General features: G+C 58.2%; 51 protein-coding genes, 4 tRNA genes and 1 pseudogene (2 of these 56 running past the window's edge). 45 read left to right on the top strand and 11 right to left on the bottom strand.

Translation table 11 applies throughout. The features are described from left to right. Together F8B91_RS05280 and F8B91_RS05275 are read right to left on the bottom strand one after the other, a co-directional pair. On the bottom strand, nt 1–361 hold the 5' portion of the coding sequence (locus F8B91_RS05280; RefSeq protein WP_196502645.1) for a hypothetical protein. It extends 23 nt beyond the left edge of the window; the window shows 361 of its 384 coding nt (coding positions 1–361); it begins with the start codon at nt 359–361; its stop codon lies beyond the left edge, outside the window. 77 nt (nt 362–438) lie between these two features. Further along, nucleotides 439–1047, bottom strand: coding sequence for a DUF805 domain-containing protein (locus F8B91_RS05275; RefSeq protein ID WP_196502644.1), 609 nt, complete (start codon nt 1045–1047; stop codon nt 439–441). A 156-nt stretch (nt 1048–1203) separates the two neighbouring features. Here F8B91_RS05275 and pyrH point away from each other — a divergent pair, with 156 nt between their 5' ends. The 7 genes from pyrH to fabZ all read left to right on the top strand — a co-directional run bounded on the left by pyrH (nt 1204) and on the right by fabZ (nt 8381). Beyond that, on the top strand, nt 1204–1923 hold the full coding sequence (gene pyrH / locus F8B91_RS05270) for a UMP kinase (protein WP_196502643.1): 720 nt from the start codon (nt 1204–1206) through the stop codon (nt 1921–1923). Nucleotides 1924–1925: 2 nt separating this feature from the next. Continuing rightward, nucleotides 1926–2492: a ribosome recycling factor gene (gene frr / locus F8B91_RS05265; RefSeq protein ID WP_196502642.1), complete on the top strand. Its 567-nt coding sequence runs from the start codon at nt 1926–1928 to the stop codon at nt 2490–2492. A gap of 7 nt (nt 2493–2499) precedes the next feature. After that, a complete protein-coding gene (locus F8B91_RS05260) occupies nt 2500–3243 on the top strand; it encodes an isoprenyl transferase (RefSeq protein WP_196502641.1) in 744 nt (247 codons plus the stop codon). After that, nucleotides 3240–4085 (top strand): phosphatidate cytidylyltransferase, encoded by an 846-nt coding sequence (locus F8B91_RS05255; RefSeq protein ID WP_196502640.1) that lies wholly within the window; start codon nt 3240–3242, stop codon nt 4083–4085. The genes F8B91_RS05260 and F8B91_RS05255 overlap by 4 nt, the downstream gene beginning before the upstream one ends. A gap of 107 nt (nt 4086–4192) precedes the next feature. Next, the gene (gene rseP, locus F8B91_RS05250) at nt 4193–5314 is read left to right on the top strand and encodes an RIP metalloprotease RseP (protein WP_196502639.1); all 1122 of its coding nucleotides are present in this window, start codon (nt 4193–4195) and stop codon (nt 5312–5314) included. Nucleotides 5315–5514: 200 nt separating this feature from the next. Beyond that, a complete protein-coding gene (gene bamA, locus F8B91_RS05245; RefSeq protein WP_196502638.1) occupies nt 5515–7848 on the top strand; it encodes an outer membrane protein assembly factor BamA in 2334 nt (777 codons plus the stop codon). Nucleotides 7849–7916: 68 nt separating this feature from the next. Further along, on the top strand, nt 7917–8381 hold the full coding sequence (gene fabZ / locus F8B91_RS05240) for a 3-hydroxyacyl-ACP dehydratase FabZ (protein ID WP_196502637.1): 465 nt from the start codon (nt 7917–7919) through the stop codon (nt 8379–8381). Between the two features lie 25 nt (nt 8382–8406). Here the strand turns inward: fabZ and gltA are convergent, their stop codons facing one another. Then, nucleotides 8407–9702: a citrate synthase gene (gene gltA, locus F8B91_RS05235; protein WP_196502636.1), complete on the bottom strand. Its 1296-nt coding sequence runs from the start codon at nt 9700–9702 to the stop codon at nt 8407–8409. Between the two features lie 74 nt (nt 9703–9776). Further along, nucleotides 9777–11210 carry a glutamate--tRNA ligase gene (gltX, locus tag F8B91_RS05230; protein ID WP_196502635.1) on the bottom strand — a complete coding sequence of 478 codons (1434 nt, stop codon included), beginning with the start codon at nt 11208–11210 and terminating at the stop codon, nt 9777–9779. Between the two features lie 83 nt (nt 11211–11293). Between gltX and F8B91_RS05225 the strand changes: the two genes are divergently transcribed. From F8B91_RS05225 to F8B91_RS05135, 19 genes are all read left to right on the top strand, one after another. Continuing rightward, nucleotides 11294–13414 (top strand): ComEC/Rec2 family competence protein, encoded by a 2121-nt coding sequence (locus tag F8B91_RS05225; protein ID WP_196502634.1) that lies wholly within the window; start codon nt 11294–11296, stop codon nt 13412–13414. Nucleotides 13415–13445: 31 nt separating this feature from the next. After that, nucleotides 13446–14057 carry a LysE family translocator gene (locus tag F8B91_RS05220; protein WP_196502633.1) on the top strand — a complete coding sequence of 204 codons (612 nt, stop codon included), beginning with the start codon at nt 13446–13448 and terminating at the stop codon, nt 14055–14057. A gap of 1 nt (nt 14058) precedes the next feature. Then, nucleotides 14059–14559, top strand: coding sequence for a pantetheine-phosphate adenylyltransferase (coaD, locus tag F8B91_RS05215; protein WP_196503981.1), 501 nt, complete (start codon nt 14059–14061; stop codon nt 14557–14559). Nucleotides 14560–14644: 85 nt separating this feature from the next. Beyond that, nucleotides 14645–14730 (top strand) — tRNA-Tyr (locus tag F8B91_RS05210). A gap of 112 nt (nt 14731–14842) precedes the next feature. Further along, nucleotides 14843–14916, top strand: a tRNA-Gly gene (locus tag F8B91_RS05205). Nucleotides 14917–14975: 59 nt separating this feature from the next. Further along, nucleotides 14976–15305, top strand: a complete 330-nt coding sequence (locus F8B91_RS05200) for a hypothetical protein (RefSeq protein ID WP_196502632.1) — start codon at nt 14976–14978, stop codon at nt 15303–15305. Between the two features lie 11 nt (nt 15306–15316). Further along, complete coding sequence (locus F8B91_RS05195) at nt 15317–16333, top strand: hypothetical protein (protein ID WP_196502631.1); 1017 nt, start codon at nt 15317–15319, stop codon at nt 16331–16333. A 122-nt stretch (nt 16334–16455) separates the two neighbouring features. Then, nucleotides 16456–17646, top strand: coding sequence for an elongation factor Tu (gene tuf / locus F8B91_RS05190; RefSeq protein ID WP_196502433.1), 1191 nt, complete (start codon nt 16456–16458; stop codon nt 17644–17646). A gap of 177 nt (nt 17647–17823) precedes the next feature. Beyond that, nucleotides 17824–19866, top strand: a complete 2043-nt coding sequence (locus F8B91_RS05185) for a hypothetical protein (RefSeq protein ID WP_196502630.1) — start codon at nt 17824–17826, stop codon at nt 19864–19866. 145 nt (nt 19867–20011) lie between these two features. Continuing rightward, a tRNA-Trp gene (locus tag F8B91_RS05180) sits at nt 20012–20087 on the top strand. A gap of 60 nt (nt 20088–20147) precedes the next feature. Then, nucleotides 20148–20342: a preprotein translocase subunit SecE gene (gene secE / locus F8B91_RS05175; RefSeq protein WP_196502629.1), complete on the top strand. Its 195-nt coding sequence runs from the start codon at nt 20148–20150 to the stop codon at nt 20340–20342. Nucleotides 20343–20370: 28 nt separating this feature from the next. Next, complete coding sequence (gene nusG, locus F8B91_RS05170; protein ID WP_196502628.1) at nt 20371–20904, top strand: transcription termination/antitermination protein NusG; 534 nt, start codon at nt 20371–20373, stop codon at nt 20902–20904. Between the two features lie 99 nt (nt 20905–21003). Continuing rightward, nucleotides 21004–21435 carry a 50S ribosomal protein L11 gene (gene rplK / locus F8B91_RS05165; RefSeq protein WP_196502627.1) on the top strand — a complete coding sequence of 144 codons (432 nt, stop codon included), beginning with the start codon at nt 21004–21006 and terminating at the stop codon, nt 21433–21435. 3 nt (nt 21436–21438) lie between these two features. Further along, nucleotides 21439–22137, top strand: a complete 699-nt coding sequence (rplA, locus tag F8B91_RS05160) for a 50S ribosomal protein L1 (protein ID WP_196502626.1) — start codon at nt 21439–21441, stop codon at nt 22135–22137. A gap of 310 nt (nt 22138–22447) precedes the next feature. After that, a complete protein-coding gene (gene rplJ / locus F8B91_RS05155; RefSeq protein ID WP_196502625.1) occupies nt 22448–22960 on the top strand; it encodes a 50S ribosomal protein L10 in 513 nt (170 codons plus the stop codon). A gap of 55 nt (nt 22961–23015) precedes the next feature. Next, a complete protein-coding gene (gene rplL, locus F8B91_RS05150; RefSeq protein WP_196502624.1) occupies nt 23016–23390 on the top strand; it encodes a 50S ribosomal protein L7/L12 in 375 nt (124 codons plus the stop codon). A 222-nt stretch (nt 23391–23612) separates the two neighbouring features. Then, a complete protein-coding gene (gene rpoB / locus F8B91_RS05145) occupies nt 23613–27728 on the top strand; it encodes a DNA-directed RNA polymerase subunit beta (protein ID WP_196502623.1) in 4116 nt (1371 codons plus the stop codon). A gap of 102 nt (nt 27729–27830) precedes the next feature. Beyond that, entirely contained in the window at nt 27831–31994 is a 4164-nt protein-coding gene (gene rpoC, locus F8B91_RS05140; RefSeq protein ID WP_196502622.1) for a DNA-directed RNA polymerase subunit beta', read from the top strand. A gap of 58 nt (nt 31995–32052) precedes the next feature. Then, nucleotides 32053–32463 (top strand): ACT domain-containing protein, encoded by a 411-nt coding sequence (locus tag F8B91_RS05135; protein ID WP_348641718.1) that lies wholly within the window; start codon nt 32053–32055, stop codon nt 32461–32463. On the opposite strand, the gene F8B91_RS05130 is transcribed toward F8B91_RS05135, so the two are convergent. After that, nucleotides 32453–33190, bottom strand: a complete 738-nt coding sequence (locus F8B91_RS05130; RefSeq protein ID WP_196502621.1) for a sulfite exporter TauE/SafE family protein — start codon at nt 33188–33190, stop codon at nt 32453–32455. The genes F8B91_RS05135 and F8B91_RS05130 overlap by 11 nt on opposite strands. A gap of 158 nt (nt 33191–33348) precedes the next feature. On the opposite strand from F8B91_RS05130, the gene F8B91_RS05125 reads away from it, so the two are divergent. Then, nucleotides 33349–35181, top strand: coding sequence for an ABC transporter ATP-binding protein (locus tag F8B91_RS05125; RefSeq protein ID WP_196502620.1), 1833 nt, complete (start codon nt 33349–33351; stop codon nt 35179–35181). Here F8B91_RS05125 and trmFO read toward each other — a convergent pair. Further along, nucleotides 35178–36563 carry a methylenetetrahydrofolate--tRNA-(uracil(54)-C(5))-methyltransferase (FADH(2)-oxidizing) TrmFO gene (gene trmFO, locus F8B91_RS05120; RefSeq protein WP_196502619.1) on the bottom strand — a complete coding sequence of 462 codons (1386 nt, stop codon included), beginning with the start codon at nt 36561–36563 and terminating at the stop codon, nt 35178–35180. The two genes, F8B91_RS05125 and trmFO, sit on opposite strands and share 4 nt — an antisense overlap. A gap of 27 nt (nt 36564–36590) precedes the next feature. Here trmFO and F8B91_RS05115 point away from each other — a divergent pair, with 27 nt between their 5' ends. The 5 genes from F8B91_RS05115 to F8B91_RS05095 are packed head-to-tail and all read left to right on the top strand — an operon-like array spanning nt 36591 to nt 40753. After that, complete coding sequence (locus tag F8B91_RS05115) at nt 36591–37646, top strand: magnesium transporter CorA family protein (RefSeq protein ID WP_246714966.1); 1056 nt, start codon at nt 36591–36593, stop codon at nt 37644–37646. Then, on the top strand, nt 37646–38023 hold the full coding sequence (gene crcB, locus F8B91_RS05110) for a fluoride efflux transporter CrcB (RefSeq protein ID WP_196502618.1): 378 nt from the start codon (nt 37646–37648) through the stop codon (nt 38021–38023). Before F8B91_RS05115 ends, crcB begins: the two co-directional genes overlap by 1 nt. Next, nucleotides 38020–38997, top strand: a complete 978-nt coding sequence (locus F8B91_RS05105) for an RluA family pseudouridine synthase (protein ID WP_196502617.1) — start codon at nt 38020–38022, stop codon at nt 38995–38997. The genes crcB and F8B91_RS05105 overlap by 4 nt, the downstream gene beginning before the upstream one ends. After that, nucleotides 38990–39742 (top strand): ATP12 family chaperone protein, encoded by a 753-nt coding sequence (locus F8B91_RS05100; RefSeq protein WP_196502616.1) that lies wholly within the window; start codon nt 38990–38992, stop codon nt 39740–39742. Before F8B91_RS05105 ends, F8B91_RS05100 begins: the two co-directional genes overlap by 8 nt. 48 nt (nt 39743–39790) lie before the next feature. Beyond that, entirely contained in the window at nt 39791–40753 is a 963-nt protein-coding gene (locus tag F8B91_RS05095; protein WP_246714965.1) for a prohibitin family protein, read from the top strand. A gap of 18 nt (nt 40754–40771) precedes the next feature. Here F8B91_RS05095 and rimO read toward each other — a convergent pair whose 3' ends face one another. Beyond that, the gene (gene rimO, locus F8B91_RS05090) at nt 40772–42109 is read right to left on the bottom strand and encodes a 30S ribosomal protein S12 methylthiotransferase RimO (protein WP_196502615.1); all 1338 of its coding nucleotides are present in this window, start codon (nt 42107–42109) and stop codon (nt 40772–40774) included. A gap of 107 nt (nt 42110–42216) precedes the next feature. On the opposite strand from rimO, the gene F8B91_RS05085 reads away from it, so the two are divergent. Beyond that, complete coding sequence (locus tag F8B91_RS05085) at nt 42217–43434, top strand: hypothetical protein (RefSeq protein ID WP_196502614.1); 1218 nt, start codon at nt 42217–42219, stop codon at nt 43432–43434. 39 nt (nt 43435–43473) lie between these two features. On the opposite strand, the gene gstA is transcribed toward F8B91_RS05085, so the two are convergent. Next, entirely contained in the window at nt 43474–44082 is a 609-nt protein-coding gene (gene gstA / locus F8B91_RS05080) for a glutathione transferase GstA (RefSeq protein ID WP_196502613.1), read from the bottom strand. A 53-nt stretch (nt 44083–44135) separates the two neighbouring features. Continuing rightward, the gene (gene lipB / locus F8B91_RS05075; protein WP_246714964.1) at nt 44136–44828 is read right to left on the bottom strand and encodes a lipoyl(octanoyl) transferase LipB; all 693 of its coding nucleotides are present in this window, start codon (nt 44826–44828) and stop codon (nt 44136–44138) included. 49 nt (nt 44829–44877) lie between these two features. On the opposite strand from lipB, the gene F8B91_RS05070 reads away from it, so the two are divergent. From F8B91_RS05070 to F8B91_RS05025, 10 genes and pseudogenes are all read left to right on the top strand, one after another. After that, nucleotides 44878–45261 carry a cupin domain-containing protein gene (locus F8B91_RS05070; protein ID WP_196502612.1) on the top strand — a complete coding sequence of 128 codons (384 nt, stop codon included), beginning with the start codon at nt 44878–44880 and terminating at the stop codon, nt 45259–45261. Beyond that, nucleotides 45258–48338, top strand: coding sequence for a DUF2339 domain-containing protein (locus tag F8B91_RS05065; protein ID WP_196502611.1), 3081 nt, complete (start codon nt 45258–45260; stop codon nt 48336–48338). Before F8B91_RS05070 ends, F8B91_RS05065 begins: the two co-directional genes overlap by 4 nt. Then, nucleotides 48328–48984: a class I SAM-dependent methyltransferase gene (locus F8B91_RS05060; protein ID WP_196502610.1), complete on the top strand. Its 657-nt coding sequence runs from the start codon at nt 48328–48330 to the stop codon at nt 48982–48984. Before F8B91_RS05065 ends, F8B91_RS05060 begins: the two co-directional genes overlap by 11 nt. 36 nt (nt 48985–49020) lie before the next feature. Beyond that, on the top strand, nt 49021–49212 hold the full coding sequence (locus F8B91_RS05055; protein ID WP_196502609.1) for a hypothetical protein: 192 nt from the start codon (nt 49021–49023) through the stop codon (nt 49210–49212). Nucleotides 49213–49384: 172 nt separating this feature from the next. Then, nucleotides 49385–50131, top strand: a pseudogene (rpsB, locus tag F8B91_RS05050) (30S ribosomal protein S2); the annotation flags it as partial. A 68-nt stretch (nt 50132–50199) separates the two neighbouring features. Continuing rightward, a complete protein-coding gene (tsf, locus tag F8B91_RS05045) occupies nt 50200–51129 on the top strand; it encodes a translation elongation factor Ts (RefSeq protein ID WP_196502607.1) in 930 nt (309 codons plus the stop codon). A gap of 104 nt (nt 51130–51233) precedes the next feature. Beyond that, nucleotides 51234–51548, top strand: a complete 315-nt coding sequence (locus F8B91_RS05040; protein WP_196502606.1) for an SH3 domain-containing protein — start codon at nt 51234–51236, stop codon at nt 51546–51548. A 129-nt stretch (nt 51549–51677) separates the two neighbouring features. Next, a tRNA-Lys gene (locus F8B91_RS05035) sits at nt 51678–51753 on the top strand. A gap of 66 nt (nt 51754–51819) precedes the next feature. Continuing rightward, a complete protein-coding gene (locus F8B91_RS05030) occupies nt 51820–52713 on the top strand; it encodes a DnaJ C-terminal domain-containing protein (RefSeq protein ID WP_196502605.1) in 894 nt (297 codons plus the stop codon). Then, nucleotides 52710–52967 carry a chaperone modulator CbpM gene (locus F8B91_RS05025; protein ID WP_196502604.1) on the top strand — a complete coding sequence of 86 codons (258 nt, stop codon included), beginning with the start codon at nt 52710–52712 and terminating at the stop codon, nt 52965–52967. Before F8B91_RS05030 ends, F8B91_RS05025 begins: the two co-directional genes overlap by 4 nt. A 6-nt stretch (nt 52968–52973) precedes the next feature. Here the strand turns inward: F8B91_RS05025 and F8B91_RS05020 are convergent, their stop codons facing one another. Further along, entirely contained in the window at nt 52974–53942 is a 969-nt protein-coding gene (locus F8B91_RS05020; protein WP_196502603.1) for an endonuclease/exonuclease/phosphatase family protein, read from the bottom strand. A gap of 187 nt (nt 53943–54129) precedes the next feature. On the opposite strand from F8B91_RS05020, the gene F8B91_RS05015 reads away from it, so the two are divergent. Continuing rightward, nucleotides 54130–54462, top strand: a complete 333-nt coding sequence (locus tag F8B91_RS05015) for a cupredoxin domain-containing protein (RefSeq protein WP_196502602.1) — start codon at nt 54130–54132, stop codon at nt 54460–54462. 1 nt (nt 54463) lies between these two features. Then, entirely contained in the window at nt 54464–55285 is an 822-nt protein-coding gene (locus F8B91_RS05010) for an FTR1 family iron permease (protein WP_196502601.1), read from the top strand. Here F8B91_RS05010 and ilvD read toward each other — a convergent pair. Continuing rightward, nucleotides 55282–57028, bottom strand: the 3' portion of a protein-coding gene (ilvD, locus tag F8B91_RS05005; protein ID WP_196502600.1) for a dihydroxy-acid dehydratase. 101 nt of this gene lie beyond the right edge of the window; the window shows 1747 of its 1848 coding nt (coding positions 102–1848); the start codon falls outside the window, past its right edge; its stop codon occupies nt 55282–55284. The two genes, F8B91_RS05010 and ilvD, sit on opposite strands and share 4 nt — an antisense overlap.

Raw genomic sequence — 57028 nt, 5'->3', positions numbered from 1 at the left:
ATTTGGTGACAAAAAGATAAAGCATCATTGCGGTGCCGACGATGGTAACGACCGAGCCGAGCTGCAGGAAAATCGTTTCCTTGCCGTCATTGTCGATCATGATCTTGCCGATGATCAGCATCAGGATGCCGATTTCGTAAACCAGGAATTGCCACATCGCCACCTTGGAGCGCGCCATGGCAGGGAAGGCCCAGTAGAGCAGGCCAAACAGGGTCGAAACGACAAAGCCCAAAAGGTTGATATGGGCATGTGAATTGGCAAAGTTCATATGGCCCGAGCCGCCCAGCCAGGCGCCAAAGATCATCCCGGCGATCAGCCAGATCATGCCAACGGTAATGTAAGTTCGGTCAAGCTTCTGCATTCTGTTCCTCCCAGCAAACCCCCGAGCGCGCGAATTGTTATCTTAGCCGCGCGAGTCAGGCAACAGGAGGCGACGTATTAGCGGCGTTTGCCGAAGGCGCGAGGTCCAGACGAGGCAGTGGCAGGCCCGGCAATGGCCAATTCCTGCTGCTGGCTGGCTGCAAACTTCTGGGCGTAATTGGCCAGATAGGCATCATCCACCTTGGCCAGGCCGCCAGCCTTCTCCTCCAGTTCATCCAGTTCTTGGTCAAAACCCGCTGGCAGGCGTACTGCACCGGGGGGCGGGCCGTAGTTGTTCTTGTCTGGATTTCCGGGCAGGAACCCCAGCTCGATCAGCTGCCACAAGCCGCCGATCACCGGGATAACTGCGACCAGGCTCCACCAGCCACTTTTGTTGCGGTCGTGATAGCGGCGAATATGGCTGACAAACAAAACCCACGACAGGGGCGAGGAATAGAACCCGAAGTTGCGGAGGAAATCCGCCATGCTAGTGAGCGGCAGCACCGGACTGGTGCCTTCATCCAGCCGCAGCTGCCCGCGCGGTTGTGTCAGCCCATCCCAACCATCGGACGGCAAGAGCGAGAAAAAAAGCAGAGCGAGGATCACCATGCAGCCCAGCTGCACCAGCCACCAATGCTGCCGGCTGCTGCGCCCAGTGACCCACATAAGGCTTCCAAATGTCATCATTTCCACCACCAACCAACCGATAAAAGTCTAAGGTGAGGCCGCTAATCTTCTGTTAAGAGCAATAACAAAGCCGGCTGGGGACGAATCGCGCCCGGCCTTCTAAGACAAGCGCCGGGAGCAAGGGGCAGGGGTTTTCCACCCCGGAATTGAATAAGCATGAGCAATAACAAATACAAACGAATCCTTCTCAAGATTTCGGGTGAAGTGCTGATGGGCTCGCAACCCTATGGCATTGACCTCGCCACTGTGGGCCGCGTGGCCGATGAAGTGGCCGCCCTCCAAAAAGCCGGCGCACAAGTCGCCCTCGTTATCGGCGGCGGCAATATTTTCCGTGGCTTAGCAGGTGCTGCCAAAGGCATTGACCGTGTGTCCGCCGATCACATGGGTATCATGGCCACAGTGATGAATGCGCTGGCCATGGAAGGTGTGCTCGCATCACGCGGTGTGGGTGCCCGCATGCTATCTGCGATTGCCATGCCCACCGTCTGCGAAACCTATTCAGCCGCCAAGGGCATCTATCATCTGGAGCAGGGCCGCGTGGTCATCTGCGCGGCGGGCACCGGCCTGCCTTTTTTCACCACTGACACAGGTGCTGCACTACGCGCCGCAGAACTCAAATGTGATGCGCTGTTCAAAGGCACGTCGGTAGACGGCGTCTATTCTGCCGATCCCAAGACTGACAAAAGTGCCAAGCGCTATGACAAGGTAACCTTCGGCGAGATCCTGACCAAGGACCTGCGCATCATGGACCCAGCGGCAATCGCCCTTGCGCGCGATAACAACATTCCAGTAGTAGTCTTCTCAATCCGGGAGCCGGGAAACGTCGCCAAGGTTTTTGATGGCACCGGCCTCTATACGATTGTTGAAAAGGAATAATCATGGCTGCACCAGCCCCATTCAATGCTGCTGATATCAAGCGCCGCATGTCCGGCGCGATTGATGCGCTCAAGCACGATTTCGGCAGCCTGCGCACCGGCCGTGCCTCGCCGTCGCTGCTCGATCCAATCATGGTCGATGCCTATGGCTCGAAGTCACCCATCAATGCCGTGGGTTCGGTCACCGTGCCGGAACCGCGCCTCCTGCAGATCAATGTGTGGGACCGTGGATTGGTGATTGCCGTCGAAAAAGCCATCCAGCAATCCAATCTCGGTCTCAACCCGCAGACCGAGGGTCAGGTAATCCGTCTGCGCATGCCCGATCTGACGCAAGATCGCCGCAAAGAGCTCGTTAAGGTAGCTCACACCTATGCCGAGAAGGCGCGTGTTGCCGTGCGCAATGTGCGCCGCGACGGCATGGACCAGATCAAGGTTTTGGAAAAGGCCTCTGCCATGGGCGAAGACGAGGCCAAGGACAAGTCTGATGAAGTGCAGAAGATGACGGATGCCACCATCAAGGACATTGACGGCTCGCTCAAGAGCAAAGAAGCCGAAATCATGCAGGTCTGAGCAAGACATGGGGCGCGAGGGGCAACCAGCAGCACCGGCCAGCGTCCCGCGCCATGTCGGCGTGATCATGGATGGCAATGGCCGTTGGGCTGAAGCAAGGGGCCTGCCGCGCTCTGCCGGTCACAAGGCGGGCATTGATGCGCTGCGCCGCATGGTGCGCGCCAGTGCCGACCTCGGTATCGAATATCTCTCGGTCTATTCCTTCTCGACGGAAAACTGGCGCCGGCCGCGCGCCGAAGTTTCCTTTCTGCTTGATCTGCTGCGCCGCTTCATCCGCCAGGATGTGGCGGAACTTCATGCCGCCGGCACCCGTATCAAGATCATCGGCGCACGTGAGGATCTGGAGCCCTCGCTGGTCAAGATGCTGGACGAAGCCGAGAAGCTGACGGCCGAGAACAACAAACTCACCCTCGTTGTGGCTTTCAACTATGGCTCGAAGCAGGAATTAGCTCGCGCCGCGAAGAAGCTCGCTACCGAAGTGGCGGCTGGCAAATTGACACCTGACCAAATTGACGATGCAGCCCTTGAACGCGCACTGGATACTGATGGCATTCCGCCTGTCGATTTGCTGATCCGCACCGGCGGTGAGCAGCGCATTTCCAATTTCATGCTGTGGCAATGCGCCTATGCCGAATTCGTTTTCCTGCCCGTCTTCTGGCCGGACTTTGATGGCGCAGCCTTGCAGACCGCCGTCGATGAGTTTGGCGCGCGTGAACGCCGTTTTGGTGGCCTGAAAGCCCAAACCGCATGACGGTTGATACGCCCACGGCGAAATCCGGCAAGTGGGGGGATCTGGGCTTGCGCAGCCTTTCCGCAATCATACTCATGCCGGTGGCCATCTATTGTCTCTGGGAAGGTGGCATCTGGTTCCAGATGTTCATGGGCGTTCTCGCCGTTTTGATCGCCTATGAATGGGCCGGTATTGTGCATGGCGGCAGTGAGCGCGCCTTTGCCGTGCTCGCACTCGCCGGCCTTTGCGGCGTGTTTGTCACTGAAACCCAGGGACTCGATTCCGCCTGCCTCGCCATTCTCGTGTTATGGCTGGTCAGCGCGCTCATGTGGCTAGTCAATGCCGGGCAGGGCAGCATCTGGTCGCTGCTGGGCGTGTTCTATGTCAGCCTGCCGATGATCGCTTTCGTGCTGTTGCGCGAGGATGAGCAGTCTGGCCGCTGGGCGGTAGTCTGGTGTTTTGCCGTTGTCTGGGGCGCAGACATTTTCGCTTACTTCTTTGGCCGCATTATTGGAGGGCCGAAACTCGCTCCCACCCTGTCGCCCAAGAAAACCTGGGCAGGTCTTTTGGGTGCTGTTGTCGGTGCAGCACTGGTCTCTGCCGTGCTTGCCGGTTTCTGGGGGCTGATGATTTTGCCCTTGGTGCTGATCGCCGCCGCCGCTGCCTTGGTGGAGCAGGCGGGTGATATTTTCGAGAGCGCGCTGAAGCGCCGTTACGGTGTGAAAGACAGTGGCAATTTCATTCCCGGCCATGGCGGCGTCCTGGACCGGGTTGATGGCCTCCTGGCTGTGGTTTTGTTCGTCGCGGTGCTCGGTTTCATCCACAGGGCGGGCAATGCCGCAGGCGGCCTTTTGCTCTGGTAACACCATTCCCCGGAATGGTAACCATACTGCCTGATTGTTGACGCAATGACCGTGCTTTGTGGTGAATAAGTGGTTAAATATTCACTTCGGGGCTCAAGCGGGGTTAGATGCAATTTATCTTTCAATTTCCGGCATATGCGGTGCTCGTGTCCACCTTGGCCTATATTATGGCCGTGGTCGTCATTGTGTTCTTCCACGAGCTCGGCCACTTCCTCGTTGGCCGTTGGTGCGGCGTAAAAATCGAAGCCTTTTCAATCGGCTTTGGCCGCGAACTTGCTGGCTTCACCGACAAGCATGGCACCCGCTGGAAGCTCGGCTGGCTGCCCCTTGGCGGCTATGTGAAATTTGAAGGCGATGCCAATGGCGCTAGCCTTCCTGATGCCAATGCCAAGGTCACCGAAACCTCGCTGCAGGGTGCTAAACTCTGGAAGCGTTTCCTGATCGTACTTGCCGGTCCTGTCGCCAATTTTATCCTTTCAATTGTGATCTTTGCTGCCGCCTATTCGCTCGTGGGCATGCCGATCAGCCAGCCACGCGTCGATGAAGTGGTGGAAGATGGCGCCGCCAAGGCCGCTGGCCTGATGGCTGGCGATTACATCCGCAAGATTGATGGCACTGAAATCAAGAGCTTTGGCGATATCCAGGACGCCATGGTGTTGCGCCAGGCCGCCCCCGTGGCATTGGTTGTCGAACGTGGCGGGCAAAACCTAGATATTACTTTGACGCCCAAAATCGTTGAAATTGAAGACGGGCTTGGCACCAAGGTCAAGGTCACCCAGATCGGCATCAAGCATGATGCTCGTTTGGACCCTGAAGGCACCGAGCGTCTCAACCCCGTGGCCGCTTTGGGCAAGGGCGCGGAGCGCACGTGGTTCGTGGCCGGAACCACCTTGCATTACATCGGCAAGATTTTCATGGGCACCGAAAGCTCGAGCCAGCTGCATGGTCCTTTTGGTGTGGCCAAAGTGGCTGGAGACACGGCGTCCATGGGTGTGTGGCCCTTCGTGTTCTTCATCGGCCTGATCAGCGTTTCCATCGGCCTGGTCAACCTGTTTCCAATCCCGATGCTGGACGGCGGACATCTGCTTTTCTACCTGATTGAAGGCGTTATGGGCCGTCCTGTCAGCCCTGTCGCCCAGGAATGGAGTTTCCGCATCGGCCTCTCAGCCATCCTGATGTTGATGGTGCTTGTCACCACCAACGATATATTCACGATTTTCGGGCATTAAAAACCCTCTGGGTTGAATGCTAACAAATGCTTAATATGCTTGGAATTGCATGGAAATTTGAAGCCCATGTTTCATTTGCATTCAGGCGGGAATTGGTTAAAACGGCGCGAGTCAGGCTGGCAACCTGAACAGTGTTTCTGCCAGGGGTCTATATGGGGAAATGCGATGCACGGACGGTATTGGTTTAAGATTGGCTATTGATGCGTAAGAATTTCCGCCTTGTGGGCATGTTTGTTTTGGCGTTGCTCCTGGCTGTGCCGATGTTCGGCGCAGTTTCCCTGATTCCGACTGCTGCCTATGCTGTCCAGAATGGTGTTGTCATTGAGGGCAACCAGCGCGTTGAACGCGCCACAGTCCTGCAATATCTGCAGTTCGGTCCCAACGAAGCCGTGACACCTGAAAAGGTGGACGCTTCGATCAAGGCACTCTTCCAGACCGGCCTTTTTGCCGATGTGAAGATTGACCGCCGCGGCAGCAATATTGTAATTCACGTTGTTGAAAACCCGATGATCAACAAGGTCAATTTCGAAGGCAATTCCGAAATTGACGACACGAGTCTCCAAAAGGAAGTCGAAGTTCACCAGAACATGATTTTCACCAAGTCGCGCATCCAGAGTGATACGCGGCGTGTGCTGGCTCTGTACCAGTCCAAGGGCTTCTACAATGTGCGCGTCGATCCGAAGCTGATCGACCTCTCGGACAACCGGGTGAATGTGGCCTTCGAAATTTCCGAAAACGGCAAGACCCAGATCGACGAGATCGTCTTCGTCGGCAACAAGTCGCTCAGCGCCGACCGTTTGCGCGGCGAAATGGTGACGAAGCAGAAGGCTTGGTGGAACCCCTTCGGCAACAACACGACTTACGATCCCGACAAGCTCGAATATGACAAGGAACTGGTGCGCCGCTTCTACCTGAAGAACGGCTTTGCCGACATCCAGGTGCTGAGTGCCGAAGCCCATCAGAAGCCGGACGGCCGTGGCTTCCTCATTACGATCACGGTGGAAGAAGGCCCGCGCTATGACATCAAGGACGTTGCCGTCAATGTGGGCACTGCCAATCTGAATGGTGACGAGTTGCGCAAGAAAGTGCGCACCGGCGTAGGCGATACATATGATGCCTCGAAGGTTGACAAGTCCGTTGAAGCCCTGACCCTTGAAGCATCCAATCAAGGCTTTACCTTCGCCAAAGTCGATCCGAAGGTGGACCGCAATCCTGATGGCCGCAGCGTCAACATCACCTACAATCTGACTGAGGGTAACCGCGCCTATGTCGAGCGTATCGATATCGTTGGCAACAGCCGCACGCGCGACTATGTGATTCGCCGGGAACTCCAGCTTTATGAAGGGGATGCCTATAATCCAACGCTGATCGAGCGCGCTCGCCGCCGCCTGACTGCGCTCAACTACTTTGACAAAGTCGATTTCCAGCAGCAACCAGGATCCTCACCGGACAAGGTTGTGCTGATCGTGGACGTACAGGAAAAATCGACCGGCTCCCTCACTTTCTCGGTTGGCTACTCTTCAACTGAAACGGTCGTAGGCTCGATCGAATATGCAGAACGCAACATGTTCGGTATGGGCATCCAGCAAAGCGTTGCCACCTCGGCATCCTTTGTGAAGCAGTCGATCAATTACTCAATCACTGACCCCTATTTCCTGGGTTCTAATATCTCGGCCGGGCTGGATATTTTCGCCAACAATACCGACAACCAGGTTTCATCGTCTTATAATTCAACGCAGTATGGCGGTGCCTTGCGCACCGGCTTCAAGCTGGATGAATACCAGTCGATGAATTTCAAATATCTGCTGGCATATCGCAGTATCTATAACGTCAATACCAGCATCGCCACGCCGCTTGCCATTTCAGAACAGGGCTCAACCTGGAAGAATGCGATTTCGGTTGGCTATGTTTATGACGCGGTGGACAATCCCAATCTGCCGACCTCTGGTCTGCGCGCCATGCTGACCTCCGAACTTGCCGGTCTTGGCGATGCACAATATGGCAAAGTTGAAGGTAAGGCCTGGTACTTCTTGCCGCTGTTTGAAGATCAGGTTGTTGTCAAATTCCAAGGTACGGCAGGCCACATCCAGTCGTTGGGCAATAGCGTCAATCTGCAAGATCGCTTCTTTAAAGGTGGCGACTCTTTCCGCGGCTTCTCGCCTGGTGGCGTAGGCCCGCAACAGATCGGCAACAACGGCAATTGGCAGGCCATCGGTGCACAGGATTATGCGATCGGCACGGTCGAAGCCAGTTTCCCTCTGGGGTTGCCGCAAGCGCTTGGCATTTCAGGCGCGATCTTCACCGACTTTGGTACGGTGTTTAATGGTGGCGACGTAGTTACAAACGGTTGCACGTTCGGCGGTGGCACGGGTTGCTCGCAATATGACGGCGCAGATTTCCGCCTGTCAGTGGGTGCCGGTCTCGTCTGGTCATCGCCCTTCGGACCGCTGCGTCTCGATTGGTCCTATCCGCTGCTCAAGGCCGAGCATGATTCTGTGCAATACTGGCGCTTCTCGCTGGGCACGCGCTTCTAGACCGACAACAATCTCATATGTATAGAAAGCGGCGATCCTTTGGATCGCCGTTTTTCATTGGGGATATCATGACTGAAGCTGCCGCACCCGCTCTCAAATCCATCGACATCATGCGCATCATGCAGCTTCTGCCGCACCGCTATCCCTTCCTCCTGATCGACAAGATGAAGGACATGGATGGCGAACAATCCGGCATCGGCATCAAGAACGTGACCATGAATGAGCCCTTCTTCCAGGGTCACTTTCCAAGCCGCCCGGTGATGCCGGGCGTGTTGCTGGTCGAGGCTATGGCGCAAACGGCAGGAGCGCTGGTGCTGGAGCATCATTCCGAACATGCGGGCAAGCTCGTGTTCTTCACATCAATTGATAAGGCCAAATTCCGCCGCCCCGTGGGCCCGGGGGACACCGTGGAATTTCACGTCAAACTGATCGCCAAGCGCGTGCCGATCTTCAAATTTGCAGCCGAAGCCAAGGTCAATGGCAAGCTCGTGGCAGAAGCCGAAATCGGCGCGTCACTGATCGATAGCAAATAACCCTGAAGCTGAGAGAGGCGGCTAACTACCGCTTCTCAGCTTTCACATAATCCCGCTGCGTCGGGCCCACATAGAGCTGGCGAGGGCGGCCGATGCGCTGCGACGGATCTTCGATCATTTCCTTCCACTGCGAAATCCAGCCCACGGTGCGCGCCAAGGCGAACAGCACGGTGAACATATGCGTGGGGAAGCCCATCGCCCGCAGGATGATGCCGGAATAGAAATCCACATTCGGATAAAGCTTGCGGTCAATGAAATACTGGTCGCTCAGCGCAATCTGCTCCAGCTGTTTCGCGACTTCCAGCAACGGATCATCGGCCACGCCCAAAGCGTCAAACACCTCATAGGCAGTTTCCTGCATGATCTTGGCGCGCGGGTCATAGTTCTTATAGACGCGGTGGCCAAAGCCCATCAGGCGCACATTGGAGGACTTGTCCTTCACCTTCTCGATGAAGCTCGGGATCTTGTCGGCGGTGCCGATTTCTTCCAGCATTTTAAGTGCCGCTTCATTGGCACCACCATGGGCCGGGCCCCACAGACAGGCGATACCCGCTGCGATGCAGGCAAATGGATTGGCACCCGATGAGCCAGCCAAACGCACCGTGGAGGTGGAGGCATTCTGCTCATGGTCGGCATGCAACATGAAGATGCGGTCCATGGCGCGGGCCAGAACCGGGTTCACTTCATATTTTTCTGCTGGCACGGCAAAGCACATATGCAGGAAATTCGCAGCATAGGGCAGGTCATTGCGCGGATAGATGAAGGGCTGGCCGATGTGATACTTGTAGGCCATCGCTGCAATGGTCGGCAGCTTGGCGATCATCCGGTGGCTGGCAATCTCGCGCTGCCTCGGATCAGTGATATCGGTTGAGTCCTGATAGAAGGCCGAGAGCGCGCCGACCACGGCCACCATGACAGCCATGGGATGCGCATCGCGGCGGAAGCCGGAGAACAGCCGCGCCATCTGCTCATGCACCATGGTGTGGCGGGTGATTGCGGTTTCAAAAGTCTTGCGCTGCTCCTTGTTGGGCAGCTCACCGTAATAGAGAAGATAGCAAGTCTCGATGAAGTCACCATTCATCGCCAGCTGTTCGATGGGATAGCCGCGGTGCAGGAGGATGCCGGCATCGCCATCGATATAAGTGATCGCCGATTTGCACGCCGCTGTTGAGGTGAAACCTGGATCGTAGGTAAACACATCGGACTGGCCATAGAGCTTCGCGATGTCGATGACATGCGGCCCGATGGTTCCTTCCAGGATGGGCAGTTCCTGCGTTTTGCCTTCAAACGTGATCTGCGCCGTATTTGCCTTTTCTGCCATCAATGCCTCCAATGGAATATGCCCACGCTACTGCAACGCAACAGATTGGTCAACAATGCTGCCCTATCTGCAGTCTATCCCTGAGGCAACTGATCCGCAATCCTGCCCAGGGCCTCTTCGCGTCCCAAAACCTCAAGAACATCAAAGATGCCGGGTGAAGTTGACGTTCCTGTTAAGGAAGCACGTAATGGTTGCGCGAACTTGCCCAATTTGATGCCGGTGGCTTCTGCATGGGCTTTCACGATGGCTTCAAGCGCAGGTGCGGTCCATTCATTCGATGCAGCCAAAAGTGGATGCAACGCCTGCAGCGCCGCCTTGCCTTCGTCATTGAGCAGGCCCTTGGCCTTCTCGTCCAATGGCAGCGGCCGATGAGCGAACAGATATTGCGAAGAGGTCTGCAGCTCCACCAGCGTCTTCGCCCGCTCCTTGAGGCCGGGCATGGCCTTGACCAGCTTGGCCTGCATCGCGTCGTCGATCTTGCCCAGCAGTTCAGGTCCGCCTTCAACAAAGGGAAGGAAGCCCATGAAGGCATTGAGCAAATCAACATCCGCCATGTGGCGGATATAGTGTCCGTTCAGGTTTTCCAGCTTGGCAAAATCAAACCGTGCTGGCGAGTTGTTGACGCCTTCCAGCTCGAACCATTCCACCAATTGTTCGGTCGAGAAGATTTCATCATCGCCATGGCTCCAGCCGAGGCGCGCGAGATAGTTGCGCAAAGCCGCCGGCACATAACCCATGGCGCGGTAAGCCTCCACACCCAACGCCCCATGGCGCTTGGAGAGTTTCGCACCATCCGGCCCGTGGATCAGCGGCACATGCGTCATGTCCGGCACGGCCCAGCCCATGGCGAGATAGATCTGGCTCTGCCGCGCAGCATTGGTCAGATGATCCACGCCACGGATGATGTGAGTGACACCCATGTCATGGTCATCGACCACCACAGAGAGATTGTAGGTCGGGTTGCCGTCGGAACGCAGAATGATGAGGTCATCAAGATCCTTGTTGGGGATCACCACGCGGCCCTGCGCGCGGTCATTGATCACCGTCTCGCCTTCTTGCGGGGAGCGGAATCGGATCACCGGCTTCACGCCAGCCGGAGCTGTTGAGGGATCACGGTCGCGCCAGGTGCCATCATAGCGGATCGGGCGCTTCTCGGCCTCGGCCTTTTCGCGCATCGCGGTGAGTTCCGCCGGGGTGCAATAACAATAATAGGCATTGCCGGCTTTGAGCAATTCATTCGCCACTTCGGCATGGCGCTGCATCCGCGAATATTGCGAGATCGCCTCGCCATCCCAATTCAGGCCCAGCCACTTCAAGCCATCAAGGATCGCATCCACCGCAGCGGGGTTGGAACGCTCACGATCCGTGTCCTCGATGCGCAGCAACATCTTGCCCTTGTGGCCCTTGGCATAGGCCCAGTTGAACAGGGCGGTGCGCGCCCCGCCGATGTGCAGAAAGCCGGTGGGCGAGGGGGCAAAGCGGGTGACAGGCGATTCTGCCGATGACATCGGGCGGATTTTCCTTTTAAGTCTTAGGCGTGGGGTAAGCGCTGATGGCTTCGGGTGCGCTCGGTAGCACAGTTGGCGGGGGCATGAAAGGGCAGGCCATCTCGTGGGAGATGGTCTCCGTCTGGGCATGGGCGCAGGTCAATGCAGCCGTCACCGCGACCAAGGCGCAGGCGGATAGGTTGCTGCTCTGGGCGCCGCTGTTCCTGATCACAGGCAATTGGATCTACTTCACGCTGCCCACCGAACCTGCGGCCACGCTGAATGCCGTTTTCGCCACTGCGGCCATGCTGCTGCTCTTGCTGCGCCGGAAGAGCCTGTTGTTCTTCCTGATGGGCCTCGTTCTGGTTGGGTTTTGCGCCACCAAATTCCGTGCCGACATGGTGGCAACGCCAATGCTGCGGGGCTCCACCAATGGCGTGATCATCGGTGGTTATGTGGCCGACTACGAAAACAAGGCCAAGGGTGCGCGGCAACTCACTGTGACGGTAGAGGAGCAAACCGGCATTCCCGAAGACGAACAGCCCAGGCGCGTGCGGGTCTATGCGCAGGATGCCGCGGCGCTGCAGATCGGCGATTACATAAGCTTCGAAGCTTATCTCTCGCCACTGCCGCGCCCGGTGCAACCCGGCGGCTTTGACTATGGGCGCATGCTGTATTTCGAATCCATCGGCGCAGGCGGCAGAATGATCGGCGCACCATCGCTGGAAATGCGCCCGGTGCCTTGGCAGTTTGAATACCGCCGCATCTTCCGCACTTTACGCACCGCCATTTCAGATCGCATCACCAGCGTGATCCCCGGGCCCGTCGGTCACCTCGCAGATTCAATGGTCTCCGGTGAACGCTCCGGCATCCCTCAGGAAATGAACCAGAGCCTGCAAATCTCCGGCCTCGCCCACATCATTTCGATTTCCGGCCTTCACATGTCGATGGTGGCGGGCGGAGTTTTCTGGGCGGTGCGCGCACTTCTGGCGCTCATTCCCTTCCTGGCCTTGCGCTTTCCCATCAAGAAAATCGCCGCCGTTGCAGCACTCATTGTCGGCCTCATCTACACGCTGCTCGCTGACTCTGGCTCGGCCACCGAACGTTCCTATTTGATGATCGCCGTGATGTTCTGCGCCATTCTGGTGGATAGGCGCGCCATCTCGCTGCGCAACCTCGCCATCGCTGCGATCCTGATTCTGCTGGTCACGCCGGAGGAAAGCGTAGGCGCCAGTTTCCAGATGTCGTTCCTCGCGGTCATGGGGCTGGCCGGGCTCGCCGAATGGTGGCACTCGCGCCCGCGCCGCGAGGGCTTGCCTGATGCCTCGCGCAGTATGCGTCTAGTGTCGAAAGCGGGCCGCGCCGTAATGGCCGCCGCACTCACAACTTTGATCGCAGGCTCGGCGTCGACCATCGCCGCCGCCTATCATTTCGACCGCCTGTCGCCTTACGGCATTCTCGCCAACGGCTTGACCTTGCCAGTGACTGAATTGCTCGTCATGCCGCCCGCACTTGTCGCGGTGATCCTGATGCCATTCGGCTTTGAATACTATCCGCTCAAAGTGATGGAGTTCGGCCTCACGCTCACCATGCAGGTTTCCGATTGGATCGCGTCCTGGCCCTCCGCAAATGTGCTCGTGGCCAAGCCGCATGTCGCAGGCATCCTGCTGTTGGCGTTCGCCGCAGCGATCCTCGCTATCGGCGGCAAGGGCTTGCGCTTGCCCGCAATCCTTTTGGCCGCGCTGGGTTTCAGCATCGCCTCGATCCACGACCGCCCGGTCATTCTGGTAGAAGACCGCACCGCCAATGTCGCCATCCTCGACCAGGACGACCACTATGTCCTCGCATCTAACGTCAACAAATTCGTCGCCACCAAATGGTTGCTAGGCAATGGCGACACGGCCAGCGTCGATCAGGCCACGCAGCGCCAAGGGTGGGATTGCAACACCGGCGATTGCTTCAGCACTCTCGCGCCCATGAGCGTGTCCTATCTGCAGGAGAAATCCGGCAACGGCCTCTATTGCCCAAACACCCAGATCATCATCGCCGATTTTCCGCTGCGCCACCAATGCAAGGCGCGGCTGGTGATTGATCGGTTTGACGTCTGGCGCAACGGCGCCTACGCCGTCAGTTTCAAGAATGGGCGCTATTCACTCCGCACGGCGCGGGAAGAGCAGGGGCAGCGGCCCTGGGCCCATGACAGCCGCAAATCAATCCGCAATTGAGGACGACCACAAAACCCGCTAGGATGCATCAATGACAATGAACAGCTATCTCGCCTTCATCCTCGCCGCCACCGCCTTGGCTATCGTACCGGGCCCAACGGTCACCATCGTTATCGCCAACAGCCTGAAGCATGGCACCCGCGCCGGGCTGCTGAATGTTCTGGGCACGCAAATCGGCGTGATCATCTGGCTCGCTATTGCAGCTTTGGGCCTCACTGCCGCCATCCACATGATGGGCGTGTGGTTTGATGTGTTGCGTTATGTCGGTGCAGCCTATCTGGTCTGGCTCGGCATCAAGCTGTTCCGCTCGAAAGGTGATCTGGCCATGGCCACCGATCGCGCCAGGCCGCATGGCAGCTTCTTGTTGCAGGGCTTCGTGGTCATCATGTCCAATCCGAAGATGTTGGTGTTGTTCGGCGCGCTGATTCCACCCTTTATTCCTTCAGGCGCTGATGTGACCTGGTCAACGTTGCAGCTCGGCCTCACCTTCGCGGTGATCGCCTGCTTCAGTGACAGTCTCTATGCGATCCTCGCGGGCCGCGCCGGCAAGTGGCTCTCGCAGAAGCGCATCCGTATTCTGGAAATCATCTCGGGCTCGTGCCTCATTGGCGGCGCGGCCTGGATGGTCTCGCGGAACTCCTGACTTGCGCACCGGCTTTTACCCCGGCTCGTTTGATCCGATCACCTTCGGGCATCTGGATGTGATCGCCCGCGCCGCAAGGCTGGTGGACAAGCTGGTGATCGGCATCGGCACTCATGGTTCAAAGCAGGGCTTGCTTTCGCCAGAAGAACGCTTGGCACTGGTGCGCACAGTGGCAAAGCCGGTGGCCGAACACGCCGGATTGAAAATCGACGTGGTGACTTTTTCCGGCCTCACGGTCGAGGCCGCCAAATCAGCAAAGGCCAATGTCATCATCCGCGGCCTGCGCGATGCTTCCGATTTTGATTACGAAGTACAAATGGCCCAGATGAACGGTGCCCTGACGCCGGAAGTCGAAACCGTGTTCCTGGCCGCATCGCCTGCCACCCGCATGATCTCATCCTCGCTGGTCAAGCAGATCGGCAAGATGGGCGGCGACACTTCGCTGTTCCTGCCCGATGAGGCACAAGCTGCGCTGAAAGCGGCCCTCAACCACAAAAACTGATGCCTGCTTGACACTGCGAAGGGTGGGCGGCATACAGCGCCACGCTTCGCGAACAACTGCAATTGTTTCACAAGCTTGAACTTGGGGGAGAGTGTCCCGAGTGGCAAAGGGGGGGGACTGTAAATCCCCTGCTTTACGGCTTCGTAGGTTCGAGTCCTACCTCTCCCACCATTTCATTTTCCAAAGCCACAGAATCGTCGTGCCCGCGAAAGCGGGCATCGCTGTTTTAGGGCGCAAGAACCCTTTTACAGAATCCCGACTTCTGTTATCTCAGTGCTGCGATGCGGGTGTAGCTCAATGGTAGAGCAAGAGTTTTCCAAACTCAAGACGAGGGTTCGATCCCCTTCACCCGCTCCAACTTCCCCCATTGTCAGCGCCGATGAATTTTGATTACGTCTCCGCAGACAGGGGAGAACATGATGCTCACTAAAATAGCGTTTGCAGTTCTGGCACTCGGCGCAATCGCATTGCCCCATGCAGCAGAGGCAAAATCGGCACGTTGTTACATCAATACCCATGGATATTTCGGCTGCAGCTTCCGTTCACTCGGCGCTGATGGCAGTTTCTTGATCCGGGGCGGTGATGTTGCGGGCTTCAGCATGATCATGATGGACAGTGGCTTTGCCTCGGGCTTCGAACGCTTCGGCTCCCGCAATGTGCCACTGGCAGGCACCTTCGTGCGCGATGGCGGTGATCCCGCCTGCTGGAACAACCCGGAACTCGGCATGAAAGTCTGCGCCTGGTAGGAGCAGGGTAATTGGAAGATTCAGGGATTCTTGACCGGCGCATTTCCACCCCAAGGAAGCGCTGCATTTTCACCAGTGCAGGCAGCCATCACCAGATCGCCATGTGGGACGATGGGCCGCGCAGTTGGGATCTGGTCGTTGCTTTCTTTGGTGATGATGATTTGGTCTATGAAGGTGTCGCAGCGCGCGCCGATGTGATCCTGCGCCGCAAGGGCAGCAAGTTCCAGAATCTCAAGGCGCTCTATCTGCAGCAACCAGGACTTTTTGACCGTTACGATTTCATCTTCCTGCTCGACGATGACATTCACATCAAGCCGCCCGAGATCAACCGCCTGTTCGATATCGCGGAGACTTATGACTTCTGGGTGTGCCAGCCGTCTTACGATCCCGCGGGCCGCGTGTCGCATGCCATCACCAGGCAGCTCGGCAGGCATATCCGTCTGACTGATTTTGTCGAAGTGACCTGCCCGGTTTTTCGGCGGGACAAGCTGGTCAGCTTTTTGAATGTCTATGATGGTGAGTTGGTCGGCTGGGGCGTGGATTGGTGGTATTGCCATGTGTTGCAAGCGCGCGAACACCGGAAATTCGCGATCATCGATGAAATCGCTGTTCTCAACCCTCATCCGCATCAGAAGGGCATGGCGGTGCGCGAGATAACATTGCTCCAGTCCGATGACATGCGCCGAAAAAATTGGAACCAGATATCTGCACGCCTGAAATTGAAGGGCTATGTCCCCCGCAACCTGGCGCATGTGATGGACCTGGATGCAGGCATAGGCGTGGCAGCGGCTTCCAGTGCGGCGACCCAGCATGCGGCCCGGACGGTCGCTGAATTGAGCAGCGAAATCCTGAACGAGCGCAAAGAACACCTCTGGACCAAATTCGAATTTGACCAGTTGCAGGCGGCCAATCCGCAACTGGAGGCGTTGCAGACTTCGCTGGCCTGGCGCCTGACGCGGCCGCTCCGCATGTTGCGGCGTTACTTGCAAAGCGGCAGGCCAGGTCCAGGCAGCTCGATCAGGTCTTGAGCCTGCACCTGCAGACCTTGCAAACAGTCCTTGCAACCACCATTTGATTTTCCTATAGACGCGCCCGATTTGGTACCTCGCCAACCGGCGCGTGATTTGTTTGAAAAAGGACGTGAGATAAAATGGGAAAAGAGAAATTCAACCGCGACAAGCCGCATTGCAACATTGGCACGATTGGCCATGTTGACCACGGCAAGACCTCGCTGACGGCAGCGATCACCAAGATCCTGGCTGAAACCGGTGGCGCTACGTTCATGGCTTATGACCAGATCGACAAGGCGCCGGAAGAAAAGGCGCGTGGCATCACGATCAACACGGCCCACGTTGAGTACCAGACCAAGGCACGTCATTACGCCCACGTCGATTGCCCCGGCCATGCTGACTATGTGAAGAACATGATCACCGGTGCAGCCCAGATGGATGGCGGCATTCTGGTTGTGTCGGCTGCTGACGGCCCGATGCCGCAGACCCGCGAGCACATCCTGCTGGCCCGCCAGGTTGGTGTGCCTGCACTTGTTGTGTTCATGAACAAGGTCGACATGGTTGACGATCCGGAACTCCTGGAACTCGTCGAAATGGAAGTGCGCGAGCTCCTGAGCTCGTACCAGTTCCCCGGCGACACCATTCCGATCACCAAGGGTTCGGCTCTCTGCGCACTCGAAGGCACCAAGCCTGAGATCGGCCGCGACGCCATTCTCGCTCTGATGAAGACGGTTGACGAATACATTCCGCAGCCGGAGCGTCCGATTGACCAGCCGTTCCTGATGCCGATCGAAGACGTGTTCTCGATCTCGGGCCGCGGCACGGTTGTGACCGGCCGTGTTGAGCGTGGCATTGTGAAGGTGGGCGAGGAAATCGAAATCATCGGTATCCGCGACACCGTCAAGACCACCTGCACGGGCGTTGAAATGTTCCGCAAGCTTCTGGACCAGGGCCAGGCTGGCGACAACATCGGCGCGCTGCTGCGTGGTGTGGAACGTGAAGGCGTTGAGCGTGGCCAGGTTCTGGCCAAGCCGGGCAGCATTAAGCCGCACAAGAAGTTCATGGCCGAAGTCTACATTCTGACCAAGGAAGAGGGTGGCCGTCATACGCCGTTCTTCAACAACTACCGTCCGCAGTTCTACTTCCGCACCACGGACGTGACCGGTGTTGTGACTCTGCCAGCGGGTACTGAAATGGTGATGCCGGGCGACAACGTGTCGTTCGACGTTGATCTCATTACCCCGATCGCCATGGAAGAGAAGCTGCGCTTCGCCATCCGTGAAGGCGGCCGCACCGTCGGCGCCGGCGTCGTCGCCAAGATCAACGAGTAGGCTTCTTTCAAGCCCCCAAGGGGTTGAGTATAGAAATGACGGCCAGGATCACCAACATTGATCCTGGCCGTTTTTCTTTGGCGGCTCGCATTTGCACATGTCCGAGATATGCAAACTTTTCCTGTCACTTGTTATTTCATGATATCAAGATGCAGACACCAGTGAGCATTCTTCTTCATGATCGCCAGCAATAGTAAAGTCAGACCCATATCACTCCCCAAGTTCGGTCTGATTGTCCTGATCCATGCATTGCTTTGCTTTGTTTTCTTCCGTCACATTTGGGCCGGCACGCATAGTTTTGCGACCGGCGGGGATTCTATAGATCAAAGCTATATGTGGCTAACCAAGGTTTTCCACGCCGTTCGCTCAGGTGAGTTTGCATTGTGGGACTTCGGAGTCATGTCGGGCGTCTCTTTTGTCGGAGAGCTGCAGACCTCGCCCCTTTATCCGGTGGCTTGGATTGCGGGCCTCATTTTTCCGGGAGACACATTCAGGACTGTCGATCTGTTTCTCCTGCTGCATTATTTCATTGCTGCTATCTGCATGAGTGTTTTTTGTCTGCGGATTGGCTTGTCCACCACGGCCGCCCTCCTGGCATCGATCATTTATGCTTATGGAACGGGCTTTTCGCTGCGCGTCGCCGGTCAGCCCAATCTTTTTGCAGGTCTGGCATGGATGCCTCTTGTGTCTCTGGGGTTTTACGGTCTTGCGGCAGCGGCAGGCATAAAACAGCGAATTTCCTACGCCGTGCTAGCGGGCACAGGCGTTGCCCTTAGTTTTTTGGCCGGCCATGCGCATTCAACCGTCTTGGCGCTGATGGCAGCTTTTTTCATCCTGCCCTATGCCATGCCGGGCCTGCTCAGGTTGAATTGGCTGAAAACAAATCTTCCACGTTTGAAAGAGCTTGCCAAATTATTCTGTCTCGTTGGCTTGGTAGCTCTTATCCTTATGCTTCCGCAATTCATTGCAACTTCTGAATATCTTGTATTGTCCTATAAATGGTACGGCCCAGGTTACACGTCCTTTCCACACATAGTGCCACTGGACTTTTTCATTGCATCCACGGTTCCTTTTCGCGGACTTGTTTCGCTCTTCACTGGCGGAAGCGGTGGCGACCCTGACGGTGCGACATTCTTTTTCACGCGCATGGGATTGATCTTGGCAGCAGTTGCAATTGTGACTGCAGCACTGAACCGAACGGAACAGAAAGTTTTGGTTTTATGTTGTGCTGTTCTGGCAATATTCGCGACGAGCTTCGCCTTTTCATTCATTAGCCCGCTTGCCTATATCTATATGCATCTCCCATTATTGAACCTGGTCAGGTCGCCGGGGCGCGCGCTTTTCATGTTTGGCTTTGCTGGAGCAATTTTGGCTGGCATTGGCCTCGATTGTGCGCGGATGTGGGTTAGATCCGCTGCCCCCAAAATTCCAGACTTTGCACTTGGCGGGCTAATTTCGGGCATCGCCATTCTGATTGCGGTATTCGAGATCGGAAACTTCCTCCCACCCCGAACGCAGTTTGCGATTGGCCCAGACTCAGTCATCCCGAGTGTATCGAACAACCCGGTTGCCCAAAAGCTTTTGGCTCTGTCAGAAGCCTCGCCCGAACCCTACCGATTTTATGCACCCGAAGAGTTGGTGCCTCCTAATATTGGCGATCTTTATCCGATACTTTCGGCCCATGGTCATCGTTCTTCCAGGACCGTTGCCTATCATTCCTATTTTGACTTCAACCCCAAATCCGAAAAAATGGACGAGCTTGGGGTAAAGTGGTGGGTGTCTGACAAGGAACTTCAAGACCTGCCGTTAATCGCGCAATGGAATTCAACTTACCTCTATGAGCGGCCTACCGCCTTTCCGGTGTTGTGGCGGGCTGATCAGGACGGGAGCGGCCACGCTATACCCATGCAGCCCCCGCATGTTGGTCAGAATGAAGTCGTTTTCAACTTCACTTCTCCCGAGCATGGAACGTTTGTCTTTGGGCAAACCGCCTATCCAGGCTGGTATGCTTCTGCTGATGGCATTCCACTTCCCATCGTGATGCGCAAAGAGCTCCAGTCAGTGACAAGCCTGTCCCCAATCAAAGAGCTTAGGTTTTTCTATGAACCAATTTGGTGGCGCCCGGCATTGTTCATATTCCTGCTCGGATGGGGCGCCTTGTTGATTAGCATGGGGGTAGCCGGCACGAGGCACACGCTCAGGACTTTTCGCGCCATTTAACCAGTTGACGGAAGGCTGCATCCCCCCTAAATGCCGGGCATCCAATTTAGCGTGATCAGCGGCAAGGCGATGGAAGCTTTGGCCGCTCTGTTGCGTCTAAGGAATACGAGTAGTCATTTCAAGGGTTTATGGGCCCGCGAGATGAAGGGGTATAGCTCAGTTGGTAGAGCGATGGTCTCCAAAACCATAGGTCGTGGGTTCAAATCCTACTGCCCCTGCCAACTTCTTCTGGTTTCAGAAATGAAATCAGAGGCTTACAGATTAGAGAACGCAAGGCGAAAATGGCCAAGAAAGAGAATCTGATTACCTTTTTCCAGGACGTGCGCGACGAGGCCGAAAAGGTCACGTGGCCATCGCGCCGGGAACTTGGCATTTCAACCGTGATGGTCGTCATCATGGTGATTGCAGCGAGTGCCTTCTTTCTGGGTGCGGATGCGCTCCTGAAGCTGGTCGTTGACCGTCTTCTTGGAATTTGAGCTTTAAATCAAGGTATTGCGGCAAGATATGGCAAAGCGCTGGTACATCGTCCACACCTATTCGAACTTCGAAAAGAAGGTCGCTGAAAGCCTGAAGGAGCAATCCGTTCAGAAGGGCCTGCAGGACCTTTTCGAGCAGGTGATGGTGCCAACCGAAGAAGTGGTGGAGCTTCGCCGTGGCCGCCGTGTGAAGAGCGAACGCCGATTCTTCCCGGGCTACGTGCTTGCCAAGATCGATTTGACCGACGAAGTGTTCCATCTGATCAAGAACACGCCGAAGGTTACTGGTTTCCTCGGTTCGGGCTCCAAGCCGGTTCCGATTTCAGACGCTGAAGCCAACCGCATCCTGAATCAGGTTGCTGAAGGCGTTGAGCGTCCCAAGGCCACCATCCACTTTGAAGTGGGCGAACAAGTGCGCGTGGCCGATGGCCCGTTTGCCTCGTTCAATGGCCAGGTGGAAGAAGTGGACGAAGAACGCGCCCGCCTCAAAGTGGCTGTTTCCATCTTCGGGCGCCCAACGCCTGTCGAGCTGGAATACAGCCAGGTTGAGAAGATGAAGTAAGAATTCCCTTCTCCGCAAGGAGGAGGGCTTTAGTGACTAGAAACCCGTGGAAGGCCTTTCAAAAAGCCGCACCACTAACCTTGTAAGAGGGAAGACAACATGGCGAAGAAAATCGTCGGCTACATCAAGCTGCAAGTGCCAGCTGGACAGGCCAACCCATCACCCCCGATCGGCCCGGCTCTGGGCCAACGTGGTCTGAACATCATGGAATTCTGCAAGGCCTTCAATGCCGCCTCGCAGAAGATGGATCCGGGTTCGCCCGTTCCAGTGGTGATCACGGCCTATCAGGACAAGTCCTTCACCTTTGAAATGAAGTCGCCGCCGGCGTCGCATTTCCTCAAGAAGGCCGCCAAGATCAATGCCGGTTCCAAGGAGCCAGGCAAGGTCAAGGCTGGCACGGTGACCATGGCCCAGTGCCGTGAAATCGCTGAGCAGAAGCTCAAGGGCATGAATGCACGCGACCTCGAAGCAGGTGCGCGCGAGATCGCCGGTTCGGCCCGTTCGATGGGCCTGGAAGTGACGGGAAACTAAGCCATGAGCAAAGCCAAGCGTATTACCAAGAACCTCGACGGCCTTGACCGTGCGAAGCTCTACACCATCGAAGAAGCCGTGAAGCTGGTAAAGGCCCGCGCCAATGCCAAGTTTGACGAAACCATCGAAGTGGCAATGAATCTCGGTGTTGACCCGCGCCATGCTGACCAGATGGTTCGCGGCGTGTGCAACCTGCCGAATGGCTCGGGCCGTAAAGTCCGCGTTGCCGTGTTCGCCAAGGGCCCGAAGGCTGATGAAGCCAAGAAGGCTGGTGCAGATATCGTCGGCGCTGAAGACCTCTTTGAAATCGTCAACAAGGGCACCATTGATTTCGACCGTTGCATTGCAACGCCGGACATGATGGGCCTCGTCGGTCGTCTCGGCAAGGTTCTCGGCCCGCGTAACATGATGCCGAACCCCAAGGTTGGGACTGTGACCATGGACGTGACCGCAGCTGTGAAAGCAGCCAAGGGTGGCGCTGTTGAATTCCGCGTCGAAAAGGCCGGCATCGTACAGGCTGGCGTTGGCAAGGCATCCTTCTCGGAAGAGCAGATTGCCGGCAACGTTCGTGCTTTCGTGGACGCCGTCAACAAGTCCAAGCCGGCAGGCGCCAAGGGCACCTACCTGAAGAAGATTTCGCTGTCATCGTCGATGGGCCCCGGCCTGAAGATCGATCTCGCAGCAGTAGGCCCTGCGGCCTAAACGAAATTCCGTGTGCGGAGGGAAATCTTCCGCGCACGGATGAATGTCTGGCTTTCGGGCCTGATGTTCAACCTGTCCAAGATTGCGGGCGTGGGGGCAACCTCACTTAAAAGTCCAGCCAGCATGAGATGGGAGTCAAAACGAATTCCCTCCGCAAGGAGGAGTAAGTCGGTTGAGACCTCACGAACCGGATGAAAATCCGGGGGCAGGCTTTAAGCGCCGTTTTGCTTGAAGCCATAAGGCTTGAGAGCAAGACGGTTGGTCCAACCGGTGTGAGGCATTCCGCTTCACGCCAAAAAGGAGAGAGCAAGTGGAAAAAGCTGCAAAATCACAGCTCGTCTCAACGCTCAACGGGATTTTCAAGAATTCCGCTGTTGTCGTTGTGGCCCACAACAACGGCCTCACTGCGAACCAGGTCCTCGACCTGCGTAACAAGATGGCCGCTGCTGGCGCAACCGTAAAGGTTGCGAAGAACAGCCTCGTCAAGCTCGCTCTGGAAGGCACTGACGCAAAAAGCATCGAAAGCTACCTGACCGGCCCTACCATGCTGGCCTATGCTAACGATCCTGTGACGGCACCCAAGGTTGCCTCTGACTTCGCCAAGGCCCACGAAAAGTTCGTGATCCTCGGCGGTGCTCTGGGCGCAACCCCAATGGATGCTGCCTCCGTCAAGGCGCTCGCATCGCTGCCGTCGCTCAATGAGCTGCGTGCAAAGCTCGTCGGCATGATCCAGACCCCGGCCACCCGCATTGCGGGCGTGGTTGCGGCACCTGCAGGTCAGCTGGCGCGTGTGATGAACGCCTATGCCACCAAGGCTGCTTGATAAAGCGAACCCAACCAACTTTTGTTTTAACCGACTTAAAAAGTGAGAAAATAAAATGGCTGATCTTGCCAAAATCGTAGACGACCTGTCCGCCTTGACCGTTCTGGAAGCTGCTGAGCTTTCCAAGCTTCTCGAAGAGAAGTGGGGCGTTTCGGCTGCTGCTCCCGTGGCAGTTGCTGCTGCTGGCGGCGGCGCTGCTGCTCCGGCTGCTGAAGAAAAGACCGAGTTCACCGTTGTTCTGGCCGCCGCTGGCGACAAGAAGATCGAAGTGATCAAGGAAGTCCGCGCCATCACCGGCCTCGGCCTGAAGGAAGCCAAGGACCTTGTCGAAGGCGCTCCGAAGCCCCTGAAGGAAGGCGTTGCCAAGAAGGACGCAGAAGACATGAAGAAGAAGCTCGAAGGCGTCGGCGCCAAGGTCGAGCTGAAGTAACTCCACTTGGTTTTCCGCCCTGGGGTTCCTATCTCAGGGCGGGGAACCAGCCACAATCTTGCCACGAGGGGCGGGCAAAAGGCTCTCTCCGCATGACAGGATCATAAGTATCGAGTTGGAACAGTTCTTCAAAGGCCTGTAGTCGCAGGCATTTGCAGAACTGTTTTGGGCGTCCTGAAGGGGCGCTGTGCGCGTAGAATTCAAAAAGTGACAGGAAAACACATGGCTGACACAAGATCCATTGCAAGCAGGAAGCGAATTCGTAAGGTCTTCGGCAAAGGTATTGAAGTTGCCGAAATGCCGAATCTCATCGAGGTTCAGCGTGAATCTTACGAACAGTTCCTGCAGATGCAGGAGCCGGCCGGTGGCCGCCTCACCGAGGGTTTGCAAGCCGTCTTCAAGTCGGTCTTCCCGATTTCCGATTTCTCCGGCCAGTCGGTGCTGGAATTCAAGCGTTACGAATTCGAACAGCCGAAGTTTGACGTGGATGAATGCCAGCAGCGCGGCATGACCTATGCAGCACCGCTGCGCGTCACCCTGCAGCTCGTCGTGTTCGAAATTGACCCTGACACCCAGGCCAAGTCGCTGAAGGACGTGAAGGAGCAGGACGTGTACATGGGCGAAATTCCGCTCATGACCAAGAACGGCACCTTCGTGGTCAACGGCACCGAGCGCGTGATCGTGTCCCAGATGCACCGTTCGCCGGGCGTCTTCTTCGACAACGATAAAGGCAAGAGCCACTCTTCGGGCAAGATCCTGTTTGCCGCCCGCGTCATTCCCTATCGCGGCTCGTGGCTCGATTTCGAATTCGATGCCAAGGACCTCATTTTCGCGCGTATCGACCGCCGCCGCAAACTTCCCGTGACGACGCTGTTCTATGCCTTGGGCATGGGCTCGGAAGAAATCCTGCACCACTTCTACAAGTCAGTGCCTTACAGCATGACCAAGGAAGGCTGGCGCATGCCTTATTTGGCTGACCGTTTCAAGGGCATCAAGCCGACGGTTGACATGATCGACGCCAAGACGGGCGCTGTGGTTGTTGAAGCCGGCAAGAAGATCTCGCCGCGCATGGCCCGCAAGATCGCTGAAGACGGCACCAAGGAACTCCTGGTGCGCGATGAAGACCTCTATGGTCAGTACATCGCCGACGAAATGGTGAATGAAGACACCGGTGAAATCTATGCCGAAGCCGGCGAAGAGATCACCGAGAAGTCGCTCAAGGCACTCAAGGAGCAGGGCTTCAAGACCCTGAACCTCCTCGACATCGACCATATCAACACCGGTGCTTACATCCGCAACACGCTGAAGGCCGACAAGGTTGAAAGCTATGAGCAGGCGCTGGTTGAAATCTACCGCGTCATGCGCCCCGGTGAACCGCCGACGCGTGAAGGCGCTGAAGCGCTGTTCAAGGGCCTGTTCTTCGATCAAGAGCGTTATGACCTCTCGGCCGTGGGCCGCGTGAAGATGAACATGCGCCTTGATTTGAACGTGGCCGACTCCATGCGCGTTCTGCGCAAGGAAGACATCCTGCTCATCGTCAAGACGCTGCATGACCTGCGCGACTCGAAGGGCGAAGTCGACGACATCGACAATCTCGGCAACCGCCGTGTGCGCTCGGTGGGCGAGCTCATGGAAAACCAATACCGCCTCGGCCTCGTCCGTATGGAACGCGCCATCAAGGAACGTCTGTCATCGGTTGATATCGACACGGTGATGCCGCATGACTTGATCAATGCCAAGCCTGCTGCCGCTGCCGTGCGTGAATTCTTCGGCTCCTCGCAGCTGTCGCAATTCATGGACCAGACCAATCCGCTGTCTGAAATCACCCACAAGCGCCGTCTCTCGGCCCTTGGCCCGGGCGGTCTGACGCGTGAACGTGCTGGCTTCGAAGTCCGCGACGTTCACCCGACCCACTACGGCCGCATCTGCCCGATTGAAACGCCGGAAGGCCCGAATATCGGTCTGATCAACTCGCTCGCCACCTATGCCCGCGTCAACAAATATGGCTTCATTGAAACGCCGTATCGCCGCGTGACCGATGGCAAAGTGACCAATGACGTGAAGTATCTCTCCGCCATTGAGGAAGCCAAGTATCACATCGCCCAGGCCAACGTGCCGCTGACCAAGGACGGCGCATTTGCTGACGAACAGGTCATCGTGCGTTATCAGGGCGACGTGTTCCAGATCACCCCGGACCGCGTGGACTTTGCCGACGTCTCGCCGAAGCAGATCGTTTCGGTTGCCGCCGCCTTGATCCCGTTCCTTGAAAACGACGACGCCAACCGCGCCCTCATGGGTTCCAACATGCAGCGTCAGGCCGTGCCGCTGGTGCGTTCATCCGCACCGCTGGTGGGCACCGGCATGGAAAGCGTTGTGGCCCGTGACTCTGGTGCCGCCATCACCGCCCGCCGTTCCGGCGTGGTCGACCAGGTGGACGCCAAGCGCATCGTGATCCGCGCCACGGAAGAAACCGATCCGACGAAGCCGGGTGTTGATATTTATACCCTGGCCAAGTTCCAGCGTTCCAACCAGTCCACCTGCATCAACCAGCGTCCGCTGGTGCGTGCTGGTGACATCGTGGACGCCGGCGACATCATCGCTGACGGCCCATCGACGGAACTGGGCGATCTGGCTCTCGGCCAGAACTGCCTCGTCGCGTTCATGCCGTGGAATGGCTACAACTTCGAAGACTCGATCCTGCTCTCCGAGCGCATCGTGAAGGATGACGTGTTCACGTCGATCCACATCGAAGAATTCGACGTGATGGCTCGTGACACCAAGCTCGGCCCGGAAGAAATCACCCGCGACATTCCGAATGTGGGCGAAGAAAGCCTCAAGAACCTCGACGAAGCTGGCATCGTTTACATCGGTGCTGAAGTGAAGCCGGGCGACATTCTGGTCGGCAAGATCACCCCGAAGGGCGAAAGCCCGATGACGCCGGAAGAAAAGCTGCTGCGCGCCATCTTCGGTGAAAAGGCTTCTGATGTGCGTGACACGTCTCTGCGCCTGCCGCCCGGCGTGTCGGGCACGGTCGTGGAAGTGCGCGTGTTCAACCGCCATGGTGTGGACAAGGACGAACGTGCCTTGGCCATCGAGCGCGAAGAAATCGAACGCCTGGCCAAGGACCGCGACGACGAACTCGCGATCCTCGACCGCAACTCTTACGGCCGCCTGCATGACTTCCTGCATGGCAAGACAGCCACCGGCGGCCCGCGCGGCCACAAGCTGGATGGCAAGATTGCCGAGAAGGACCTGGAAGGCATTCCGCGTTCGCAATGGTGGAACATCGCTCTGGGCAACGAAAAGTCCATGGGCGAACTCGAAGCCATGAAAGTGCAGTACGACGACTCCAAGAAGCGCCTCGAAACGCGCTTCATGGACAAGGTCGAAAAGCTGCAGCGTGGCGATGAACTGCCCACCGGCGTGATGAAGATGGTCAAGGTCTTCGTTGCCGTGAAGCGCAAGATCCAGCCGGGCGACAAGATGGCCGGCCGCCATGGCAACAAGGGCGTGGTCTCCAAGATCGTGCCGCAGGAAGACATGCCCTATCTGGAAGACGGCACCCCGGTTGACGTGGTGCTCAATCCGCTCGGCGTGCCTTCGCGCATGAACGTTGGTCAGATCCTCGAAACCCATTTGGGTTGGGCCTGCGCCGGCATGGGCAAGAAGATCGGTGAAGCACTGGAAGTGTACCAGTCTTCGCAGAAGTCGAAGCCCGTGCGTGACGTGCTGTTCAGCGCCTATGGCAAGAATGCCGAACTCGATGCTTTGGATGATACCCAGATTGTCGAATTCGCCCACACCGTGAAGAAGGGCGTTCCGATTGCAACGCCGGTCTTCGATGGTGCGCGCGAGGAAGACATTTCCAAGATGCTGCAGGATGCCGGTCTGTCCACCTCTGGCCAGATCAAGCTCTATGACGGCCGTACTGGCGATGTGTTCGACCGTCCGGTGACCGTGGGCTACATCTATATCCTGAAGCTGCACCATCTCGTGGACGACAAGATCCACGCCCGTTCGATCGGGCCTTACTCGCTCGTTACCCAGCAACCGCTGGGCGGCAAGGCGCAGTTCGGTGGCCAGCGCTTCGGCGAAATGGAAGTCTGGGCTCTCGAAGCTTACGGCGCTGCCTATACGCTGCAGGAAATGCTGACGGTGAAGTCCGACGACGTGGCGGGCCGCACCAAGGTTTACGAAGCGATCGTCCGTGGTGACGATGCCTTTGAAACCGGCATTCCGGAAAGCTTCAACGTGCTGGTCAAGGAAATGCGTTCCTTGGGCCTCAATGTTGAACTGCAGAATGGCGCACCGTTGGAAGCCCCCGACGCACAGAACTGATTTTAAGGGCAGGGCGCTCGCACAGTGAGCGCCCTCCCTATCCAAGTTTGAGTTTCAATTCACAGCGGGCTCTCATCCCCCGCATAAGGAGCAAGGACACCCATGAACCAAGAGCTCATGAACGTCTTCAACCCGGTTACTCCGGTTCAGGTTTTCGACCAGATCCGCATCACCGTCGCCAGCCCGGAGAAAATCCTGTCCTGGTCGTTCGGCGAAATCAAGAAGCCGGAAACCATCAATTACCGTACATTCAAGCCGGAACGTGACGGCCTGTTCTGCGCGCGCATTTTCGGACCCGTGAAGGATTACGAATGCCTGTGCGGCAAGTACAAGCGCATGAAGTACAAGGGCATCATCTGCGAAAAGTGTGGCGTGGAAGTCACCCTGTCGAAGGTGCGGCGCGAGCGCATGGGCCATATCGAACTCGCAGCCCCGGTTGCCCATATCTGGTTCCTGAAGTCGGTGCCGAGCCGCATCGCGACCTTGCTCGACATGACGCTAAAGGATGTGGAACGCATCCTCTATTTCGAAAACTACATTGTGACCGAGCCGGGCCTCACCCCGCTCAAGATGCACCAGCTGCTGGGCGAGAATGAATATCTCAAGGCCCAGGAAGAATATGGCGAAGACAGCTTCACCGCATCGATCGGTGCTGAGGCCGTGCGCGACATGCTCAACGCCATTAATCTCGATGCGTTGAAAATTTCGCTGCGCGAAGAGCTGAAAGTCGCAACCGGTGAAATCAAGCCGAAGAAGCTGGCCAAGCGTTTGAAGCTCGTCGAGAACTTCCTGGAATCCGGCAACCGCCCGGAATGGATGATCCTGACTGTTGTTCCGGTGATCCCGCCGGAACTGCGCCCGCTCGTCCCGCTGGATGGTGGCCGCTTCGCGACGTCGGATCTCAATGATCTTTATCGCCGCGTCATCAACCGCAACAACCGCCTGAAGCGCCTCATTGAATTGCGTGCGCCAGACATCATCGTGCGTAACGAAAAGCGCATGCTGCAGGAATCGGTGGATGCGCTGTTCGACAACGGCCGCCGTGGCCGCGTCATCACCGGTGCCAACAAGCGTCCGCTGAAGTCGCTGTCAGATATGCTCAAGGGCAAGCAGGGCCGCTTCCGCCAGAACCTGCTCGGCAAGCGCGTCGACTATTCGGGCCGCTCGGTCATCACCGTGGGTCCGGAGTTGAAGCTGCATCAGTGCGGCCTGCCGAAGAAGATGGCGCTCGAATTGTTCAAGCCGTTCATCTATTCGCGCCTCGAAGCCAAGGGCCTTTCTTCCACCGTGAAGCAAGCCAAGAAGCTGGTTGAAAAGGAAAAGCCGGAAGTCTGGGATATCCTCGACGAGGTTATCCGCGAACATCCGATCATGCTGAACCGCGCGCCGACGCTGCATCGCTTGGGCATCCAGGCGTTTGAGCCCGTGCTGATCGAAGGCAAGGCCATTCAGCTGCATCCGCTCGTCTGCACCGCCTTCAACGCCGACTTTGACGGCGACCAGATGGCTGTGCACGTTCCGCTGTCGCTCGAAGCGCAGCTGGAAGCCCGCGTGCTGATGATGTCGACCAACAACGTGCTGCATCCCGCCAACGGCCAGCCGATCATTGTGCCGTCGCAGGATATCGTTCTGGGCCTCTACTATCTATCGCTCATGAACGACAATGAGCCGGGGCAGGGCATGATGTTCGGCAACATTGCCGAAGTCGATCACGCCTTGCAGGCCGGCGCTGTCACGCTGCATGCCAAGATCAAGGGCCGCATCACCGAGATGGGCCCGGATGGCCAGCTCGTGACCCGCACCCTGGAAACCACACCGGGCCGCCTGAAAATCGGTGAGCTGTTGCCGCATGCCGTCAACATCTCTTACGACCTCTGCAACAAGCTGATGACCAAGCGCGAAATCTCTAAGATGATCGACGCCGTCTACCGCCATTGTGGCCAGAAGGAAGCTGTTGTCTTCGCTGACCGCATCATGGGCCTCGGCTTCCACAACGCCTACAAGGCGGGCATTTCCTTCGGCAAGGACGACATGGTCATCCCCGCCGCCAAGGAAAAGCTGGTCGCGCAGACGCGTTTGCTGGCCAAGGAATATGAGCAGCAGTATTCCGACGGTCTCATCACCCAGGGCGAAAAGTACAACAAGGTGGTTGACGCCTGGGGCAAGTGCAACGACCGCGTGACCGAAGAAATGATGGCGGAAATTTCCGCCGTTCGCGTGGACGACAAGACCGGCCGTACCAAGCCGATCAACTCGATCTACATGATGTCGAACTCCGGCGCCCGTGGCTCCGTCACCCAGATGAAGCAGCTGGGCGGCATGCGCGGCCTGATGTCCAAGCCTTCGGGCGAGATCATCGAAACGCCGATCATTTCGAACTTCAAGGAAGGTCTCTCGGTTCTCGAATACTTCAACTCCACCCACGGTGCCCGCAAGGGCCTCGCGGATACGGCGTTGAAGACCGCGAACTCGGGTTACCTCACCCGCCGTCTGGTTGACGTTGCTCAGGATGCCATCATTTCTGAACCGGATTGCGGCACCAAGCGCTATCTCACCACACGCCCCCTGATCGATAGCGGTCAGGTGATCGTGTCGCTGGGCCAGCGTGTGCTGGGCCGTACGGCAGCCGAGAACATGGTCGATCCGGCAACGGGCACGATCATCATCGAAGCCGGCAAGGAAATTCTCGAACCGCATGCTGAGAAGATCGAAAAGGCCGGCATCACCGAAGCCAAGATCCGCTCGGTGCTGACCTGCGAAACCAAGTTCGGCGTCTGCGCAGCCTGCTATGGCCGCGACCTTGCACGCGGCACGCCTGTGAATATGGGCGAAGCCGTGGGCGTGATTGCAGCCCAGTCCATCGGTGAACCGGGCACGCAGCTCACCATGCGTACCTTCCACATCGGCGGCGTGGCGCAGGTTCTTGACAACAGCTTCGTTGAGGCCGCTCAGGAAGGTTTGGTTGAAATCCGCAACTCCGCAGTTGCCAAGGCCACCAGTGGCAACTTGATCGTGATGGGCCGCAACGCCCTGATCGCCATCAAGGATCCGCAAGGCAATGACCGCGCCACCTATAAGGTGGGTTACGGTTCGCGCCTGCTGGTCAACACCGGTGATCATGCCAAGCGGGGTATCCGTATCGCCGAATGGGATCCGTTCACCCGTCCGATCCTCACGGAAGTGGACGGCATCGTGGCCTTCGAAGACGTGGTTGATGGTGTCACCGTCAACGAAGCGACTGACGAAGCAACGGGCATCACCAACCGTGTGATCATCGACTGGCGCACCAATCAGCGTGGCACGGGCCTCAAGCCCGCCATCGTGATCAAGGATGCCAATGGCGAAGTGAAGAAGCTGGCCCGCGGCGGCGACGCTCGCTACCTGCTTTCCGTCGACGCCATTCTGTCGGTGGAACCGGGTGCCAAGGTGGGTGCAGGCGACGTGCTCGCCCGTAACCCGCTGGAAAGCGCCAAGACCCGCGACATCACCGGCGGTCTGCCGCGTGTTGCCGAACTCTTCGAAGCGCGCCGTCCGAAGGATGCTGCGATCATCGCCGAAATCTCCGGCAAGATCGAATTCGGCCGCGACTACAAGAACAAGCGCCGCATCAAGATCGTGCCGCAGGAGGAGGGTGCAGAAGCCGTCGAATACCTGATCCCGAAGGGCAAGCATTTGCCCGTCCAGGAAGGTGACTTCATCGAAAAGGGTGAATACCTGATGGACGGCAACCCGGCACCGCATGACATCCTTGCGATCAAGGGCGTGGAAGAACTGGCTGCGTTCCTCGTGAACGAAATCCAGGAAGTCTATCGTCTGCAGGGCGTGGGCATCAACGACAAGCACATCGAAGTGATTGTCCGCCAGATGCTGCAGAAGGTTGAAATCACCGACCAGGGTGAATCGACCTACCTGCCGGGCGAACAGCTCGACCGCGAAGAACTGGACCGCGAAAACCTCAAGCTGGTGGCCGAAGGCCTCAAACCTGCTTCGGGCCAGCCGGTTCTGCTCGGCATCACCAAGGCGTCGCTGCAAACCCGCAGCTTCATCTCGGCGGCGTCCTTCCAGGAAACCACCCGCGTCCTCACCGACGCTGCGGTTCAGGGCAAGATCGACACGCTCGATGGCCTCAAGGAAAACGTCATCGTCGGCCGCCTGATCCCGGCCGGCACTGGCGGCATGCTGGCACGCTTCCGTGCCATCGCCGACAAGCGCGACCGGATGATCATCGAGGAGCAGCAAAAGTCGCAGCTCCCCGCCGCGGAATAAGCGAGACACTAAATCAAGAGGCCCGGAGCAATCCGGGCCTTTTTCTTTGGAGGCCTATGTGAGCGACCCTGTTTCTGATCTGTCTCAGCTTCTCGCCACCATGAAGCCGGAGCTGAATCCGCGCCCCGTCGCCTTCTTGAGTTTTCCCGACGGCAAGAATCCGATAGCGCCCGAGCATACCATCTCAACTTTCGCCGAAGCAGAGGGGTTGACCGTTGTGGCCGACTTGGCGGAAGCGGAAAAATTGGGTGCGAAAATCTGGATGCGCGCCGCCTGGATCACTCTCACTGTGCATTCCGATTTGGCGGCAGTCGGCCTCACAGCCGCCTTCAGCAAAGCGCTAACCGATGTGGGCATCAGCGCCAATGTGATGGCCGGGGCCTATCACGATCACATCTTTGTCGGTCTGGACGATGCAGAACGCGCCATGCAGGCAATTCAGCAATTGCAGCAGCGCTCTAGACGTTAAGCGCCAGAACAGCCTTCACGCCGATGATCACGGCCATGATCGCCAGCAGGATGAGAACCACCTTGCGGAATTTCTCCTCGCTCACGCCCTTGAAGCTGCGCGCCCCGGTCCACACACCGAACAGCATTGCGGGCAAATAGAACGCGGCGCGCATCACCACGTCCCAATTCAGCAAGCCCTCGTGATACTGGTTGGCCAACCCGATCGTATCGGTGGCCAGGAAGAAGGCCACAATCGAAGCGCGCCCCGCCGCAGCGCCCGCAGGCGAGGAAAAATAGAACAGGATCAGCGGCGGCCCGGCAATGCCGAAGGCCCCGTTGGAAAGCCCGCAAGCCGCACCCACCGCCGTCGATCCCGCGATGCCGGGGATGTTCTTGAGAGAAAAACCCCAGCCCAGAATGGCCGTGGAAACCAGCACGAAAATCGCCAAGGCCAGCTGCATCGGGGCAGGTGAAATATGGGCGAGGCACCACACGCCCAAAGGCGTGGCAATCAGGCAGCCCAAGGTGAGCGGTGCCAGCGAGCGCCAGTGGATGTCCTTCCAGATCGAGGGCAGGAGGTTGATCGACGCCACCAGCTCCAGCATGAAGATCGAAGGCACAATGTCTGCCGGTGCATAGATCAGCGACAATCCGGTGATCGCGAGCAGCGACAGGCCGAAGCCCGAAAAGCCGCGCACGATGGAGGCGATGAAGACGATGAGCACGGCGATCGCGAGTTGCAGCATGGCACCAAGCTAGGCCACGCCTGCGGGCGGGCATAGGTGCAGTTCAAGCCAAAACCGTTGGCCATCTGCCCCTCGCTGGCCACATTCCAGACCTAACCAATTGTCACTGGTCAGCGGCTTGCCGCCGCCTCACACTCAAGCCAGACCAAGAATCTGTCATGCTGCATTTCATCGAAAACATCATCAGGCCCACGGCGCGTGGGACGCCGGGCGAACCGCCCGCGGGCCTCTTCAACTTCTACTGGTTCTTCGTGCGCCAGGCGAAATTGCCCTTTATCGCGCTATTCGTTTCGAGCTGCCTGGTGGCGATTGTCGATGCCGGGGTGCCGGTCTTCATGGGGCGCTTGGTCAAAGCCGTGACAACCAGCACACCTCAAACGCTTTTTGAATCCGGTCGCCCGTTGATTTTCGGACTCCTAGCCTTGGTGCTGATCATTCGCCCCATCGTGATGTCGATCCAGAGCGTGATCCTGAACCAGGCTATCGCCCCCGGCATGACCAATATGGTGCGCTGGCAAAGCCATTGGCATGTGGTGCGCCAAACCTTGAGCTTCTTCCAGAATGACTTTGCCGGGCGCATTGGATCGCGCGTGCTGGAAATCGGCCACACGCTCCGCGGCTCCGTCGTCTCGATGATCTCGGTGGTTTGGTATCTGGCCGCGCTGGGCATCACCACATCCTTTTTCCTCGCCGCCGCCAGCGGCCTGCTGGTGCTGCCGGTGGCCATCTGGACGGTGGCTTATGTCGGCTTTCTCGCCTTGACCGTGCCGAAGATCGGGCAGGGCTCGCGCCACATTGCCTATGCCCGCTCCGACATGGTGGGCCGCATCGTGGACAGTTATACCAATATCCTCACCGTCAAACTCTTCGCCCGCCCGGAAGAAGAAGATGACTTCGTGCGCCAATCGGTTGATGTCCATACTGGCCGCATGATCCGCCATCACCGCTGGCTTTCGGTCTTCAGTATTGGGCTTTCGATCCTATCGGGCGCGCTGATCGCCGGCACCACATTGATGGCGCTGCATCTCTGGCAAGTAGGCACCATCGGGCTTGATATGGTTGCCATGGTGCTGCCGATGACGCTGCAGATCTCCGCCACGTCATCGCGCGTGGCGCAGGAAGTGACCACCATTTTCGAACAGGTGGGCACCGTGCATGAAAGCATGGAAACCATCGCCAAGCCGATCCTGCTGACCGACAGGCCGGATGCCAACCGGCTGAAGGTCACCAAGGGCGACATCAATTTCGATCACATCTCATTCCACTATGGCCGCAAAGGCGGCATCATCGAAGACCTGTCGCTGCATATCCGCCCCGGCGAACGCATCGGACTTGTCGGGCGCTCAGGCGCAGGCAAATCAACCCTCGTCAACTTGCTGCTGCGCTTCTACGAGCTGGAGCAGGGCCGCATCACCATTGATGGGCAGGACGTGGCCCAGCTCACCCAGGCCAGTATCCGCCAGCATGTTTCGGTGGTCACGCAAGATACCTCGCTGTTGCACCGCTCGTTGCATGACAACATCGCCTATGGCCGCCGTTCCGCCACCCGTGCCGAAGTGACCGCCGCTGCCAAACAGGCGCACGCTCTGCAATTTATTGACCACCTGACCGACTGGAAAGGCCGCAAGGGTTTTGAGGCCCATGTCGGCGAGCGCGGCGTGAAGCTGTCAGGCGGCCAGCGCCAGCGCATCGCCATTGCCCGCGTGATCCTGAAGAACGCACCGATCCTCATTCTGGACGAGGCAACATCCGCCCTCGACTCCGAAGTGGAAGCTGCGATCCAAACCAGCCTCGAAGACCTGATGGAAGGCCGCACGGTCATCGCCATTGCGCACCGCCTGTCCACGATTGCTGCCATGGACAGACTGGTCGTGCTGGACCAAGGCCGCATCGTCGAGTCGGGGACGCATGATGAACTGCTGAAGCGAGGCGGCCACTATGCCGCCCTCTGGAACCGCCAGTCCGGCGGTTTCCTCGGTGAGGCGGCCTAAGCGTTCGAAGCCAGCCAGTTTCTGAAATCACCCATCGCCCGGCTCGTATAGGCGTGCTTGCGCGCCACGCCCTTGTCGGCATAGCTCATCTTCTTGCCCGGCTCGCGCTTCACCTCCGGCGGCGGCATCAGGCCGAAATTGATGTTCATCGGCTGGAAGCTGGCGCGGGATTCAGTGGTGGCAATATGCCCGCCAGTGATGTGATTGATCAGCGCCCCATGCGCGGTCGTGGCCGGCGGCGGCGTGAAGCCTTTGCCTTGCGCCTGCGCTGCAGCCATCCGCCCCGCCATCAGCCCCATCGCCGCACTTTCCACATAGCCTTCAACGCCGGTGATCTGCCCCGCAAAGCGTAAACGTGGTTCAAGCTTCAGGCGAAGTTGATCATCTAAAAGTTTGGGAGAATTAAGAAAAGTGTTCCGATGCAAACCGCCCAACCGGGCGAATTCCGCATTCTCCAACCCTGGAATGGTTTTGAAAACCTCGACCTGCTGGGCATATTTCAGTTTCGTCTGAAAGCCGACAATATTGTACAACGTGCCCAAAGCATTATCCTGCCGTAGCTGTACCACCGCATGGGCTTTCACATCGGGCTGATGCGCATTGGTCAGGCCCATCGGCTTCATCGGCCCGTGACGCAGCGTTTCCGGGCCGCGATCCGCCATCACTTCAATCGGCAAGCAACCATCGAAATACGGCGTGTTCTTTTCGAATTCGCGGAAATCGGTCTTCTCGCCCGCGATGAGCGCAGCGACAAAGGCTTCATACTGCGCCTTGTCCATCGGGCAGTTGATATAGTCCTTGCCATTGCCGCCCGGGCCCACCTTGTCATAGCGCGACTGGAACCAGGCTTTGCCCATGTCGATGCTCTCGCGATACACAATTGGCGCGATCGCATCGAAAAACGCCAGGCCTTCTTCGCCCGTCAAATTGCCAATCGCTTTGGCCAACCGTTCGGAAGTCAGCGGCCCAGTGGCGATGATCACATTGTCCCAATCGGCAGGTGGAATGGTCTCCACCTCGCCGCGTTCCACGGTAATGTTCGGGTGGGCTGAAATCTTTGCAGTCACCGCTTCGGAGAACCCATCCCGGTCCACCGCCAAAGCACCACCGGCCGGCACCTTGTGCTGCTCGGCAATCGCCATGATCAGCGAGCCCGCCATTCGCATTTCCTCATGCAGCAGGCCTACGGCATTATTGTCCTTATCGTCGGAGCGGAATGAGTTCGAGCAGACCAGCTCGGCAAAGCCATCGGTCTTGTGAACGTCGGTTTTGGTCAGTCCGCGCATTTCGTGGAGCACCACTTTTGCGCCTGCCTCGGCTGCTTGCCATGCGGCTTCCGATCCGGCCATTCCGGCCCCGATGATATGGATAGATTTTAACATGGAAGCTCCTTGCCCCAAGCTAGGGCCATGGATCAAGGCCCTTGCGATTCACCCCAGATGGGGCTTTATGAAATCATGCTGAACGCCTACGGAATTACAGATGATTGCCTCGTCGGCCACCCGGCCGAAGTGAGCGATCTTGTCCTGAAAAAATCCGTCTGGATTGACCTGGTCTCACCCACCCCGGCTGAAGAAGCCAAGGTTGAAAGCGTGCTCAGCCTTGATATTCCAACCCGTGGTGAATTGGCCGAGATCGAAGCGTCCAGCCGACTTTACCAAGAAGACGGCGCCACTTTCATGACCGCCAACCTGATCCGCCGTGGCGAGGATGACCGGCCCGAATCTTCCCCCGTTACTTTCGTGCTCACCGGTCGGCAGATCGTCACCATCCGCTATCACCATCCGCAGGCCTTTCCTCAGTATGTAAAACAGGCGATGCGCCATGCCAATGGCAGCGAGGCCTGGGGCATCTTCATCAGCCTGATTGAAGCGGTGGTGGACCGCGCCGCCGACCATCTGGAGCGCGTGGGCCTGATCGTGGATGAAACCTCAAAGCATGTCTTCGCCACATCGTTCCTGCGCAGGCCCGATGCCAAGCGCAAGCGGCGCACGCGCCCCAAGAACCTGGAAGAGATGCTGGGCAAAGTGGGCGAGGAGGGCGACTTCACCTCGAAGATGCGCGAAAGTCTGCTTTCAATCTCGCGCATGATGGCCTTTGCGCAGGCCGTGGTGGATCATCAACCGGCCAGCAAACCCAAGCGCGAGCTGCTTGCTCGCATCAAGGTTGTCCAGCGCGATATCATTTCGCTGACCGACCATTCGGGCTTTCTGACCGCCAAAATTTCGTTCCTGCTCGACGCCGTACTCGGCATGATTTCGATTGAGCAAAACAACATCATCAAGATTTTCACTGTGGCGTCGGTGGCCTTCTTGCCGCCCACGCTGGTGGCATCCGTGTACGGAATGAATTTCAAGGCGATGCCTGAGCTGGATTGGGAATGGGGTTATCCCTTTGCCGTGGTGTTCATGATCGCTTCAGCCTTGCTGCCCATCGCCTATTTCAAGCGCAAGGGCTGGTTCTGATGAATGCGGTGCTGGTTTTTGTGGGCGGCGGGCTGGGCGCCGCGCTGCGCTATGGCATGAACATTGGCATCGGCCGCGCCAATCCGACGGAGTTTCCTTTGCACACCCTGCTGATCAATATCAGCGGCTGCTTTGTGATGGGCTTCCTCACTGCCTTGATGGCGCTGAAGCTTAACATCTCCAACGAAATGCGGCTGTTCCTCACCACCGGAATTCTCGGCGGCTTCACCACCTTCTCGGCTTTCGCATTGGACTTTGCCGTGCTGTTTGAGCGCCGCGATTTCACCGGCGCTGCGCTTTACGCCGCGGCCTCCGTCATCATTTCCATCCTGGCCTGCTTTGCCGGTCTTGCGCTGGCCCGAGCCATCGCCGCATGAGTGAGGTAAAACGCCACGAAGTCTCTGCCGACGAGGATGGCATGCGGCTTGACCGCTGGTTCAAGGTTCATTTTCCGCAAGTCACTTTTGCCTATCTCAATAAGCTTACGCGCACTGGCCAGGTGCGCGTCGGCACGGGGAGGGTCAAGAACAACCACCGCCTCGCCAAGGGCGATGAAATCCGCGTGCCACCGCTGGCCTTTGACCGTCGCCCCGCCGATGCGCCCAAGGAAGACGTGCCGCCGCTTACTGCCAAAGAGCGGGCGCTGTTTGCTTCGATGGTCCTGCATGAGGACCAGGATATTTTCATCCTCAATAAGCCGTCTGGCTTCGCTGTGCAGGGCGGCACCAAAACGAGTATCCACCTCGATGGCTTGCTGATGGGATTGGGCGTCGAACTGGGCGAGCGACCTCTGCTCGTGCACCGGCTGGACCGCGACACATCCGGCGTGATCGTCATTGCCAAGCGCCGCGCCGTGGCGGCATCGCTGGGCAAGCTGTTCGCCAGCCGCAATGTGAAGAAGACCTATTGGGCCGTGGTCAAAGGCACTCCTGATCCCGCACAGGGTAAGATCGACGTGGCCTTGATCAAGGCACGCAGCGAAGACGGCGACCGCATGCGCGCCTCACGCGAGGGCGAGGAAGATGACGAGCAACGCGCCATCACTTTCTACAACACGTTGGAAAAATCCGGCAAGGCCGCGAGCTGGGTTTCGCTGAAGCCGCAAACCGGGAGACAGCACCAGCTGCGCGCCCATATGCATCACATCGGCACACCCATTCTGGGTGACAATAAATATGGCGGCGATGAAGGCCTGTCCGAAGGCATTGCCAACCGTTTGCATCTGCACGCCCGCCGCCTGCAATTCCCGCATCCACGCGGCGGCCAGATTGATGTGACCGCCCCGATGCCAGACCATATGCTCCACACCTTCGAAGCCCTGGGCTTTAACGCGGAGCGTTTTGATGACTGACGAGACCGAAGATCAGCGCTGGGAACGCCTGAGCCAGGACAAGGTGGACCGGCCCTTGCCGCGCCGTTTCTACAAGGACGTGGCCGTGGGCGAGGGTAACAAGATCCTGCTCGATGGCCGCGCCGTCAAAACACCTTTGAAGGCCGCCTTCTCGCTGCCCACTCATCCACTTGCCGAAGCGGTGGCCGACGAATGGCGCGCGCAAGAGAAGTTGATCAACCCCGCTCTAATGCCACTCACCAAACTGGCCAACACGGCCATCGACCGGGCAGGGCCGGAGCGCGCTCATGTGGCAGGAGAGGTCGTAGGCTTCGCCGGTTCAGATCTGGTCTTCTACCGCGCCGATGCGCCGGAAAAGCTGGTGGCGCTGCAAGCCGCCGCCTGGGACCCCATTCTGGATTGGGCCAAGCAGGCTCTGGATGCCCGCTTCCTGGGTGCCAGTGGCATCATCTATGTGAAACAGCCGGAAGCCGCCTTGCGGGCCGTTGAAGCGCATATTGCGGGCCTCGATGCGTTCAAACTCACCGCCGTCCACAACCTCACAACGCTCACAGGCTCGGCCTTGCTGGCTCTGATGATCCATTCAGGCGCCATCGACTCTGCCTCCGGCTGGGCCGCAGCCCATGTGGATGAGGACTACCAGATCAGCACCTGGGGCGAAGACCATGAAGCCGCCCGCCGCCGCGCCAACCGCAAGGCGGATTTTGAGGGCACAGTAAAATTCCTGTCCCTGTTGAAAAACTGACAGCCCGTACCCATGTATTACAAAATGTTTACAAACCAGGGGAAATGAATGTCCGACATTTGGTCCAAGAATAACAATAACCGCACGCCGCAACCGCCGCTGCCGTTTTCACCCGGCATCATGCGCTCCGGCGTGGCCGTTATTGTAATTCTGATTGCAGGCGTTCTCGCGCTGATGAACTCATGGTACACGGTGGACCAGGGCGACCGGGGCATTCTCCTGACCAATGGTGCGCTGAGCACCGTCACCGGCCCCGGCCTGCATTTCAAGGTGCCGTTTCTGCAGCGCGTCGAAAAGATCAGCCTGCGCCAGCAGGTGGTCCGTTGGGGCAGTGACCAGGAAAATGGTGGCGGCCTTCCGGTCATGCAGGGTTACTCCCGTGACCAGCAGCCGGCCGATATGCGTGTCACCGTGAACTTCCATGTGCCGGAGAGCGAAGTCGCCAATGTCTATGCGAACTATGGATCGCTTGAAGCTCTGGCCGACCGTGTGATCGCCAGAAAGGCACCCCAGGAAATCAAGACCGTCTTTGGCCAGTATGATGCCGTGTCCGTCATTCAGAACCGCGCCAAATTCAACAAGGATGTGTCTGACGCCATTTCCAAGGTGACCGATGGCCCGGTGATGATCGACAGCGTGCAGGTCGAGAACATCAACTTCTCCAGCGCCTATGAACAAGCCGTCGAGGCGCGCATGACCGCGCAGGTTGAAGTCCAGAAGCAGGAACAGAACCTGCAGCAGGAAAAGATCAAGGCCGATATCGCCGTCACCCAGGCCCAGGGCCGCGCCAGCAGCGTGAAGGCCGAGGCTGATGCCTCCGCTTACAAGACCAAGATCGAAGGCGAAGCCACGGCCGATGCCATCCGCTTGCGTGCCGCGGCTTTGGCCAACAATCCGCTGCTGGTGGATTTGACCAAGGCCGAACGCTGGAACGGCGAATTACCCACCACCATGGTGCCCGGCTCAGCCACGCCGTTCATCGACGTGACGCCCACCGTAAAAGCACCCTGATAATGTAAGTGAGCGGGCTCAGACCCGCTCACCCACCAGATCATATTCTTCGGCCTCGGTAATCCGTACGCGGACCATATCACCGGGCTTCAGGTCGGTGGCGCCGGGGATGAAGACATTGCCGTCAATCTCCGGCGCATCCCATTGCGAGCGTGCGACCGCCTCATCATTCTCAGTATCAATGCCGTCGACCAGCACGTCGATCTCGCGGCCCACTTTCGAGGCCAGGATTTCTTCTGAAATCTGCTGCTGGTTTTCCATGAAGCGCGCATAGCGCTCGGCCTTCACTTCGTCTGGCACTTGCGGCAAGCCAAGGTCATTGGCTTTTGCACCAGACACGGGCTCATATTTGAAGCAGCCCACGCGCTCCAGACGCGCTTCCTTCTGCCATTGCAGCAGATATTCGAAATCCTCATCTGTCTCGCCGGGAAAGCCCACGATGAAAGTGGAACGCACAGCGAGGTCCGGACAGATGCCGCGCCACTTGGCCAGGCGCTCCAGCACCTTTTCCTGGTTCGCCGGGCGGCGCATGTTCTTGAGAACTTGCGGGCTGGCATGCTGGAACGGGATGTCGAGATAGGGAAGGATCTTGCCCTCCGCCATCAGCGGGATCACATCATCCACATGTGGGTAGGGGTAAACATAATGCAGGCGCACCCAAGCGCCGAGATCGCCCAATTCCTTGCACATGTCGTAGAACTTGGCGCGCAGCTCGCGGCCCTTGAACTTCGACGTGGCATATTTGATGTCCACGCCATAGGCGGACGTGTCCTGCGAAATGACCAGCAGCTCCTTCACGCCGGCCTTCACCAAACGCTCCGCCTCGTACATCACCGCCGCCATCGGGCGTGACACGAGATCACCACGGATTGCCGGAATGATGCAGAAGGAACAGCGGTTGTTGCAGCCCTCGGAAATCTTCAGATACGAATAGTGACGGGGTGTGAGATGCAGGCCCTGCGGTGGAACCAGATCGAATTTCGGGTCATGCACCGGCGGCAAGGCGGCATGCACCGCCTCCACCACTTGCTCATACTGATGCGGGCCGGTGACGGCGAGCACGCCGGGATGCGTGGCGTTGATCACATCCTTCTCGACGCCATAGCAGCCGGTCACGATCACGCGGCCATTTTCTTCCATCGCTTCGCCGATGGCGGCGAGGCTTTCGGCCTTGGCGCTGTCAAGAAAGCCGCAGGTATTGACGATCACCACATCGGCATCATCATAGCCGGGCGCAATCGTATAGCCTTCGGCGCGCAGCTGGGTGAGAATGCGTTCGCTGTCGACCAGATTTTTCGGGCAGCCGAGCTGCACCAGGCCCACCTTGGGGTTATGGGCTTTCAAAGGAGCGTTCATGGGCCGGGGTTTAGACGCTTTGTCTCTGGGGGGCAAATTCGCTGTGTGCCTTGCACCCGGCACAATTCTAGACAAAGTTAAAGGCTGGGGGATTGCGAGGCAGATTGATGAAATGGTTTAAAATCCTTCTGGCAATGGCAGCACTTGTCATCTGCGGCGCCGCTTCGGCGGAAAACCTCAAACTCAGTGGCAAACAGCGATGGCTGGCCATTGCCTCCAGCCAGGACAAGGACGTGGCCATTGGCATTGCCCGCGTGCAAGCAGGCCAGAAGGGCGTGCGCGTCGTATCCTCCAATAGTGGATATTATGGCGTCATTTCTGGGCCTTATAACGTAAACTCAATCTCCAATCTGAAGAAGAATGATCCGGACCAGGTCTTTACCAGCCTTCCGTCAGATGCGTTGCTCTCGCAGGGAGCCAACTATATTGAAACCGTCTGGCAGCGGCCGGCAGACGGCAAGGTCGAGTTTAAGCCCTACACCCTCAAGAAGCCGCTCGCGCTCTCTTCGGATACGGTCAAGGCTCGGGTCTATGTCTCAAAGGACAGCAAGGACAGCGCGCATACCGTGATTGAGGGCCATGATGCCGAGGGCGATTTCCGCGTCGATATTGGCAAGGATGCATCCGACGATGCGAGCCTGGGGCCGGACGAGTTCGATAATCCAGATTTCTTCACGGCGGCCCTGGTGGATAATCTTGCCGGGCCCGAAGGTCAGGTCGTCATCGTCAAGAATTTTACCGGCGGGGCGCATTGCTGCACCTTGACCTATTTCGCCACCCGCATTGACCAGGACAAGAACTGGTCACTGGTGAGTGCCGATGGCCAAGACGGTGAAGGCTTCAGCTACGAAGACGTCAACAACGACGACTCACTGGAAGTGATTGGCGTGGATAACGCGTTTCTCTATGCCTTCGATTGTTATGCCTGTTCCTATGCGCCGGTGAAGATTTACGAAGTCTATGATGGCGCGCTGAAGGATTTGAGCGGCGATGCCGACATGCGCCCGCGCCTTGTTCAGGATCTGGCGGCGATGGAATTTCAGGCCAAGCTGAATGCTGATTTGTGGAAAGGCAATGGCTTCCTCGCCGCCTGGGTTGCCGCCAAGATCAGGCTGGGGCAGGGCGATGAAGCGTGGGGCAAGTTCCTGAAAAACTATGACACGGAAAGTACCTTCGGTCCGCAAACCTGCACCACGGGTGCAAGGGTTGAGGATTGCCCAGAGGATAAATTGCAGGCCATTCCCATCCCCAAGGCACTGGCGCAATTCCTGAAGGACAATGGCTACGAGCCGTTGCCCAAGGCCGCGGAGGCCGAACTGCAATAGCAAGGCACGGAAGCTCAAGCCCCGTGCCCTGCCGTGGGATTACTTCGCTGCAGCTTCCGCCGCGAGTGTCTTCTTCACCGAAGGGCGCTTGGCCATGTCGGCCATGAAGCGCTGGATATTGGCAAAGGGTGTGAGATCAACGCCCAAGCCGGGGCTCCAGTTCAGCACGGTGAAGGCATAGGCATCAGCCACACCGAAACTCTTGCCGGAGACGAATTTTTGCTTGGCAAGTAGATCATTGAGCCAAGTGAGGCGCAAAGCGACGCGCTGGCGCAGCGCATCCTTGCCCTCGGCCGGAACGCCGGGATTGAACAGTGGGCTATAGCCCTTGTGCAGTTCTGACGACACGAAGTTCAGCATTTCCATGGCGTGGTAGCGCGCCTTGGTGCCGGCCTTCGGCAGCAGCTTCGTGGCCTTTGCCTTGTCGGCCAGATATTGCAGGATGGTGCCGACTTCGGTCAGCACTTCGCCCTTCTTCATTTCGATGGCGGGCACATAGCCCTTGGCATTGATCTTGCGGTAGTCCTTCCCGCTGGCGGTCTTTTTCTCGCGCAGATCGACCTTTTCGATCTCGAACTTCTTGCCCAGTTCATTGAGCAGAATATGCGGCGCCATCGAGCAGGCACCGGGTGAGAAATAAAGCTTCATCGAATCCTCCTGGTTAGGGCGCGCAACCTACCAGCGGGGTTTCTGGGTGCAAGTTACTGTTGGGAAATCGGCCCGAAAATCGGCACAAATGTCCGGCGCAATGCGGCATCCACATCGGCCAGCGTGACGTTGACGCCCAGCGCGGCAAGGCTGGTCACCCCATGTTCGGAAACACCACAGGGCACGATGCCGGAAAAGTGGTTGAGATCGGGAGACACATTCAGGCTGATGCCATGAAAGGTCACACCGCGCCGCACGCGAATGCCCAAAGCTGCGATCTTGTCTTCCCCACCATCATGGCGCACCCAGATGCCGACGCGATCTTCGCGCCGCTCGCCCTGCACGCCAAACTCCGCGAGGGTGGCCATGATCCAGTTTTCCAGCGCTGCCACGAAGGCGCGCACATCGCCGCCGCGCTTGGCCAGATTCAGCATCACATAGGCCACGCGCTGGCCCGGGCCATGATAGGTATATTGCCCGCCACGCCCGGCATCGAAAACCGGGAAACGGTTGGGCTCCACCAGGTCCTCAATTTTGGCGCTGGTGCCAGCGGTATAAAGGGCAGGGTGCTCCAGCAGCCAGACGCGTTCAGGTTCGGACCCGGCGGCAATCCCCGCAGCAACCGATTCCATCCGCGCCAGGGCATCGGGATAGGCCGTCAACCCCGCGCTCGCCTCCCATGCCACCGGGTCGGCATGGGAAATTTTGACTTCAATTTCGTTGCGGGCAAGCATCACGAGAGACATAGGCAAGCCATTGCTTTTTTGCAATGATACGCGAAATGGGGAGACGGCGATGAAGGAATGCAAGGTGATCCGCGGCGGTGAAGGTTTTCACGGCAAGCAGGGCCTCGACTATTTCAGCGGCGTCTCCGCCGAGAGTTCAAATTCAACCGGCATCTGCATGCACATGCTGGTGATCCCACCCGGCGCCAAGGCCAAGCCGCATTATCACGAGAACCATGAAACCGCGATCTACCAGATGGAGGGCGTGACCGAGTTTCACCACGGCCCCAATCTGGAATTTACCTCGCGGGTGGAGGCGGGCGATTATGTCTATATCCCTGCCGGCGTGCCGCACCAGCCCTACAATCCCGGTGACAAGCCGGCCAAAGCGCTGATTGCCCGCACCGATCCCAATGAGCAGGAGAGTGTGGTGTTGATCGGAGCTGCCTCATGACATACCTGCTTGTTCTGGCCGCACTGGTCGTTGCCGTCATCGCCCTGCGCCAGGTGGGAGACCTGAAATTCCGGCTCAGCCAGATTGAAACCAAGCTGGAAGAATTGCTGGCCTTGCGCGAGAAACTTGAAACTCCAAAGAATGCCGCTTCACCTGCTAAAGCCGAACCCGTTGCAGCACCGACTTCCGTCAAGGCGCCTGCCGAGCCGAAGCCGGCCGAGGTAAAGGCGCCCGCGCCAGCGCTTGCTGCCAAGGCGGCTGCAGCGGCCTCAATTGCCAGCGCGCGGCCTGAACCTCTGAAGCCAGCGCTGCCGCCGCCTTCGAAATCGTTCAATATTGAAAACCTGCTGACCACCCGCCTGTTCGTCTGGCTGGGTGCCGCGGCTGTGGCGTTGGCCGGTCTGCTCTTTGTGCGCTACGCTGCGCAGCATAATCTGGTGCCACCCATCGTTCGCATTCTTGTCGGCTTGCTGCTGGGCGGCGTCCTGGTCGCGGTTGGCGAATATGCGCGCCGCTCCATCAAGGATGATAAATCCTATGTCCCGGCTGGCCTGTCTGCCGGTGGTCTCGTCACCGCCTTTGGCTCAGTCTATGCTGCCTATGCGCTTTATGATCTGTTGGGGCCAACAGCGGCCTTCATTGGGCTTGCGCTGGTCGCCTTCGGCGGACTGCTGCTATCGCTGCGGCAAGGGCCGCTGATCGCCGCCGTAGGACTGCTGGGTGCCTATGGCGCGCCAGCCATGGTGGTGTCACCGCACCCTCAGGCACTTGGCTTTTTCATCTACCTCTTTGTGATCCTCGCGGCCTGCTTCGCCATCCTGCGGCAAAGGCCATGGCTTTGGCTGGGCTTCGTGTCGGTGCTCATGTCCTTCCTGTGGTCCATGCTGTGGCTCACCTCGCAAGGCATGGATGAAACTTCAACCTGGGTCATTGGCCTGTTCGCACTGGCGCTGGGCACCATCAGCGTCTTTGCCGTGAATCCTCGCAAGGTTTTCTCGGCAGCTTCCGGCACTATCGAGTCGCTGGACAAGGCGGCACCTGAGCTTGTGCTGGCTTTGGCCGGCATGGCAGCGGGCGCGCTCATCCTCGGCTCCATGCTGCCCATATCGCTATTCGCACTGAAGGCCGTGATCCTGTTCGGCATCGGCATGGCGGGAGTCTCTGCCTTCGGCTGGTTCAAACAGGGCAAAAGCCATGCTGCTTTGTTTGCCGCCGGCTATACGTTGCTCGTCTTGCGGCTTTGGGTCGCTCCCGAAGTCATGCAGGAAATGGCCGCAACTGTGTGGGGCCAGCAACTGTCTTCCATTGATGCGATGGGCTTCGTCACCGGCCAGATGCCGCGTTATCTGACCGCCGTGTTTGTGGCCCTCGTAGGCTTTTCAGCCTTGGGTGCAGCAGGTTTCCTGCGCAAGTCGGAAACCTTTTCGTGGGCTCTGTTGGCGGCTGCCTCTCCTGTGCTTTACATTTTGCACGGCTGGCTTTGCTCTGATGCCTATCTGTCGGCTCAAAGCTGGGCCTGGATCAGCATCGCTGCCGCAGCGGCCTTGCTCGGCCTTGCTTGGTTGCGACGGGAAGGCGGCACGCCCACCGCGCTGCTCATCGGCGCCTCGGCGATCCTGCTCGTTTTCGCCGCTGACCGCCTGACCCAGAATGTCTGGCTTGTGCTGGTCATCGCGGGCCTCAGCATGGCCTATGTACTGCTGCAACGCCTGTTCGCGTCGCCCGCTGTGGCACGCATTGCCGCCGCACTCGGTGCTGTCGCTTCAATCCTGCTCTTCGCCCGCCACACCTTTGCGCCGGAGACTCTGGATGCGCTGCCCTGGGGCAAGCATTGGGGCCTCTATGGTTATGGGGTGCCCGTGCTGCTGTTCTATGCCGCTTCGCATCTGCTGCGCGCCGACCCAAAGAATTTCAAAGCCCGCGTGAGCTTCGAAGGCTTGAGCCTGGGCCTGGCGATTTCACTCGTCTCAGTCGAATTGCGCGCCCTCATTTCCGGCTACGAGCCCAATGGGGAATTCAATCTGCTGGAATTGGGTTGCCATGTGTCGGCCTGGCTCGGCGCTGCGGTGGGCCTGTGCTACCGCCAGGGCTTCTATTCCAGCCTGATCGCCAAATGGGGTGCACGCGTGCTGCTCGCCATGTCCGGCCTCGCGCTGTTGTTTGGCTGTCTGTGGATCTACAGTCCGTTGTTCAATGCTACGGCCATTGAGGGCGGCCCTGTCTTCAACAGCCTGATCCTGGCCTATCTGCTGCCTGCCGGATTGATCCTGCTGATCGCACGGCGCTTCGAAGCCTTGGAATTGCCGGACCTGCGCGAAGTCTTGCGCGGGGCAGGCCTGTTCATGATCTTTATCTATGTCTCGCTTGCCGTGATGCGCCTGTTTGAAGGCCCGGTCCTCTCGCACAATCCATCCGCGCTGGAATTCTACGTGCTGACGCTGGCCTGGACGGCTCTGGCGGGGCTTTGGGCCGCTGCCTGCTGGAAGTGGCCATCCGATGGCCTGCGTATCGGCGTGCTCGCCTTGGCGGGCCTTTTGGGGCTCTCCTGGCTGCTCGGCAATCTCGCGCGCTACAATCCTGCGATCGACCCGCAAGCCATCGCTGGCGGCACCATCTTCAACGGTCTCTGGCTGGGTTACCTCGCACCCGCTGTGGCAATGGTCGCTGCGGCGCGCGCCCGCCAGCTGGCAAATTGGCCAAAGGTGGGCAAGGAATTGCCGGCCTTCGCGCTGCTCTTCGTCCTGGTGTTCCTCAGTCTCGAACTGAAGCGCATCTTCGAAGGCCCGGTGTTGGGCATCCCCTTCATCTCGGACGCCGAATCCTATGCCATGTCGGCGCTGTGGCTGGTCTTTGCCATTGGTCTTCTGGTTGCGGGCTTCAAACGCAACGACGCGGCCTTGCGCTATGGCGGCCTCGCCGTGATGGTGCTCGCCTTGGCCAAGACCTTTATCTACGACCTCTGGCAATTGGGTGGCCTCTGGCAGATCGCTTCTGTCATGGGCATGGGCCTCACGCTGGTGGGCACCGGCTGGCTCTACACACGTCTGTCGCGCAAGGTTGAAACTGATGGCCACTGAAACCCTGAACCTCACACCAGAGGTCTTCGCCTATTACCGGGGCGTAGCCTATCGCGAACCAGCAGTGCTGGCCGAGTTGCGGGAGGAAACTTCCAAGCTCTCCAACTCCGGCATGCAGATCGCAGCGGAGCAGGGTGCCTTCATGGCCATGCTGGCATCTCTAGTGGCACCCAAGCACGTCCTGGAGATCGGAACCTTCACCGGTTATTCCAGTCTTGCCATGGCGCTCGCTTGTAACGCGAAATTCGTCTGCGCCGATGTGAGCGAAGACTACACCTCCGTCGCCAAGCGTTACTGGGCTAAAGCAGGTGTGGCCGCGCGGATGGACCTGCGCCTGACCGGTGGCACCGCCGTGATCAACGAGCTGCTGGCCGCGGGCAAAGCCGACACATTCGACCTGATGTTCATCGACGCCGATAAATCCTCCTATGATTCCTATTACGAAGGCGGCCTGAAACTTTTGCGCGCGGGCGGCCTGATGATGATCGACAATGTGCTCTGGGGTGGCGATGTCGCTGATCCCATCAAGAAAGACGCCGATACCAACGCCTTGCGCAGCCTGAATGCCAAGATCCAAGCTGATGAAAGAGTTCAGCTTTCAATGGTTCCGATCGGCGATGGCGTGACACTGGCCCGGAAACACTGACTAGGATTCTCTCGAGTCCCGTGCCATATGCCGCTGATGAAATACAATTCTGATGATTTGGAAGTAAAGATCACCTCGCGCGGCGGCTCTGGCAAATCAGCCGTATGGCATTGGAATGTCTGGGTTAAAGGCCCAGGCGGTGCACGTCTGGCTAATGGCGTGGAAACCGGCACCTGGTCCAAGGCCGAAACGGCTGCCGAAATCGCCAAAGCGAAATTTATCGCCTGAAACAGCGGCCTTGCCTTCATTGCACTGCGATGCTAGAGGCGGGCCGTTCAAAACCACATGCGGGTGTTTGGATTGTCTCACGGGCGCAAGCCCCTCATAGAGGCCGTCCTTCCGGTGTTGGCATTCCGCCAATCACACCATCCGCAGAGGATTAACCGGAAAAGGAACTAAAATGGCTGTGAATTTCACAATGCGCCAGCTCTTGGAAGCCGGCGTTCACTTCGGACACCAAACGCATCGCTGGAACCCCAAGATGGGCTCCTACATTTATGGCGTGCGCAATGGCATCCATATCATGGACCTGTCGCAGACAGTTCCGTTGCTCCATCAGGCACTCGAAGCAATCTCTGACACCGTGGCCAAGGGAGGCCGCGTGCTGTTCGTCGGAACCAAGCGTTCTGCTGCTGAGCAGATTGCTGAAAGCGCCAAGCGTTGCGCCCAGTATTACGTGAATGCCCGCTGGCTCGGCGGCACGCTCACCAACTGGAAGACCATTTCGGGTTCGATCAAGGCGCTGCGCCGCATTGACGAAGTGCTGGAAAAGCAGGGCGCTGGTTTCAAGAAGCGCGAAGTCCTCAACATGACCCGCGACAAGAACAAGTTCGAAAAGTCGCTGGGCGGCATCAAGGACATGGGCGGCACGCCCGACCTGCTGTTCGTGATCGACACCAACAAGGAACAGATCGCCATCAAGGAAGCCAATCGTTTGGGCATTCCGGTTGTGGCCATCATCGACACCAATTCGGATCCGGCCGGTGTGACCTTCCCGATCCCTGGCAATGACGACGCGGCCCGTGCCGTGGCGCTCTATTGCGAACTGGTTTCGAAGGCTGTTCTCGAAGGCATCGAAAAGTCGCAGCACGGCTCGCCCGTGGATGCAGGCGCTGCTGAACAGCCCGTCGCCGAAGCTCTGCCAGCTTAATTTCACTAATCATGCTGGGCGTGCATAAGCGCGCCCGGCTTTTCCTTTTTTGAAGAGGTTCAAACATGGCTGAGATCACCGCTGCACTGGTGAAAGACCTGCGCGAAAAAACTGGCGTCGGCATGATGGATTGCAAGGCCGCGCTCACCGCGACCGGCGGCAACATCGAAGAAGCAATTGATTGGCTGCGCGCCAAGGGCCTGGCCAAGGCCGCCAAGAAATCCACCCGCGTGGCCGCTGAAGGCCTCGTTGGCATCTGCGTCAAGGGCACCACGGCTGCTGTCGTTGAAGTGAATTCCGAAACCGACTTCGTGGCGCGTAACGAGAAATTCCAGGCCATGGTGGCCGAGATTTCGAAGCTGGCTTTGGCCGCTGACAGCTCCACTGAAAAGCTGAAGGTCATGCCGTATCCGGGCACGGCGCATTCGGTTGAAACCTTCGTTGCTGAAATGGTCGCCACCATCGGCGAGAACATGACGGTGCGCCGCACGGCAGCTCTCTCGGTGAAGCAGGGCGTCATCGGCTCCTACGTCCACAACCAGGTGGCACCCGGCATGGGCAAGATCGGTGTGCTGGTTGCGCTGGAATCAGCAGGCAAGGCCGAACAGGTGGCTGAATTTGGCCGTCTGCTCTCGATGCACATCGCTGCCACCAACCCCATCGCCATGAACCTTGAATCGATCCCCAAGGATGTGCTGGCGCGCGAAGCTGCTGTTCTCGAAGAAAAGAACGCTGGCAAGCCCGCAAATGTGATGGAAAAGATCGTGGCTTCGGGCCTCAAGACTTATGCCAAGGAAAACTGCCTGCTCGAGCAAGCTTACGTGCATGACGGCGCCAAGACGGTGACGCAGGCCGCAGGCGAAGCCGGCAAGGCTGCGGGTGGCGACATCACCATCACTGGCTATGTGCGCTTCCAGCTGGGTGAAGGCATCGAAAAGGCCGAGGACGATTTCGCTGCCGAAGTCGCCAAGATGTCAGGCACCGAAAAGGCCTGAACGACCAAACAGAATTTTCAAAGCCGGGCCATGTGCCCGGCTTTTTTGTTCATGAGGGGTTCAGGACGAAGATCATAGTTCTGCTCCATCAACAGGAGGAAACCATGTCAAACTTGATCCGTCTTTCACTCACCACTGCCTTGCTCATCGGCATTTCCGCACCGTCGGCCTTCGCCGGCATGTGCGAAGGAACCGTCCACGGCCTCTCGCGCCACTACAACCCCGCCACGGGTGCAGGCTTCCTTGCCGTGCGTGCCGGGCCGAAGGCATCCGCCAGTCAGATCGGCGAACTTTTCAACGGCGACCGTGTCGAAATCTTCGACCGCAAGGGCGGCTGGTACCGTTTGGCCTCTGAATCGGATTCGTCGATTGATGGCTGGGCCTCTGTCAAATGGGTACGCGCCAATTGCGGTTGGTGATCTAAAAGCCTTCCGGTTAAGCTGTTTTTCCCAACCCTGAATTTCCCCGAAACAGGGGTGGACAAGCTACGTTCTCTCGCCTAAGACCCGCCGAGTTCTGGTGGGCCTTGGCACACAGGAATGAAGGATGGGCGACTAGCTCAGGTGGTAGAGCAGCTGACTCTTAATCAGCGGGTCGTAGGTTCGAGTCCTACGTCGCCCACCATCCTTACCCTCGAAAACTTGATTTATCAGGTCTTGCGCTTACATTAGGCGCGAAAGGAAATTTCGCGTGCGCGATCCCTATGAAATTCTGGGTGTTGGCAAGTCGGCTTCAACCGATGACATCCGCACGGCCTATCGCAAGTTGGCGAAAAAAAGTCACCCAGACTTGAACCCTGGCGACAAGAAAGCCGAGGAACGTTTCAAGGAACTGAATGCGGCCAATGATCTGCTGTCTGACAATGAGAAGCGCGCCAAGTATGATGCGGGCGTCATCGACGCCGCCGGCAATGAAAAACCGCAGCCACGCCAATATTACCGCGACTATGCGGGCGCTGGCGCAGCTAATCCCCGTTACCAGTCGTCGGGAGGATTTTCTGATTTTGATGGTTTTGACGATGTGCTGGCGGATATGTTCGCGCGGCAAACGCAAGCGCGCCGCAATGCGCGGGGAGCCGATGTGAATTACCGCCTGACTGTTTCGTTCCTCGATGCCATCAATGGCGCCAGCCAGCGTATCACGCTGCCCGATGGTTCAAATCTCGATGTGAAGATTCCAGCAGGAATCGAAACCGGCAAATCGATCCGCCTCAAGGGCAAAGGCCAACCCAGCCATGGCACCGGCGGATCAGGCGATGCACTGATCGAAGTGACAGTGGCCCGCCATCCGGATTTCACCCGTGAGGGCAACGACATTCTGCTCGACTTGCCTGTCTCGATCAAAGAGGCGGCCTTGGGCGGCCCGGTGCGCACGCCCACAGCCTCCGGTGCTGTGATGCTAAACATTCCGCCCGGCAGCTCCACCGGCACCCAGATGCGCCTGAAGGGCAAGGGCGTAGCCGGCAAGGGCGATCAGATCGTGCGGCTGAAGATCGTGATGCCCAAAGTGCCGGATGCAAAGCTCAATGAATTCCTGAAGACGTGGGAGCCGGAAGGCGATCCGCGCGCAGAGGTGAAATCATGATTCTCAAACGCAGGGAATTCCTGGCCAAAGCCAGCATCGATGATCAGACACTGGATGTCTGGCTGTCAGAAGAATGGCTGATCCCGTCAGAAGCCGCCCAAGGCGAAGCCTTCACCGAAGCCGATGTGGCCCGCGCGCATTTGATCCACGATCTTGAAGAAGATCTCGGCGTGAACAGCGCCGGCATCAGCGTGGCGTTGCATCTGCTCGATCAGCTCCACGGCTTGCGGAATGCCGTGAAGACCAGGCACTGAAATCTGTTACTTGATTTCGATCACCGCCATCGTCGAGCGGTGATCTGAAGGCCACGGGCTCACAACCAGATCAGCTTCTGGAGCTTTCTCGCCCACAATCCCCGCCGACTTGATTTGCAAATCCTTGCCTTTGGCAAAGATGAAATCTATGCGGTCATGATGGTCAGTCGTATCGCTGGCCTCTGTCGTCGGCGTCCAGGTAATGCCGGGCTTGGCCACCGGGTCCGGATAGATCGCCCGGAATGTGTCGGTGAAGCCTTGGGCTTCCAGGCCTGAGGTGAAGGGCCATTTGACAGCGATGGGTTGCAGCTTGGCGGCCACTGTCGCGTCAGTCCAATCGCGCACGCTCGGCTCGTTGAAATCACCCATGATGAATTGTGCCGCCGCATCCTGCTCGGAAGCCACATCGGCCAATAGCAGCTCCAGCGCCTTGCCATGCGCCTGCTTGGCAAAGGTCACCGCTTCGTCTGCGGTTTTGATAAAAGGGAATTTGCCATATTCAATGCCGAGCAGCTGATAGGGCACATAGGGCGCGTCATTCAGGTTCATGGCGTAAACCACCACCTTCTTGCCATCGACTTTCAGCTCAACACCAACGCCATTGGGTGTTTCCTTGCCGATCTCATATTTGGTGATCACGGCATCCGCCCAGTGGTTTTCGGTGCCGTGCTTGAATTCATGCACATGATAGCCAAGCGCTTTGGCAATATCCGCAGCGCGGCTCTGGTCGCCGGGAATGCAATTGGCGGTGCCGGCTTCACAAGGGTCAGGCTCAGGGACGGTCTCCAACGCACCGATAATGTCAGCGCCGGATGCCTTCATGACAGCGACCGTTTCATCGATCGGCTTGTTCGCATTGGCGCCCGCACCCCACATGTTCATGGAGAGCAGCTTGATCTCGCCCGCCATTGCGGGGGCGGTGGCAAATGCAAAAAGCACCACTGAGGCGGCCATCAATTGGCTTTTGAATGTCATGATTGTTTGCTCCCCGTAAGGCGGCTTCTGCCACCAGTTTGAACGAGAATTGCGAAACTGCCATGACGCGTCAAGGCTGCCTTACGGCTTGAACAGCCCTTTCATTCCCGCAACCGACAAAATATCCGACTTGACAATTCGGGTTATAAACCGACTATATTGATCGGATATTTGGGAGAGCTAGATTATGAGAATGTTGTTTGTGGCTGCACTGTCAGTAGCAGCTTTGACTGCCGCTAGCGTTGCGCGCGCGGACGACCAGCCTGTCGAATGGAAGCTCAAGGGCACGAATTTCGATCCGCCCGTTTTGAAGGTGAAGGCCGGCCCTGCGCTCACCATCAAGTTCATCAACGAAAACGATGTTGCCGGTGAGCTGGAATGCAAGGGTCTGAAGATCGAAAAGCCGGTCACCGCTGGCGGCACCATCATGGTCAAGGTTCTCAATGCCAAGCCGGGCACTTACGATTGCGTGGATGAGCCTCATGAAGACAAGGCCAAAGCCCAGATCATTGTAGAATAAGATGCTCGGCGCACTCATCATCGTCTTCCGCGAAGTCTTCGAGGCCGGACTGGCCATCGGCATTGTCGCTGCGGCTGTAGGTGGCGCGCAACGTGCGGGCCGCTACATCTGGCTTGGCATTGCGGCAGGCGTGGTGGGCAGCCTGATCGTGGCCGTCTTTGCCGGGCAAATCGCCAACCTCTTTGGCGGTTATGGCCAGGAAATGCTGAATGCAACCATCCTCATCCTGGCGGTCTTCATGCTGGCCTGGCATACCTGGTGGATGGCGCGGCAGGGCCGCAACCTCGCGGCTGAATTGCGCGAGCTCGGCCAGATGGCAGCCAGCGGATCAAGGCCGATGATGGCGATTGCCATTGTCGTGGCCACCGCCGTTCTGCGTGAAGGTTCGGAAGTGGTGCTGTTCCTTTACGGCGCGTCCGCCGAAAGCGGCGCAACTGCAATCCAGTCGCTGACGGGCGGGCTTTTGGGCCTGGCGTTGGGGGCTTGTGTTTCGCTGATCACCTATTACGGCATCGTGCAGATCCCGATGCGCTGGATATTTGCAGCGACCACAGGGCTCATCACGCTTCTCGCCGCAGGCATGGCAGCTCAGGCCGCCCGCTTCCTGCAGGCAGGCGGTGCCGTGGAATCTCTGACCACAGAAATGTGGGATTGGTCCGCATTCCTCCCAGACAGCAACTTGCTCGGCACCTTCCTGAAGGCGCTGATGGGCTACAGCGACAGGCCGACAGCACTGATGGTGCTGGCCTTTGTCGCTACCCTCATTGCTTTCACCTTGATCTCACGGCTGTCGAGCCCGAAGCCGCGCGTCCAAGCCGCCTAAGGTACGTTGCGCACAGCCCCCTTGGCCGCCGAAGTCGCAAACGCCGCATAAGCCCTGAGCGCCGTTGTCACCTTGCGGGGGCGTGACTTCATCGGCGTCCAGGCGGCCTTTCCGCGCGCTTCCTGCATCGCCTTGCGCTTGGCCAGTTCCTCATCCGGCACGGCCAGCTTGATGGTGCGGTTTGGAATGTCGATCTCGATCCGGTCGCCACTGTGTACCAGCGCGATCAGCCCGCCTTCTTCCGCTTCCGGAGAAACGTGGCCGATCGACAGACCGGACGTGCCGCCAGAGAAGCGGCCATCGGTGATCAGCGCGCAGGCTTTGCCCAGGCCCTTCGACTTGATGTAGCTCGTCGGATACAGCATTTCCTGCATGCCGGGGCCGCCGCGCGGGCCTTCATAGCGGATCACCACCACATCGCCCGCCTTCACATCTCCATTGAGAATGCCGGCGACAGCACTGTCCTGGCTCTCGAACACGACCGCCGGACCCGTGAATTTCAGGATAGACTCATCCACGCCCGCTGTCTTCACGATACAGCCATCAACCGCAAGGTTGCCCTTCAGCACGGCGAGGCCGCCATCCTTGGAGAAGGCGTGTTCAACTGAGCGGATCGCGCCTTTTTCACGGTCGGTATCAAGGCTGTCCCAGCGGCGTGATTGCGAGAACGCTTCGGTGGTAACCACGCCACCCGGTGCGGCCATAAAGAAGTCACGCACTGATTCAGAATTGGTGCGGCCGATATCCCAGCGGTTGATCGCATCGCCCAACGTGGCGGCGTGAACCGTGGGCACATCCGTGTGGATCAGCTTGGCCTTTTCAAGTTCGCCCAGGATCGACATGATCCCGCCGGCACGGTGCACATCTTCCATGTGAACATCGCTCTTGGCGGGTGCCACCTTGCACACGCAAGGCACGCGGCGCGACAGCCGGTCAATGTCATCCATGGTGAAGGGGATGCCACCTTCATGCGCGGCTGCAAGGATGTGCAGTACGGTGTTGGTGGAACCGCCCATGGCGATGTCCAGCGTCATGGCATTTTCGAACGCCTTGAAGCTTGCAACGTTGCGCGGCAGCACGCTTTCGTCATTCTGCTCGTAGTAACGGCGCGCCAAATCCACCACCAGATGGCCAGCTTCGAGGAATAGGCGGCGGCGATCCGAATGCGTGGCCAAGGTAGAGCCGTTGCCCGGCAGTGAAAGGCCCAGCGCTTCCGTCAGACAGTTCATCGAATTGGCAGTAAACATGCCGGAGCATGAGCCGCAAGTGGGGCAGGCAGAGCGTTCGATGACAGCTACTTCCTCGTCGGAATATTTGTCATCCGCCGCCGCCACCATGGCGTCCACCAAGTCGAGTGCCACGGTCTTGCCGGTCTTCGGCGCGATGTATTTGCCGGCTTCCATCGGGCCACCGGAGACGAACACAACGGGGATGTTCAGCCGCATCGAAGCCATCAACATGCCCGGCGTGATCTTGTCGCAATTCGAAATACACACCATCGCATCGGCGCAATGCGCATTGACCATGTATTCGACGCTGTCCGCGATGATCTCGCGCGACGGCAGCGAATAGAGCATGCCGTCATGGCCCATGGCGATGCCGTCATCGACAGCGATGGTGTTGAATTCCTTGGCTACGCCGCCTGCCGCTTCGATCTCTCGTGCGACCATCTGGCCGAGATCCTTCAGATGCACATGGCCGGGTACGAACTGGGTGAAGCTGTTGACCACCGCAATGATCGGC

This window comes from Aestuariivirga litoralis (genome assembly GCF_015714715.1).
Classification (GTDB): Bacteria; Pseudomonadota; Alphaproteobacteria; order Rhizobiales; family Aestuariivirgaceae; genus Aestuariivirga; species Aestuariivirga litoralis_A.
This window is presented reverse-complemented; position numbering and strand designations above follow the sequence as displayed.

What these genes read in the sequence shown, in the direction of transcription:
- F8B91_RS05105 (WP_196502617.1), top strand. Translation starts at nt 38,020, where the DNA reads ATGAGTGAGGTAAAACGCCACGAAGTCTCTGCCGACGAGGATGGCATG.
- tsf (WP_196502607.1), top strand. Translation starts at nt 50,200, where the DNA reads ATGGCTGAGATCACCGCTGCACTGGTGAAAGACCTGCGCGAAAAAACT.
- rplA (WP_196502626.1), top strand. Translation starts at nt 21,439, where the DNA reads ATGAGCAAAGCCAAGCGTATTACCAAGAACCTCGACGGCCTTGACCGT.
- secE (WP_196502629.1), top strand. Translation starts at nt 20,148, where the DNA reads ATGGCCAAGAAAGAGAATCTGATTACCTTTTTCCAGGACGTGCGCGAC.
- F8B91_RS05070 (WP_196502612.1), top strand. Translation starts at nt 44,878, where the DNA reads ATGAAGGAATGCAAGGTGATCCGCGGCGGTGAAGGTTTTCACGGCAAG.
- gltA (WP_196502636.1), bottom strand. Translation starts at nt 9,702, where the DNA reads ATGGCAGAAAAGGCAAATACGGCGCAGATCACGTTTGAAGGCAAAACG.
- rimO (WP_196502615.1), bottom strand. Translation starts at nt 42,109, where the DNA reads ATGAACGCTCCTTTGAAAGCCCATAACCCCAAGGTGGGCCTGGTGCAG.
- F8B91_RS05020 (WP_196502603.1), bottom strand. Translation starts at nt 53,942, where the DNA reads ATGACATTCAAAAGCCAATTGATGGCCGCCTCAGTGGTGCTTTTTGCA.
- bamA (WP_196502638.1), top strand. Translation starts at nt 5,515, where the DNA reads ATGCGTAAGAATTTCCGCCTTGTGGGCATGTTTGTTTTGGCGTTGCTC.
- F8B91_RS05275 (WP_196502644.1), bottom strand. Translation starts at nt 1,047, where the DNA reads ATGATGACATTTGGAAGCCTTATGTGGGTCACTGGGCGCAGCAGCCGG.
- F8B91_RS05100 (WP_196502616.1), top strand. Translation starts at nt 38,990, where the DNA reads ATGACTGACGAGACCGAAGATCAGCGCTGGGAACGCCTGAGCCAGGAC.
- F8B91_RS05055 (WP_196502609.1), top strand. Translation starts at nt 49,021, where the DNA reads ATGAAATACAATTCTGATGATTTGGAAGTAAAGATCACCTCGCGCGGC.
- rplL (WP_196502624.1), top strand. Translation starts at nt 23,016, where the DNA reads ATGGCTGATCTTGCCAAAATCGTAGACGACCTGTCCGCCTTGACCGTT.
- gstA (WP_196502613.1), bottom strand. Translation starts at nt 44,082, where the DNA reads ATGAAGCTTTATTTCTCACCCGGTGCCTGCTCGATGGCGCCGCATATT.
- rpoC (WP_196502622.1), top strand. Translation starts at nt 27,831, where the DNA reads ATGAACCAAGAGCTCATGAACGTCTTCAACCCGGTTACTCCGGTTCAG.
- lipB (WP_246714964.1), bottom strand. Translation starts at nt 44,828, where the DNA reads ATGTCTCTCGTGATGCTTGCCCGCAACGAAATTGAAGTCAAAATTTCC.
- F8B91_RS05125 (WP_196502620.1), top strand. Translation starts at nt 33,349, where the DNA reads ATGCTGCATTTCATCGAAAACATCATCAGGCCCACGGCGCGTGGGACG.
- F8B91_RS05010 (WP_196502601.1), top strand. Translation starts at nt 54,464, where the DNA reads ATGCTCGGCGCACTCATCATCGTCTTCCGCGAAGTCTTCGAGGCCGGA.
- F8B91_RS05040 (WP_196502606.1), top strand. Translation starts at nt 51,234, where the DNA reads ATGTCAAACTTGATCCGTCTTTCACTCACCACTGCCTTGCTCATCGGC.
- F8B91_RS05095 (WP_246714965.1), top strand. Translation starts at nt 39,791, where the DNA reads ATGTCCGACATTTGGTCCAAGAATAACAATAACCGCACGCCGCAACCG.
- tuf (WP_196502433.1), top strand. Translation starts at nt 16,456, where the DNA reads ATGGGAAAAGAGAAATTCAACCGCGACAAGCCGCATTGCAACATTGGC.
- frr (WP_196502642.1), top strand. Translation starts at nt 1,926, where the DNA reads ATGGCTGCACCAGCCCCATTCAATGCTGCTGATATCAAGCGCCGCATG.
- F8B91_RS05185 (WP_196502630.1), top strand. Translation starts at nt 17,824, where the DNA reads ATGATCGCCAGCAATAGTAAAGTCAGACCCATATCACTCCCCAAGTTC.
- F8B91_RS05200 (WP_196502632.1), top strand. Translation starts at nt 14,976, where the DNA reads ATGATGCTCACTAAAATAGCGTTTGCAGTTCTGGCACTCGGCGCAATC.
- fabZ (WP_196502637.1), top strand. Translation starts at nt 7,917, where the DNA reads ATGACTGAAGCTGCCGCACCCGCTCTCAAATCCATCGACATCATGCGC.
- rplK (WP_196502627.1), top strand. Translation starts at nt 21,004, where the DNA reads ATGGCGAAGAAAATCGTCGGCTACATCAAGCTGCAAGTGCCAGCTGGA.
- nusG (WP_196502628.1), top strand. Translation starts at nt 20,371, where the DNA reads ATGGCAAAGCGCTGGTACATCGTCCACACCTATTCGAACTTCGAAAAG.
- F8B91_RS05130 (WP_196502621.1), bottom strand. Translation starts at nt 33,190, where the DNA reads ATGCTGCAACTCGCGATCGCCGTGCTCATCGTCTTCATCGCCTCCATC.
- crcB (WP_196502618.1), top strand. Translation starts at nt 37,646, where the DNA reads ATGAATGCGGTGCTGGTTTTTGTGGGCGGCGGGCTGGGCGCCGCGCTG.
- F8B91_RS05225 (WP_196502634.1), top strand. Translation starts at nt 11,294, where the DNA reads ATGAAAGGGCAGGCCATCTCGTGGGAGATGGTCTCCGTCTGGGCATGG.
- rseP (WP_196502639.1), top strand. Translation starts at nt 4,193, where the DNA reads ATGCAATTTATCTTTCAATTTCCGGCATATGCGGTGCTCGTGTCCACC.
- F8B91_RS05220 (WP_196502633.1), top strand. Translation starts at nt 13,446, where the DNA reads ATGACAATGAACAGCTATCTCGCCTTCATCCTCGCCGCCACCGCCTTG.
- F8B91_RS05065 (WP_196502611.1), top strand. Translation starts at nt 45,258, where the DNA reads ATGACATACCTGCTTGTTCTGGCCGCACTGGTCGTTGCCGTCATCGCC.
- gltX (WP_196502635.1), bottom strand. Translation starts at nt 11,210, where the DNA reads ATGTCATCGGCAGAATCGCCTGTCACCCGCTTTGCCCCCTCGCCCACC.
- F8B91_RS05085 (WP_196502614.1), top strand. Translation starts at nt 42,217, where the DNA reads ATGAAATGGTTTAAAATCCTTCTGGCAATGGCAGCACTTGTCATCTGC.
- pyrH (WP_196502643.1), top strand. Translation starts at nt 1,204, where the DNA reads ATGAGCAATAACAAATACAAACGAATCCTTCTCAAGATTTCGGGTGAA.
- rpoB (WP_196502623.1), top strand. Translation starts at nt 23,613, where the DNA reads ATGGCTGACACAAGATCCATTGCAAGCAGGAAGCGAATTCGTAAGGTC.
- F8B91_RS05115 (WP_246714966.1), top strand. Translation starts at nt 36,591, where the DNA reads ATGGATCAAGGCCCTTGCGATTCACCCCAGATGGGGCTTTATGAAATC.
- F8B91_RS05255 (WP_196502640.1), top strand. Translation starts at nt 3,240, where the DNA reads ATGACGGTTGATACGCCCACGGCGAAATCCGGCAAGTGGGGGGATCTG.
- F8B91_RS05060 (WP_196502610.1), top strand. Translation starts at nt 48,328, where the DNA reads ATGGCCACTGAAACCCTGAACCTCACACCAGAGGTCTTCGCCTATTAC.
- trmFO (WP_196502619.1), bottom strand. Translation starts at nt 36,563, where the DNA reads ATGTTAAAATCTATCCATATCATCGGGGCCGGAATGGCCGGATCGGAA.
- F8B91_RS05260 (WP_196502641.1), top strand. Translation starts at nt 2,500, where the DNA reads ATGGGGCGCGAGGGGCAACCAGCAGCACCGGCCAGCGTCCCGCGCCAT.
- F8B91_RS05025 (WP_196502604.1), top strand. Translation starts at nt 52,710, where the DNA reads ATGATTCTCAAACGCAGGGAATTCCTGGCCAAAGCCAGCATCGATGAT.
- F8B91_RS05015 (WP_196502602.1), top strand. Translation starts at nt 54,130, where the DNA reads ATGAGAATGTTGTTTGTGGCTGCACTGTCAGTAGCAGCTTTGACTGCC.